Here is a 57,671-nt window from a genome sequence, read left to right as displayed (position 1 = left end):
GGCTTGTGGTGGCTTCTCTTACGGTGATGTTCTAGGTGCGGGTGAAGGTTGGGCGAAGTCTATCCTGTTCAACGACCAGGCGCGTGACCAGTTCCAGAGCTTCTTCCACCGCGAAGACACCTTCTCACTAGGTGTGTGTAACGGCTGTCAGATGCTATCGAACCTAAAAGAGCTGATCCCAGGTGCAGACCTATGGCCACGCTTTGTTCGTAACGAATCTGAGCGCTTTGAAGCTCGCTTTAGCCTAGTAGAAGTGCAGAAGTCTGACTCTATCTTCTTCGATGGCATGGAAGGTTCACGTATGCCAATTGCAGTTTCTCACGGTGAAGGTCGCGTAGAAGTGCGCGATACTGACCACCTAAATGCGATTGAAGCATCAGGTACGGTAGCGGTGCGTTATGTTGATAACAATGGCAACCCAACGCAGCAGTATCCAAATAACCCGAACGGTTCACCAAACGCAATCACAGGTCTAACGACTCGTGACGGTCGTGTGACTATCATGATGCCGCACCCAGAGCGTGTATTCCGTACGGTTGCTAACTCTTGGGCGCCTGAATCTTGGGGTGAAGACAGTGCTTGGATGCGTATGTTCCGCAACGCTCGCGTGAACGTAGGTAAGTAATCGAACCGAGGCAACTACCTCAAACGTTACAGCCAAATAGTTAATGAAGTCCTCAGTGGAAACACTGGGGACTTTTTCTTATAAAAACTCTGAGCGTCAGCGCTCGATTTGTGTTCTAATACCGCGCTGGCTTAGGGATGGCTAGCATTACATTGCTGGAATATCCCTTAACAAAGTCTTTAGGAACTACATAAATGTCTGAAAATAAAAAATTTACTATCCGTCTAACGGAAAAGCGTAACGGTTGGTCTGCAGAGATCATTCGTCAAGTAACGTCTCGTCGCACTGTTGTGTCTAAGCGTGAGATGGGTTTTGAGAGTCAAGAGTTGGCTCAAGCTTGGGCGGATAAAGAGCTAGCTGGTTTCATTGAAAACCAAGCAAAGCGCAATGAGCGCAAAGCGGAAGCACGCGCTGCTAAAGCTGCTGCGGCTGTTGTAAGCGAAGAATAAGAATTTATGTACCTAAGGTCGGTTTTAGGCCTTAGGTACCTTGTTACTTTATTGAGTGATTTTCGTATTCAGTTGCGCCACTAACCCCTCTTCTAAACCTAACTGGTTCGCCAGTTCTTTCAAATACGCTTTTTCCATAAAGTTTTGTTCATCCGCGACCAATAGGCTCGCCAAATAGATTTCAGTACCATGCTCGGGAGAGACGGCTAGCTTAGCAATTTCGCTTGGATCGAGAGGTTTTGCCATTTCAGTTTGAACAAGTCGATGTACTGATGGGTCTGCATCTAATCCTGTCAGAGCTTGTTCAATCTTCGCCATTTCTTGCTCATCAATATGACCATCTGCTTTAGCTGCGGCTATCATGGCTTTGAGTACTGACTCATCGTGCTGGTTAGTCTGAGTAAAATTGGCCGGTGTTGATGAATGTGTAACTGTAGTAGCATCGGAGTTTCCTCCGTTATTATTGCTGTAGTCGTTGTAAAGTTTATAGGCTAGAGCTCCAAGCGCTGCTGCACCGCCAACACCTAGGGCTTTCTTACCCATTTTCTTTGTTTTCTTAGAGCCCATCAGCATGCCAAGAATACCACCGCCCACGGCTCCAGCTCCTAACGCCCCCAGAGTTTTTTTGTCACCAAGTGCGTTACTTAAACTGGATGAAGATTGGCTTGCTTTTTGAGTGGCTTGTTTTGCTATATCTGAGCTGAGAGCTTGATTAAGAAGTGCTTTCAAGTCCATCTTGTTCTCCTGATACTTACCGATATAAGTCATAGTAAAAGAGGGAAGATGAACAGAATATGAAGGTAATAAAAAAGGCCGCGTAAGCGGCCTTAAAGATAAAATTTAGCTCGTCTGGCGTAGAGGGCCAGTCGCGATAACGCAGTATTACGCTAGCTGCGAAGTAACGTGCGCTACGATTTGTTCCATGGCAACTGGAGTCTTATCACCAGTGCGACGGTTCTTATATTCGAAGTTACCTTCATCCATGCTACGGTCGCCAATAACGATCGTATGAGGAATACCGATAAGTTCGATGTCGGAGAACATTACGCCTGGACGTTCTTTTCGGTCATCGAACAGAACTTCGATACCAGCAGCAGTTAGTTCAGCGTATAGCTTTTCAGCTGCTTCTTTAACGCGCTCAGATTTGTGCATGTTCATAGGAACTATAGCTACTTGGAATGGAGCAATCGCATCTGGCCAAATAATGCCGTATTTGTCGTTGTTTTGCTCAATTGCAGAAGCAACTACACGAGAAACACCGATACCGTAGCAACCCATCTCTAGAATAGTATTCTTACCATCTGGACCAAGTACACCACAGTTCATTTTCTCTGAGTAGTTTTTGCCAAGCTGGAAGATGTGGCCAACTTCGATACCACGCTTAAGCTGGATAGTACCTTGACCACATGGGCTAGGATCACCTTCAACAACATTACGTAGGTCTTCAACTTTACCTAACTCTACATCGCGGCCCCAGTTGATGCCAAAGTAGTGTTTGTCATCAATGTTTGCGCCCGCACCGAAGTCACTCATTACTGCAACCGAGCGGTCTACGATAAATGGCAGTTCAAGGCCAACTGGACCAAGAGAACCAGGACCAGCGCCGATAGCTGCGCGAATCTCTTCTTCAGTCGCCATTTCTAGCGGTGAAGCGATTTCAGCCAGTTTCTCTGCTTTGATCTCGTTAAGCTCGTGGTCGCCACGAATGATCAATCCAACAAGTGGAGCATCGATCTCTTCAGAGGCTTTTACAAACAGTGTTTTGACGGTCTTTTCGATTGGTAGATCGAACTGTTCTACAAGTTCAGCAATAGTTTTGGCATTTGGTGTATCAACCAATGTCATCTCTTGAGTCGGTGCTGCTAGATCCATTGCTGGCGCTACTGCTTCCGCTTTTTCGATGTTAGCTGCGTAGTCAGATTCAGAAGAGAAGGCGATGAGATCTTCACCGCTCTCTGCCAATACATGGAATTCATGTGAACCGTTACCACCGATAGCGCCAGTGTCTGCTAGTACTGGACGGTAATCTAGACCCATGCGATCGAAGGCTTTGCAGTACGCCTCGTGCATCGCTTGGTAAGATTTTTCTAGACCTTCTTTGTCGATATCGAAGCTGTATGCATCCATCATCGAGAATTCACGTGCACGCATAACACCGAAACGAGGGCGACGCTCATCACGGAACTTAGTTTGAATCTGATATAGGTTCAGCGGAAGTTGCTTATAAGAGCTTACTTCGTTGCGAACAAGGCTAGTGATAACTTCTTCAGCCGTTGGGCTAAGAACAAACGGACGCGTGTGGCGATCAGTGAAGCGAAGTAGTTCCGCACCCATCTTTTCAGATCGGCCTGTTTCTTCCCATAGTTCAAACGGCTGCACTACGGGCATCAAAGTCTCAACTGCACCTGCATTATCGATCTCTTGGCGAACGATGTTTTCGACTTTACGCAGAACACGTAGACCCGTAGGTAGCCAAGTGTATAAACCTGAAGCTAGTTTACGAATCATACCTGCACGCAGCATTAGCTGGTGACTTACAACTTCTGCGTCGTTTGGTGTCTCCTTCAGAGTAGAAAGAAGATAGTTACTGGTACGCATTTATGGGTATCCGTTCATTATGTTAATAGAGAATTTGGGCAGAAGACCCAAATCGAGTTAAGCCGCTTATGATATCAGCCAATTCGCTTTCTACAAAGAGTCAATGGAAGTTACCAAGGCTAGTTGCGCGATTATTTTGAATTTTACGTTCCAATCGAAGAGTCTGACTCCGTATTCCTTATCATCAACCTTACTTTTTTTGTAAGCAGGTCGGGGATCTTGAGCGAGTACCTCTCTGATGACTTGCGTTTTATAGGCAACCTCCTTGTCCTTAGCAAGTACCTCTAATGCGATGTCTGAAAACGCGACTTCAATCGATTCAGGTTCAGATTCCGCATAGCCACCGATGGCATCAGGGATTGAGTCTGAATAAGGGATATAAGGTTTGATATCGACGATTGGGGTGCCATCGACAAGATCAACACTGCCCACATCAATAAAGACTTGGGAACTTTGCTGACGAATACCTTTCAGTTCAACTGAAGACATTCCGATACCATTGGGACGAAATGTCGCGCGGCTGGCTAATACTCCGACTCGTTCATTGCCTCCTAATCGAGGTGGTCTCACTGTAGGTTTCCAGCCTGCGGCAAGGTTTTGGTCAAAGAGAAACAGCAACCAAAGGTGAGAAAATTGTTCAAGGCCGCGAACGGCTTCCAGACAATTGATGTCACCCTGTAATACAATTGTTGCGGTGGCGCTCGAGACTAACCGAGGTTGTCTCGGTACAGCAAACTTCTCTTTGTAAGGAGAATGAATGATGCCAATTGGCTCCAATGAGTAAGTCACGAATTGAGTCCTAGTTCACATAAATCACAATCCATCATTTCAGAAGCTGAGTGTGTTTTCAATGATGATTTAGTTGAGCTTTTTTTAGTCCTAATCGGTTGTCGATATTACAAAAAGGTAAATATGTCACGAGATTGTTATTTTTTGTTTTATATTTTTGTCATTATAAGTTGTTGTGTTTCTGCTAAATAACTGGATGTAAATTGCGCATTATTTACAATTAGCAACATTTTCGGCTTTTAATGTTGAGCTCCCTCACGTACCCTGCGGCTGCTTTTTTACAAAGTTGTCAGGAATCGACCATGGCTTTGTAAAGAATGCTAGGACAAATAAAAAAGGAGGGGACAGATGAGTTCATCTGCCACAATGAAACACAACAAGCCAAAAAAGCCTCTATTTACCCGTTTTCTTGACGCGGTAGAGTACTTGGGGAATCTATTACCCCACCCAATCACACTGTTTGCTATTTTCTGTGTTGCTATCTTAGTTATGTCAGGCATTGCCGGCTACTTTGACGTAGCGGTTGCCGATCCGCGCCCTGAAGGCGCTGCTGGTCGTGCAGCAGACGGTATGATTAAAGTAGTGAGCTTATTGAACGCAGAAGGCTTACAGCTAATCGTGACAAACTTAGTGAAAAACTTCACAGGTTTTGCGCCATTAGGAACCGTTCTTGTCGCTATGCTGGGTGTGGCAATTGCTGAACACTCTGGCATGCTATCTGCCGCAATGCGTGGTCTTGTTATGGGTGCGTCTCAGCGCATGGTAACAGTAACCGTTGTATTTGCAGGTATTATTTCTAACACTGCTTCAGAGCTTGGTTACGTCGTACTTATTCCATTGGCAGCGATGCTGTTCCACTCTCTAGGACGTCACCCTCTAGCAGGTCTTGCAGCAGCGTTTGCTGGTGTATCTGGTGGTTATTCAGCAAACCTATTAATTGGTACTGTGGATCCACTATTATCAGGTATTACTGAAACTGCCGCTCAAATGATCGATCCAAACTATACCGTTGGCCCTGAGGTTAACTGGTACTTTATGTTTGTGTCGACCTTCTTCATTGCGATTACAGGTGCCTTTGTTACCGAAAAAATCGTTGAGCCTAAACTGGGTAAATACAATGAAGAAGAAGCAGCAGAAGATCTTTCTAATGACAGCATGGGTTCACTGACTGCAGTAGAAAAGAAAGGCCTGAAAATGGCAGGTATTGCAGTACTGGTTGTAAGTGCAATCATTGCATCAACTGTTGTTCCTGAAAATGGCGTGCTTCGTACTGCTGATGGTCAGGTTGCAGGTTCTCCGTTCTTGAAGAGTATCGTAGCATTCATCTTTGTCTTCTTCGCGATTCCGGGCTTTGTCTACGGTAAAGTGACTGGCTCTATGAAGAATGACCGTGACGTGATCGATGCGATGTCGAAGTCTATGTCTTCGATGGGTATGTACATTGTATTGGTGTTCTTTGCTGCACAATTTGTAGCTTTCTTTAAGTGGACGAACTTTGGTCAGGTATTTGCTGTAGCGGGTGCTGACTTCCTACAGACTATCGGTCTAACAGGTCCTGCTCTGTTTTTTGCATTTATCCTAATGTGTGGCTTTATCAACCTAATGATTGGTTCAGCGTCTGCACAGTGGGCAGTAACAGCACCTATCTTTGTTCCAATGCTTATGTTGGTTGGTTATGCTCCTGAAACCATTCAGGCGGCATACCGTATTGGTGATTCAACCACCAACATCATCACACCTATGATGAGCTACTTTGGACTGATTCTGGCAGTGGCAACACGCTATATGAAGAATCTAGGTATTGGTACACTAATCGCAACTATGTTGCCGTACTCTATCTGTTTCTTGGTTGGTTGGAGTTTACTGTTCTATATCTGGGTATTCCTACTAGGTCTACCAGTAGGTCCAGGCGCAGCAACGTTCTATACACCTTAATAGATAAGCCTATAAAAAATGCTCCCAATGGGAGCATTTTTTTTAATTATTTTAACTTTTCTAAATCCGCTTCAATCTCGGCAATTTTGCTAGAAACGACTTTTTCTAAGTGGCGAAGATCGGTGAGGATTTTCTGCTTAACATCGACTTCGGCGACTTCTACAGGTTTGGTTAGTTTATTTAATTCGTCAATAACAAGCGTGAGATTGCGGTTAATTTCGGTGACTTCTTTGTAATTGCCACTGCTGCTATTAACACGAACATTCTTTACTTGTCTTGGATACTTAAACTTAACGCTTTTGGCGAAGAGCTCGCCCTTTTGCTTATGAAAGTATATCTTCAACACATCCTTGTGCGCTTCTTGTCGTAGTGAGTAACGCTCAATTTGTTTAGGATCGTGAATGCCTAAACCTGTGAGGTTTGGATACATAAGTTACCTCTTATTGCAGTGTGTTTTCTCTACAACTGTAGCAGGCAATTAATGTGGTAGATAGCTGATAATTAGACAAATAAGAGAGAAATGTGGACGAGATCGCTTAAATGATGCGCAATTTTAATTTAGGTGACTGGCCAAGACGGTGTGGCCAGTCATTATTACTGATAACTATTTATTAACTAGCAATTTGTTCTGAAATTGTGTCATGCAGTTTTTGTTTTAGCTGGCTCTGTTCCTCTTCAGACAGTCTGCCACCCGTTGCGCTTGTTAAGATAAATAAGTCTTCTGCACGTTCGCCAATTGTAGTGATTTTCGCCGCATGTAGATTAACGCCAAGCTGGGCAAACGTCGCTCCCACTTTTGCTAGTAAGCCTGGGGCATCTAAAGCGACCAGTTCCATCAGCGTGCGCTTTTTCCCCTTAGTGGGTAAAAAGTCGACCTGAGTTTTTACATTGAAATGCTTTAGGTTTCTTGGTGCGCGACGCGTTTTCACGCGGGTAGGGCGTCCATCCTCCAAGACATGAACCAAATGCTTGATCACTGCGGAGTGTCGCTCTACATCAATGGCATCACCATGTTGATCAAGCACCATAAAGGTATCAAGGACGAAACCGTCCTTACTGGTCATGATCTGCGCGTCATGCACGTTAAAATTACGGCGATCGAGTTCTGCAACCACTGTGGCAAACAATGCAGGCTGATCTTGGCAATATACAAAGACTTCAGTGCCGCCACGTGTCGCATTCTTACTCATCAGCACTAGTGGCTTAGTAGGATCATCGGCATTAAGGATGTGTTCACTGTGCCAGGCAATCTGCTTGTGAGTGTGTCTTAGGAAATAGTCAGCCTTGAATCGTTGCCAAAGTACTTCGATCTCTCGAGCGTTAAAGCCTTGCTTACGTAGAAGCGCTGAAGAGAGTTGTTGATTGTGTCGAATACGGTCACGAACATCGACGGGATTCTCTAGGCCTCTTCTGAGTGCTCGCTGTGTGGAGTAGAAGAGCTCAGCTAGCAAGGTTCGCTTCCAACTGTTCCATAGTTCTGGGTTCGTGGCACAGATATCGGCAACAGTGAGGCAGACTAGATACTCAAGGTATTCTTCATCGCGAACTTTTTTAGCAAATTCGATAATCACATCTGGGTCGTAAATATCACGACGTTGAGCGGTAACCGACATTAATAGGTGATTTTGAACTAACCAAGAGACCAGTTTGGCTTCCGGTTTAGACAAGCCGTGTTCCATACAAAAATCATACGCTTCGACAGCGCCGATCTCAGAGTGATCGCCCCCTCGACCTTTACCGATATCATGAAAAATGGCAGCGAGGATAAGCAGCTCTTTTTTCTGCATACGAGGATAGACCTCGCAGCAAATGGGGTGCTTGGAGTAGTTTTCCTCGATACTAAAGGTGTGAATATGATTCAGCAGGCGGACGCTGTGTTCGTCAACGGTGTAGACATGAAACAGGTCAAATTGCATTTGTCCAACGATCTGACTCCACTGAGGCAGGTAGGCCGATAAAACCCCTAGCTTGTGCATCAAGCGAAACGCTCGGTGCAGCGCGTTCGGGTGGCGAACCAGATCCATAAACTTCTCTCTTGCTGCCGGAATGGTGTGCAAAAACTTGTTTAATCGACGTCGAGCAGTACGTAATTGACGCAATGTTGCTGGGCTGACGCCTTCAATACTCGAGTCATTAGCGATATGAATAAACATATCTAAGATGGTTTCTGGCCTAGCTTGAAACAGCGCAGGCTTTCTTGCTTCTATGAGTTTGCCCCTGCGCTGGAAATCATCGTTAATGACGATAGCGTCTTGAATCTTACCTTTATTGACGATGGCTTGATCAAACAGTTTCAACAACATCTTATTCAGTTCAGCGACACGTCGTAGTGTTCGATAGAACTCTTTCATCATCATCTCGACCGCTACGTTGTCTTCACCAACAAAGCCTAAGTTCTCGGCCACTTGAGCTTGATGAGCGAAGGTTAGCCGATTGTCGTAGCGTCGTAGTTCGATGTGTAGTGCAAAGCGCACGCGCCAGAGAAAGTTCTGGCACTCGACGAGTTCTCGGTACTCTGCATCGGTGAGGAAACCAAATCGGCTCATCTCGTACAAGGAAGTAGCGCCAAAGTGGCTGCGCGCTACCCAACTTAGAGTATGGATATCACGCAATCCGCCCGGTGTTGATTTAATATCGGGTTCTAGATTGTAGGTGGTGTCGTGGTACTTGGCGTGACGAGTGCGTTGTTCTTCGATTTTTGCGTGATAAAAGGTTTCTGAGGGCCAAAATTCTTCGGAATCAATCTGGCTCTTAAGTAAGGAAAAGGTGTCTTCGCTGCCACATAGCAAGCGTGCCTCTTGAAGATTGGTGGCGACGGTTAAGTCCGACTGGCCGATTTCTAGGCATTCTTGAACGGTTCTTACTGCGTGGCCGACTTCTAATCTCAGATCCCAAAGTAGGGTAATGAATTCACTGATGGTGCTTTCAAGGTTCGCTGGAAGCTTTTTGCGCGAGACCACCAGAATATCGATATCCGATAGCGGGTGCAGTTCGCCGCGACCATATCCACCTACAGCTACTAGCGCTAGGTTGGTTTGGTTAGCGAGACCAGTGAACTGCCATAACCGGTTAAGTAACTGGTCAATGTAATCTGAGCGACCTAGGACCAAATCGGTAATAGGGTGGTGATTTAAGAACTCCTGTTTCTGATGTTCAGAAAAGGTTTCTAATTGTGACTTTAACTCGCTGATCGTGAGTTGTTCGTCGCTTAGTGTGGTTGGGCTCTGAAAAGTCATGAGTGCGATCCGTGCAAGCAAAAAAGATTCTAACTACGGTTATACCAAAATGATTCAGATAAAAAAATATCCCCAGTGTTTGGGGATATTTTTGAATCGAAGCGGAATGGCTAGATATTGTTCATGTGACGAGGAATAGATTCATCGCTACGTAAGGTCAGTACTTCGCAACCTGTTTTGGTTACCACAATCGTATGTTCCCATTGCGCGGAGTTTTTGCCGTCGCCAGTATAGACTGTCCAGTCGTCTTCTGCGTCAATGCTGCAGCCAAACTTACCAGCATTGATCATTGGCTCAATAGTGAACACCATACCTTCTTTTAGTACACGGCGGTCGTTGTTTTTGTAGTGAACCACTTGTGGCTCCTCATGGAACTCAGAACCGATACCGTGGCCACAAAAATCCTTCACGATAGAGAACTTATTACGTGGGTTGTTCTTGTTATTCGTTTTAATGAACTTTTCGATCTCAGTACCGATAGCACCAACTGTGGAACCAGGCTTGACGGTCTTCATACCTAGATATAATGCTTCTTGAGCAACCATGCATAGGCGCTTATCAGCAGGTGAAACATCACCGACTAAAAACATTTTTGATGTATCGCCGTGATAACCTTCTGGACGAGTGTCTAGTGAGGCATTTTCATCGTTAGGAATAATAACTGTCACGTCTACGTTGACGATATCGCCATTTTTTAGAACAGCCGGTTTTAGTTTACCTGTAGTACCCATTGCGTCTTGTTCTGCTGGGATACCGTGACAAACGATATGGTTGATAGATGTACAGATTGATTTTGGATAACCGTGGTAATCGAGTGGCGCTGAATACGCCCCTTTCTCACGAGTATATTCAGCACAAATTCTATCTAGCTCCTCAGTCGTGACCCCTTCCTTTACATGAGGCTCGATCATTTCTAAAAGCTCTGCTGCAAGCTTACCTGCGATACGCATTCTTTCGATTTCAGCTTCAGTTTTGATTTTGATAGACATCTGTGTTCTCTGCTTTCTAAATTGACGGGTTATTCTATCAGTGGCGAGATTAAGCGCAACAAGAATAAAACTCGTTTGTAGTTATGTACGTGATTCATTTTAGTTGGGTTTAGTTAAAAACTCACTGCAGTGATGATTGTACTTTGTACATTTATTGCGATTTTTGTAGAAATCAGTGGCCAAATTATGGTATAAAGCGCGCCGGAAACAGGACTTAGTTTCTTCGAATCGGCGAGCTCGGTTTTGTTCCCATTAACTTTAATTTAAATCACACACATTTCGTCACATGTTCCGGGGTGCTTGAGTAATCATTCATACCAAGTCGGATTCATGGGAAATGTGGAGGCCTAACCCCATAGAGGAATTTAAAATGGCAACTGTATCAATGCGCGATATGCTAAAAGCTGGTGTTCACTTCGGTCACCAGACTCGTTACTGGAACCCAAAAATGAAGCCATTCATCTTTGGTGCTCGTAACCGCGTACATATCATCAACCTAGAAAAAACTGTACCAATGTTCAACGATGCACTAGCTGAACTAGCTAAAATCGGTGAGAAGAAAGGTAAAGTTCTTTTCGTTGGTACTAAGCGCGCTGCATCTGAAGCTGTTAAAGAAGCTGCAATCAACGCTGACCAGTTCTACGTGAACAACCGTTGGTTGGGCGGTATGCTAACGAACTACAAAACTGTTCGTCAGTCTATCAAGCGTCTAAAAGATTTCGAAGCACAAGCTCAAGACGGTACTTTCGAGAAACTAACTAAGAAAGAAGCTCTAATGCGCACTCGCGAAATGGAGAAGCTAGAGAAGTCTCTTGGTGGTATCAAGAACATGGGCGGTCTACCAGACGCTCTATTCGTAATCGACGCTGATCACGAGCACATCGCTGTTAAAGAAGCAAACAACCTAGGTATCCCAGTATTTGCTGTTGTTGATACTAACTCTAACCCAGACGGCGTTGACTACGTTATCCCAGGTAACGACGACGCAATCCGTGCAGTACAGCTTTATCTAAACGCTGCTGCAGACGCGGTTAAAGAAGGTCGTAACAAAGACGTTGCAGCTGTAGCTGACAAAGACGGTTTCGTAGAAGAAGCTGAATAATAGCGGCTCGAAGTCACACTTAGTTTCGTAGACATCTAGTCTTCATATAAACTGAGTTATAGTTAGCATCAGGGGCCGAATGAGAGCCCCTGATTTTTACCCTAATCAGAATCAACTGAGGAATAGAGAATGGCTGTTACTGCTGCTCTAGTTAAAGAACTGCGCGACCGCACTGGCGCAGGCATGATGGAATGTAAGAAAGCGCTTGTTGAAACTAACGGCGACATCGAACTAGCAATTGAAAACATGCGTAAGTCTGGCGCTGCTAAAGCTGCTAAAAAAGCAGGTAACATCGCTGCTGAAGGCGCGATCATCATTAAAGAAGAGAACGGCGTTGCTGCTCTTCTTGAAGTTAACTGCCAAACTGACTTCGTTGCTAAAGATGCAAACTTCACAGCATTTGCTGAGAAAGTAGCTGACGAAGCTCTAGCAACTAAAGCAACTGCTGAAGAGCTAGTAGCTAAGTTCGAAGACGAGCGTGTTACTCTTGTTGCTAAGATCGGTGAAAACATCAACATCCGTCGCGTGCAGTACGTTGAAGGCGCTGCTATCGCTACTTACCGTCACGGTGAGAAGATCGGTGTTGTTGTTGCTGGTGAAGGCGACGCAGAAACTCTTAAGCACGTTGCTATGCACGTTGCTGCTTCTCGTCCAGAGTTCGTTAACCCAGAAGACGTACCTGCAGACGTAGTAGAAAAAGAGAAAGCTGTTCAAGTTGAAATCGCTATGAACGAAGGCAAGCCTGCTGAGATCGCTGAGAAGATGGTTGTTGGCCGCATGAAGAAATTCACTGGCGAAATCTCTCTAACTGGTCAAGCGTTCGTAATGGAGCCAAAGAAAACTGTTGGCGAAATCCTTAAAGAGCGTGGCGCATCAGTAGCTACTTTTGTACGTCTAGAAGTTGGTGAAGGCATCGACAAGGGCGAGCAAATGAGCTTCGCTGACGAAGTAGCAGCAGCTCAGAAAGGTTAATCCTTGATGATTTGTTGATGAAAAGACCGTGGCCTTGGCTACGGTCTTTTTACGACTAGGCTATCTGTCATTTTTTAGCCGTCATGAGTTGAGTCTATACTAGTCTCAAGCCATGACCGTTAATCGATAACTCTTTGGAAGGTATACTTCATGACAACGAACCCTAAACCAGCTTATCAACGTATTCTGTTAAAACTTAGTGGTGAAGCGCTACAAGGCGAGGAAGGCTTTGGTATCGATCCAAAAATCCTTGACCGTATGGCACAAGAGGTTAAAGAACTGGTTGAACTGGGTGTTCAAGTTGGTGTGGTCATTGGTGGTGGTAACTTGTTCCGTGGTGCAGGCCTTGCTGAAGCAGGCATGAACCGTGTAGTTGGTGATCACATGGGTATGTTAGCAACGGTTATGAATGGCCTAGCTATGCGTGATGCTCTTCACCGTGCGTATGTGAACGCTCGTGTTATGTCTGCTATCCCTCTTAAAGGTGTTTGTGACGATTACAACTGGGCTGATGCTATTCGCGAATTACGTCAAGGTCGCGTCGTAATTTTCTCTGCAGGTACTGGTAACCCATTCTTCACAACTGACTCTGCTGCGTGTCTTCGTGGTATCGAAATCGAAGCTGATGTTGTGCTTAAAGCAACAAAAGTAGATGGTGTTTTCACGGCTGATCCAGTGGCTAACCCTGATGCAGTTTTATGTGATAAGCTTTCTTACAGTGCAGTTCTAGAGAAAGAGCTGAAAGTAATGGACTTGGCGGCATTCACATTGGCTCGTGACCATAAGATGCCAATCCGCGTATTCAACATGAATAAGCCAGGTGCATTGCGTCGTGTTGTGATGGGCGAAGCAGAAGGCACACTTATCAGCGACGCAGAATAAGAGTACACTCTTAACCAGAATTATCGAAGGACATAGCCTGAAAGCAGACCGGCTTTCAGGTTACTATTATTTAAGGTGATATTGTGATTAACGAAATCCAACAAGACGCTCAAGAGCGCATGGCAAAAAGTGTTGAAGCACTTAAGAATAACCTAACTAAAATTCGCACAGGTCGTGCACACCCAAGCCTTCTTCAAGGTATCTCTGTTGAATATTACGGTGCGCCAACACCTCTAAACCAAGTAGCAAACGTTATTGCTGAAGACGCGCGTACACTTGCTATTACAGTATTCGATAAAGAGCTTGCGCCTAAAGTTGAAAAAGCGATTCTGACTTCTGACCTTGGTTTAAACCCAATGTCTGCGGGTACGGTTATCCGCGTACCACTTCCACCACTAACAGAAGAGCGTCGTAAAGACCTAGTGAAGATCGTTCGTGGTGAAGCTGAAGGCGGCCGTGTGGCAATCCGTAATATCCGTCGTGACGCTAACGGTGACCTGAAAGCGCTACTGAAAGATAAAGAAATCTCTGAAGATGAAGATCGTAAAGCACAAGATGAGATTCAAAAGCTTACCGATGCAGCAGTGAAAAATGTTGACGAACTGCTTGCTGCAAAAGAAAAAGAGTTGATGGAAGTCTAATATTTCACCACTCAGTTCTAGTTTGAACGCTGTGCTGACAGCACAGCGTTTTTTTATGCTACCCTGTCCGACCCGAATTATAACTATACTCTTTTATGCAAAACTCACACATCGTCAATGATTCCCTTCCAAAACATATCGCTATCATCATGGATGGTAATGGACGTTGGGCAAAATCTAAGGGAAAACCACGAGTTTTCGGGCATAAAAAAGGGGTTTCTGCTGTCCGTAAGACCATTTCTACCGCTGCAAAGCTGAATATTCAAGCCGTAACACTGTTTGCGTTTAGCAGTGAGAATTGGCGTAGGCCTGAAGATGAAGTTGGCTTGTTGATGGAACTCTTTATTAGCGTTCTGTCGAGTGAAATTAATAAACTTCATCAGAATAACTTAAGACTTTGTATCATTGGCGATAAATCTCGTTTTAACGACAGATTGCAAAGAAAAATCGCCGAAGCAGAGAAGTTGACAGAAAACAATACAGGTACTGTTATCAACATCGCTGCAAACTATGGTGGTAAATGGGATATTTTACAGGCAACTAAAACGCTGGCTGGTTTAGTGGAGCGAGGCGAGTTGTCAGCCGATGACATAACTGAAGATATGATCGGTCGTTATGTCACTATGTCTGATTTGCCAGATGTCGACTTACTGATCCGTACCAGCGGCGAATGTCGCATTAGTAACTTTATGCTTTGGCAAATGGCGTATGCCGAAATGTATTTCACGGATGAGTACTGGCCAGAATTTAACGAGGACAGCCTAATAAAGGCAATCACTTGGTTTGTGAATCGCGAACGACGCTTCGGTTGTACCGGAGAGCAAGTCAAAGCGTTAATGGAAGCCAATTAAGGACGATTTAATTTGAAACAACGAATTATTACCGCCCTAATACTAGCTCCGCTGGTGGTTTGGGGTATTTTTTCACTGCCATTAACTTGGTTCATAGGTTTTGTTGCCGCTGTTACGCTTATTGGAGCGTGGGAGTGGACTCAATTTACTCTTACTCGTTCTCGGCTGCTAGCCTTAATTCCTCCTGTCCTTACTGTTGGACTCTCTTTGTTCATTGTCCCTTCTGACATTGTCTCTTTGAATCAGGTCGATTCATTGCACCTTTTATTGCTGGGTATTGGCTTTAGCTGGTGGCTCATTGCGAGTAGTCTAGCGATGACGTACCCTAAGTCCGCGGGACTGTGGGAGCACTCTAATGTACTGCGACATCTATTCGGACTACTAACTTTGCTACCATTTCTATGGAGCATTGTTATCTTGAGAGGACAGCACTATTACTTAGACCCTTATTACGGCTCAAAACTGGTTCTGTTTGTTTGTTTGATCGTTTGGGCTGCAGATAGCGGTGCTTACTTTGCTGGAAAAAGTTTAGGTAAGCGTAAGATGGCGCCTCATGTAAGCCCTAACAAAACCATCGAGGGTTTGATTGGCGGCATTGCGGCTGCTTTGGTTGTCGCGTGGGGAAGTTCATCACTCTTTGATATTCAGTTTACGAGCTATGCCAGTATGACTATCATTACTCTTGCCACAGTGGTTATTTCAGTGCTGGGCGACTTAGTGGAAAGTATGTTCAAACGAGTATCGAAGATAAAAGACAGCAGTAATATTATCCCTGGTCATGGTGGTGTTCTCGATCGTGTGGATAGTCTAACCGCAGCATTTCCTGTATTTGCTCTCCTTTATCTCATTTTCTAATCTCCCCAACCAGAGAGTAAGCTCTTATTCTCTGGTTGACTTATAAGCGGTTGTAATAGCATGCAAAATTTAACCATTCTAGGCGCTACTGGTTCTATTGGAGCAAGCACTCTAAAGGTCGTTTCAGAAAATCCTTCATCTTTCGCTATCTATGCTCTTGTTGGTGGTAAAAACGTAGCCAAAATGGCTGAGCTTTGCTCCATTTGGAAACCCAAGTTTGCGGTTCTGAATGACGAAGCGGATGCGTCAGAGCTAAAGCGACTACTTCCTAGCAATATGAGAACCGAAGTACTGTTTGGTCAACAAGCCATGTGCATGGTATCGGAATCCAAAGATGTCGACGTTGTAATGGCTGCTATCGTCGGTGCTGCGGGTTTGTTACCTACGCTTGCTGCTGTGAAAGCAGGCAAACGTGTACTGTTAGCTAATAAAGAAGCGCTGGTCATGTCTGGTAAGCTATTTATGGACGCCGTGTACGAATCTGGTGCTCAGTTGCTACCCGTTGATAGTGAACATAACGCCATATTCCAATGTTTACCTGCGAATATTCAAACCAATCTTGGGAACTGCCAGTTATCTGAAGCGGGTATCAATCATATCCTTTTAACCGGTTCGGGTGGCCCTTTTCGATATACTGACGTTTCAACGCTTTCTTCAGTAACACCTGCACAGGCAATTGCTCATCCAAATTGGTCGATGGGGCCAAAAATTTCTGTTGATTCTGCAACAATGATGAACAAAGGTTTGGAGTTTATTGAGGCCCGCTGGCTATTCAATACCAATCGAGAGCAGCTAAAAGTGGTCATTCATCCTCAATCGGTTATTCACTCTATGGTGCAATACAATGATGGTTCGGTCTTAGCACAGATGGGACAGCCAGATATGGCAACGCCGATTGCTTATTCGATGTCTTATCCCGACCGAATCCCTTCTGGTGTAGCTCCTCTTGATTTTACGACAATCGGTGAATTGACTTTTATGGCTCCAGACTATGCTAAGTATCCTTGCTTAGCGTTAGCAATAGATGCCTGTTTTGAAGGGCAACATGCAACCACGGCTATCAATGCCGCAAATGAAATTGCGGTTGAAGCCTTCTTGTCGGAAAAAATCCGTTTTACTGATATTAGCGTGGTAAATGAGCGCGTTATGTCGAAAGTCTGTTCAGCAAATGAATTTATACAATTAGATAACTTGGAAACTATTCTTGAGCTAGATAGAATGGCTCGAAACTATGCACGAGAAATCGTGCGTTCGATTTAGTGAGAGAATTTTTGATATGACGGACATCCTTTGGAACTTCGCGTCCTTTATCGTTGCGCTAGGGATTCTAGTCGCGGTACATGAATACGGTCACTTTTGGGTAGCGCGAAAGTGTGGTGTGTATGTCGAAAAGTTCTCGATTGGTTTCGGTAAATCGATTTGGTCTAAAGTCGGTAAAGATGGGACTGAGTATAGTATCTCCGTTATTCCTTTAGGCGGCTATGTCAAGATGCTCGATAGTCGAGTTGATGAAGTCTCTGAAGCCGATCACAAGTATGCCTTTGATAAAAAGCCTCTCTGGAAAAGAACCGCTATTGTAGGTGCAGGACCAGCATTTAACTTCTTTTTTGCGGTCTTTGCTTACTGGCTGGTGTTTTTGATTGGTGTGCCTGCGGTCAAGCCTGTTATTGGCGAAGTTACCCCGCACTCGATTGCTGCACAAGCTGGGTTAACATCAGGAATGGAGTTTAAGTCCATTGATGGTACGCCAACCTTGGACTGGGAATCGGTTAATTTGGGGCTAGTGTCGCATATTGGCGATAATCAAATGACGGTCACAGTTTCATCAGATAGCCAAATAGGAACGGACAAAAAATTAACAATTGATTTGTCGGGCTGGAACTTTAATCCAGAAACAGAGTCTGCTATGGGGACGCTTGGTTTTAAACCGTATACCCCAGAGATTAAAACAACGCTGACAAATGTAAGTGAAGACGGAGCCGGTTCGGCTGCTGGCCTTCAGGTTGGTGATACTATTATCTCGGCTGGAGAGCAAGACATCTCTCAATGGCAACAAGTCGTAGATGTGATTCAAGCGAACCCAAATAGTCCAGTGACTATACAAGTGCTGAGAGACGGTGAGCGATTAACAACAACATTGACTCCAGGGTCACGTGAGCTAAGAGATGGCACGGTTATTGGCTTTGCGGGTATCGCTCCAGAGATTGGTGAGTGGCCTGCGAGTTATCGCTTTGACCTTCAATACGGGCCGGTTGAAGCGGTAGGTAAAGCTATCGCGAAAACGGGACAAATTATCGAGCTTACGATCTCTATGCTGAAAAAGCTGATCGTGGGTGATGTTGGCCTAAACAACCTAAGCGGACCTATTTCGATTGCGAAAGGGGCAGGTACAACCGCAGATTATGGACTGGTTTATTTCTTAGGCTTCTTGGCGCTGATTAGTGTCAACTTGGGTATTATCAACTTAGTACCATTGCCAATGCTTGATGGAGGACATTTACTGTTCTTTGCAATTGAAGCAGTAATTAGAAGACCAGTACCAGAAAAAGTACAAGAAATGGGGTATCGAGTGGGAGGGGCTATTATCTTCTCATTGATGCTGATAGCAATTTTTAATGATTTTACACGCCTTTGATATCAGAATTTAGGCAGCGGTATTAGCAAGGATTAATTAGAGCAGGTATGGCGATTAAGCATATTCTATTCGCATCTCTACTAGCGACCAGCGTGTCGGCGAATGGGGCTGAGGATTTTGTTGTACAGGACATTCGAATCGAAGGTTTGCAGAGGGTAGCACTAGGTGCTGCTCTTTTGAAAATGCCTGTACGTATTGGTGATTCGGTAGACAGTAAAGATATCTCAGAGATCATTAATGCCCTCTATCAATCGGGTAACTTTGAGGATATTAAGGTTCTTCGTGATAAAGATGCACTGGTAATACGTGTGAAAGAGCGCCCAACTATTGCGAGCATCTCTTTCTCAGGTAACAGCGCGATAAAGGAAGAGCAACTACAGCAAAACCTTGATGCGTCAGGTGTTATTGTCGGTGAAGCACTAGACCGCACAACGTTAAGTAATATCGAAAAAGGTCTAGAAGATTTCTATTACAGTGTCGGTAAATACAACGCGAAGGTTCAAGCGGTGGTTACACCGTTGCCACGTAATCGTGCCGACTTGAAGTTTGTATTCTCTGAAGGTGTTTCGGCAAAGATCAAACAGATCAACTTTATCGGTAATACTGTCTTTAGCGATCAGGAATTGTTATCACGTTTTAATCTGAATGTAGATGTTGCGTGGTGGAACTTCCTTGCAGATGATAAATACCAGAAGCAAGTTCTTGCAGGTGATATTGAAGCTCTCAAGTCGTTTTACCTCGATCGTGGCTATTTAAAGTTTAAAGTCGATACGACTCAAGTATCGATTTCTCCGGACAAGAAAGGCGTTTACATCACGCTAGGTATCGATGAGGGCGAACCTTATCAAGTGAAAGATGTGACGTTCCGTGGTCAGCTAATTGGCAAACAAGCCGAATTTGAAAGTATGATCCCATTTAAGGATGGCGATACTTATAACGGCTCTAGTGTTACCGCATTAGAGGAGAACATTAAGCGCGTATTAGGTGAAGCTGGCTATGCTTACCCTCAAGTACGCACCATTCCAGAGTTTGATGATGAGAATAACCAAGTTTCTTTGGTCATCAATGTTGAAGCTGGAAACCGTATTTATGTTCGCGATATTCGATTCACAGGTAACAACTCCACCAAAGATGAAGTGTTACGTCGTGAAATGCGTCAGATGGAATCGAGTTGGTTGAACTCAAAGTCTATTGAAACCGGTAAAAACCGTTTGAACCGATTAGGTTTCTTTGAAACGGTTGATGTTCAAACAGTTCGTGTGCCTGGTTCTGATGATCAAGTAGACTTGGTATATGATGTCAAAGAGGCAAACTCAGGAAGCATTAACTTTGGTGTCGGTTACGGTACCGAATCAGGTATTAGCTTCCAGGTTGGTCTCCAGCAAGATAACTTTGCAGGTTCTGGTGACCGAGTTGGTATCAGTGCGATGACCAACAAGTATCAGAAAAACATAACGTTGGATTATCGCGACCCATACTGGAACCTAGATGGTGTCAGTCTTGGTGGTCAGATTTTCTACAATGAGTTTGAAGCATCGAAAGCAGGTATCGTTGACTATACCGACCAAAGTTATGGTGGTACGTTGACTTGGGGTTTCCCGGTCGATGAACTTAACTACCTAGAGTTTGGTGGCGGCTATACACATAGCCGATTAGGTAACATCAAAGAGTACGTTCAAATTGAGAAGTTCCTGCAAGCTCAAGAGAAGAACCGTGATTCTGAAGGTAACTTGATTACGGATGATTTCCACTTAACGGCAGCTTGGACTCGAAATAATTTAAACCGTGGACGTTTCCCGACCGCAGGTAACCATCAAAAACTCTATGGTAAAGTGACGGTTCCTGGATCGGATGTTCAATACTTCAAGACTCAATATGACGTAAGACAGTATTTTCCTATTACCGATAGTCACAGTTTTACGTTATTGTTGAAAGGTCGCTTAGGTTACGGTAACGGTTATGGTCAAACCAATGGCAATGATAACTTGCTACCATTCTACGAAAACTTCTATGTGGGTGGTTTCTCAACACTGCGTGGTTTCCGTCAGAACTCGGTAGGCCCCAAAGCAGTCTATAACGATCCAAATGGTGGTGGTTGCGGTAATGTAGGTGGGAATAACCCGTGTTACTCCGCGACTGACCAGTCAGTGGGTGGTAACGCAGTAGCGCTTGCTAGTGTTGAGTTGATTGTCCCGACGCCATTTGCTTCGGATGAGTTCCGCAACCAAATTCGTACTAGCTTGTTTATGGATGCTGCGAGCCTTTGGGACACAGAGTTTACTTATGTTTCACCAGACCCTAACATGCCTGGAAGCCAGTATTATTACGATTACTCGGATCCGTCGAATTACCGAGCGTCGGTAGGTGTAGCAGTACAGTGGATGTCTCCAATGGGGCCTCTTGTATTCTCACTCGCAACACCAGTTAAGAAGTTTGAAGGCGATAAAACAGAAGCCTTTACCTTCACGATTGGTAATACTTTCTAACTATATATTTTGTAACGAAAATAGTTTCTATACGAACAGAGGAATCGACCTTGAAAAAATTAATGAAAGCGGCTGGACTTGGCCTAGTTATCCTTACGTCTTCACTGTTTGCAAACGCAGCAGAAGCGGCGCAGAAAATTGGCTATGTGAATACGCTTCAAGTTTTCCAAGCACTTCCACAGCGTGAAGCAACACTGCAAAAATTACAGAATGAGTTCAAAGACAAAGCTGCCGAGCTTCAAGCGATTCAAGCGGATGCAGCTAAGAAGATGGAAAAACTTCAACGTGATGGTGAGCTACTAGGTAAAGATGAAATCGAGAAACTACGTATCGAGATTGGTCAGCTAGATAGCAAATATAAGATCAAAGGCCAAGCTCTAGAAAAAGAGAGCCAGCGTCGTGAAGCGGAAGAAAAGCAGAAGCTGTTTAAGACCATCCAAGAAGCAGTTGAAAAAGTAGCAAAAAAAGAAGGCTACGACATGATCATCGATATTCAGGCGGTTGGTTATGCAAAAGAAGAGTTCAACATCTCGAAGAAAGTTATCGACTCACTTAAGTAACAGTATTGCAGTAGGTTAGACATGACAGCATTGACGTTAGCACAATTAGCGGAGATTACTGGTGGGGAAATCCATGGTAATGAGAGCACGCTAATTAGTGCGGTAGCGCCTATGAACAGCGCAGGTGAGGGACAAATTACTTTCCTCACTAATGTAAAATACGCAAAGCATCTTGGTGAATGCCAAGCATCGGCAATCATGGTGAAAGCCAGTGAGTTAGAGCATTGCAAAACCAATGCTCTAGTGGTTGCTGATCCTTATGTGGCCTATGCTAAAGTCGCCCAAGCGTTAGATACTACTCCAGCTCCTGCTGCATCTGGTATTGCGCCAAGTGCAGTGGTCTCTTCAGAGGCCTGCTTGGGTGAGAATGTATCCGTAGGCGCCAATGCTGTGATTGAAGCCGGAGCAGAACTTGGCGACAACGTAATTGTCGGCGCGGGTTGCTTTATCGGAAAGGGTGCTAAGCTAGGTCGCAATACTAAGCTTTGGGCTAATGTATCGATTTATCATGATGTAGTGCTTGGTGACGATTGTTTAGTGCAGTCAAGTACTGTCATTGGTTCTGATGGTTTTGGCTACGCTAATGAAAAAGGCGAGTGGGTCAAAATTCCTCAAGTCGGTACCGTGCGAATTGGAAACCGTGTAGAAATTGGTGCTTGTACCACTATCGACCGCGGTGCGCTGGACGACACCATCATCGAAGACAATGTAATCATTGATAACCAGATGCAAATTGCTCATAACGTGCACATCGGATATGGCACAGCAATGGCTGGTGGTACTATTGTTGCTGGTAGCACCAAAATCGGTAAATACTGCCAAATTGGTGGTGCGAGTGTTCTCAATGGACATATCGAAATTGCTGATGGTGTTATTGTCACAGGTATGGGAATGGTCATGCGTAGCTTGCCAGAAAAAGGCATCTACTCATCAGGTATTCCACTACAGACCAACAAAGAGTGGCGCAAAACGGCTACTCGAGTCCATCGTATTGATGAGATGAACAAGCGCCTCAAAGCAGTTGAAAAACTGCTAGAGCAAACAGAAGACTAACTTCTGTGGCTTAAAAATGAAGGCTCGCTTAGGCGAGTCTTTTTATGTGTGTCAGATAACGCTAGGTTGAGCAATGCTCCCCCCCGAACTGACACTAAGTGGCATTTGGGTATATAATGCCTCTAGTTAGAAAAAGAATTGATAATAGGATTTTTACTTTGAGCACTGATACAAAAACAATGACAATCACTGAGATCCAGGAACTGCTTCCTCATCGCTATCCGTTTCTGTTGATCGATCGCGTTACCGATTATCAAGAAGAAAAGTATCTAACCGCCATTAAAAATGTGTCTGTGAATGAACCACAATTTACAGGGCACTTTCCGCAATTACCTGTGTTTCCTGGTGTGTTGATTTTAGAAGCTATGGCTCAAGCGACGGGTCTATTGGCATTTAAATCGTTTGGTGCGCCAAAAGGCAATGAGCTGTACTACTTTGCGAGTGTCGATAAAGCGAAGTTCCGCAAGCCAGTTGTACCAGGTGATCAATTGATTATTGAAGTGGAATTTATCAAGGAGCGTCGCGGTATTGCTGCCTTCAACGGCGTAGCAAAGGTTGATGGTGAGGTTGTTTGTTCTGCTGAGCTAAAGTGTGCTCGTCGAGAGTTTTAATATGATTCATGAAACCGCTAAGATTCATCCTAGTGCCGTTATCGAAGGGAACGTCACTATTGGTGCAAATACCACAGTAGGTCCTTTTACCTATATCTCAGGTGATATCACAATTGGTGAGAACAATGAGATTATGTCGCATGTTGTTATTAAGGGTCATACTACAATAGGTAACGATAACCGAGTATTCCCTCAAGCGATCATTGGTGAAGAAAACCAAGATAAGAAATACGGTGGTGAAGATACGCGAGTTGTGGTTGGCGACCGGAATGTCATCCGCGAGAGCGTACAAATTCATCGTGGTACTGTTCAAGATAAGACCCAGACAGTGGTCGGTAATGACAACCTTCTTTGTGTAAATGCTCATATTGCGCATGATGTGATTGTGGGCAACCACACACACATTGGTAACAATGCTATTCTCGGTGGTCATGTAACGGTTGGTGATCATGCTGGAGTTATGGCATTGTCGGCGATCCACCCGTTCTGCACAGTTGGCGCTTACGCTTATGTTGGCGGCTGTTCGGCAGTAGTACAAGATGTACCACCATACGTTCTTGCGCAAGGCAACCATGCAACACCGTTTGGTCTCAACTTAGTGGGATTAAAGCGTAACGGTTTCGAGAAGCCAGAACTGCGTGCTTTGCAAAAAGCGTACAAAGAGATCTACCGTTCAGGCAAGACACTGGCAGAGGTAAAGCCTGTGCTTGAGGAAATGGCGCAAGAGTGGGCATCAGTTCAGCGTTTTGTGGATATTTTGGAAAGCTCTGAGCGTGGCATTATCCGCTAACGTTGGTCACGTAAGTATAAAAAGATCGCTAATCAGTTAGCGGTCTTTTTCTGTTTTATGGTATTCGAGAAATTTGGCGAAAATAAGGACTGGTAATGGAACGACCATTGCGAATTGGTATCGTAGCTGGCGAACTTTCCGGAGATACTCTGGGAGAGGGCTTCATTAAAGCAATAAAGCAACAATATCCAGATGCCGAGTTTGTTGGTATCGGTGGCCCTAAAATGATAGCTCAAGGTTGCGAGTCTCTTTTCGATATGGAAGAGCTTGCGGTCATGGGATTGGTAGAAGTTCTTGGGCGCTTGAAACGGTTGTTGCATGTTAAAGCAGGGTTGGTGAAATACTTTACTCAAAACCCGGTAGATGTGTTTGTCGGTATAGATGCCCCTGATTTCAACTTGCGTCTCGAATTGGACCTTAAACAAGCTGGAACAAAAACGGTACACTATGTCAGTCCTTCTGTTTGGGCGTGGAGACAAAAGCGTATTCATAAGATTGCTGAGGCGACTAACCTCGTACTTGCTTTCTTGCCATTTGAAAAAGCTTTCTATGACAAATTCCAAGTGCCTTGTGAGTTTGTCGGCCATACTTTGGCTGATGCCATCCCTCTAGAATCGGATGCACAACAAGCTCGCGAGCTTTTAGGATTAGCGCCTGATAAAAAGTGGCTAGCGGTCTTACCTGGTAGTCGTGGTAACGAGTTGAAGATGCTTTCACAACCGTTTATTGAAACCTGTGTGAAACTGCATCAAGACGACCCAAATCTTGGTTTTGTGGTGGCTGCTGTCAACGAAAAGCGTAAACAGCAGTTTATTGAAGCTTGGCAGAAAATTGCGCCTCAGCTTGAATTTCACATTGTTCAAGATACCGCACGTAACGTTATTACCGCTGCAGATGCAGTATTATTGGCGTCTGGCACCGTAGCTTTAGAGTGCATGCTACTTAAAAGACCAATGGTCGTTGGTTATAAAATGAATGCAATAACCGCATTTCTGGCCAAGCGTTTAGTGAAAACCAAATACGTTTCCTTACCAAATATTCTCGCCGATGATGAGATAGTAAAAGAGTTTCTGTTAGAAGCTTGTACGCCGGAAAACTTGTACAATGAGCTCACCAAGCTTCTTAATAGTGACAACAGTGCGGTGATTGCCAAATTCACGGAAATGCACCACTGGATTCGTAAAGATGCCGATAAACAAGCGGCAAATGCAGTGTTAAATCTAATTGGAAAGTTATGACAACGAAGAAAAAAAGTGCTGAGCTTCCCCCCTTTGATTATCCGCAAGGTTACTCACTAGTCGCGGGTGTGGATGAGGTAGGTCGAGGCCCTTTAGTGGGTGATGTCGTCACAGCCGCGGTTATCTTGGATCCCAACAATCCGATTGAAGGGTTGAACGACTCAAAGAAACTTTCCGAGAAGAAACGACTCGCCCTTTATCCTGAGATAAAAGAAAAAGCGCTGGCATGGGCAGTTGGGCGTTGTTCTCCAACAGAAATCGATGAGTTAAACATCCTACAAGCGACCATGGTAGCAATGCAGCGTGCGGTCGCTGGACTGCAAGTACAACCTGATATGGTGCTTATTGATGGCAACCGAACGCCAACGTTACCAATGGATGCTCAAGCGGTCGTTAAGGGAGACTTACGTGTCGCAGAAATCAGTGCAGCATCGATTATAGCTAAAGTCGTTCGCGACCAAGAGATGGAAGAGCTTGATCAGCAACATCCACAATTTGGTTTTGCTAAACATAAAGGCTATCCAACGAAAGCGCATTTTGAAGCCATTGAACAGCATGGCGTCATTGCAGAGCATCGCAAAAGTTTCAAACCAGTCAAACGCGCCTTAGGTATTAAAGACTAGCTCACGTTAGTCGTATTAAGGATCGTGATAGTACGATTCGTTAGAGTATGATTCGCCAAATAATCGTCATGGCAATTTAGGATTTATTATGTCAGACCCCAAGTTTATACACCTTCGAGTTCACAGTGACTTCTCCATGGTCGATGGCCTGTCGAAGGTGCCACCATTAGTAAAAAAAGTGGCAGAGATGGGTATGCCAGCAATGGCACTGACTGATTTTACTAACCTATGTGGGTTAGTGAAATTTTATGGTAATGCACACTCCTCTGGGGTTAAACCGCTGATTGGTGCTGACTTTGCTGTTCAGTCTGACGAATTTGGAGATGAGTTAACTCGTATAACAGTATTGGCAGCGGATAATACTGGTTACAACAATCTGACTTTGCTTATCTCAAAAGCATACCTTCGAGGCCATATCCAACATCAACCTGTGATTGATAAGGCGTGGTTAGTCGAGTTATCTGAAGGGCTTATCGTTCTTTCTGGAGCGAAAGAGGGTGATGTAGGTAAAGCGCTATTAAAAGGCAATACAACACTTGCTAAGCAGTGCGCTCAGTTTTATCAGACGCATTTTCCAGATCGCTACTATTTAGAACTGATTCGTACAGGACGACCTGACGAAGAAAGTTACCTGCATTTCGCCGTAGAGTTGGCCGAGGAGCTCGATCTTCCGGTTGTCGCGACCAATGAGGTCGTGTTTGTCGACAAAGAACTATTTGATGCTCATGAAATTCGTGTTGCGATCCATGATGGTTACACACTTGATGACCCTAAACGTCCCAAAAAGTACAGTGCTCAACAATATCTTCGTAGTGAGGAAGACATGTGTGAGCTGTTTGCGGACATCCCAGAAGCACTTCAGAACTCAGTAGAAATTGCTAAGCGCTGTAACGTGACCGTGCGCCTCGGTGAATACTTCTTACCTGCGTTCCCAACTGAAGGTATGAAAGAGACTGATTTCTTGGTGATGAAATCAAGAGAAGGTCTTGAGGAGCGTTTGGAGTTTTTGTTCCCAGATGAAGCGGTGCGAGCAGAGCGTCGTCCTGAGTATGATGACCGACTACAAATTGAGCTTGATGTTATCAACCAAATGGGATTCCCAGGTTACTTCTTGATCGTTATGGAGTTCATCCAGTGGTCAAAAGATAATGCGATTCCAGTAGGACCTGGACGTGGTTCAGGTGCTGGTTCATTGGTGGCCTATGCTCTTAAAATCACCGACCTTGATCCGCTTGAATACGATCTTCTTTTTGAGCGATTCTTGAACCCTGAACGTGTCTCCATGCCCGATTTCGATGTCGATTTCTGTATGGATAAACGTGACCAAGTAATTGATCACGTAGCCGAGATGTACGGTCGGGATGCGGTATCGCAGATCATTACCTTCGGTACTATGGCTGCGAAGGCGGTTATTCGTGATGTGGGGCGTGTATTGGGTCACCCGTTTGGCTTTGTTGACCGCATATCAAAACTGATTCCAGCTGACCCTGGCATGACGTTAGAAAAAGCCTTCAAGGCGGAGCCTGCATTGCCACAGCTTTATGATGGCGATGAAGAAGTTCGAGACCTCATCGATATGTGCCGCATATTGGAAGGGTGTACTCGGAATGCCGGTAAACACGCGGGTGGGGTAGTAATTTCACCGACTACGATTACTGATTTTGCACCGATTTATGCCGACTCTGAGGGACATTTCCCTGTTACTCAGTTTGATAAGAACGATGTTGAAACGGCAGGCTTGGTTAAATTCGACTTCTTGGGTCTGAGAACATTAACGATTATCGATTGGGCGCTTGGACTGATTAACCCTCGACTCGAAAGAGAGGGTAAACAACCAGTTCGAATTGAATCGATACCACTTGATGACTCGGCTTCATTCCAGCTGTTACAGAATTCTGAAACCACTGCGGTATTCCAGTTGGAATCGCGAGGTATGAAAGAGCTTATCAAGCGTCTACAGCCGGACTGTTTTGAAGATATCATTGCATTGGTGGCGCTATTCCGTCCAGGCCCATTGCAATCAGGCATGGTTGATAACTTCATCGACCGTAAGCACGGGCGAGAGGCGGTCTCCTACCCAGATGAAACGTGGCAACATGAATCTCTAAAAGAGACTCTGGAGCCTACGTACGGCATCATTCTTTATCAAGAACAGGTTATGCAAATTGCACAGATCCTAGCGGGCTATACGCTGGGTGGTGCGGATATGCTGCGTCGTGCAATGGGTAAGAAAAAGCCGGAAGAGATGGCTAAGCAGCGTGCCGTCTTTGAAGAAGGGGCGATAAACAACGGCGTTGATGGCGAACTCGCCATGAAGATCTTTGATCTGGTAGAAAAGTTCGCGGGTTATGGCTTTAACAAATCTCACTCAGCGGCATATGCACTGGTCTCCTATCAAACGCTCTGGCTGAAAACCCATTACCCTGCTGAGTTTATGGCGGCGGTTATGACCGCCGATATGGATAATACAGAGAAAGTTGTTGGTCTTGTAGATGAATGCTTCCGCATGAAGCTCAAAGTGCTACCACCTGATATTAATGCTGGTCTGTTCCGCTTCAATGTTAACGAAGAGGGCGCGATCGTTTATGGTATTGGCGCGATCAAAGGGGTTGGTGAAGGTCCTATTGATGTCATTATCGAGGCTCGTAATAAAGGTGGCCACTTCCGAGATTTATTCGATTTTTGTGCTCGTATTGACATCAAGAAAGTCAACAAGCGAGTAATTGAAAAGCTTATTATGTCGGGTGCGCTTGACCGACTAGGCCCGCATCGAGCGGCGATGATGGCATCACTGAACGATGCTGTTAAAGCGGCGAGTCAACACCATCAGGCTGAAGCCTTTGGTCAGGCTGACATGTTTGGTGTATTGACTGATGCGCCAGAAGATGTGGAGCATAAATATACTCAAGTTCCACCATGGCCAGAAAAGGTATGGTTAGAAGGTGAGAGAGAAACTTTGGGGCTTTATTTGACGGGGCACCCAATAAACGCCTATCTTAAGGAACTTACCAAATACACCAGTTGTCGATTAAAAGACGCAACACCAACAAGACGTGATCAATCGTTGACGGTCGCAGGCTTAGTGATTGCTGCTCGGGTAATGACAACCAAGCGTGGAACACGTATCGGACTGATGACTTTGGATGACCGGAGCGGTCGTATGGAAGTGATGTTGTTCTCAGATGCGCTAGATAAATATGCTGAATTGTTAGAAAAAGATAAAATAGTGGTCGTTTCTGGACAGGTCAGCTTTGATGACTTCAACGGTGGCCTTAAAATGTCTGGCCGCGAAGTTTTAGATTTAGGTAGCGCTCGTGAGAAATTTACACGAGGCGTATCCATTTCGTTGTTAGAGCAACAAATAGATGAGCGTTTTTACCAGCGCTTCACAGAAATATTAACCCCACACAAAGCTGGGACAGTACCTGTTAATATTTACTACCAGCGTGCCGATGCACGCGCAAAACTTACGCTAGGAACAGAATGGCGTGTAACGCCGAATGATGCGTTACTAGAAGAATTACAGCAGTTACTTGGTAAAGACCAGGTTGAACTCGAATTTAACTAATTGAGTCCCAGAGCAAAAATACTTGGGGCTGAATCGATAAGGATTCACAGATGAGCTTGAACTTTCTTGAATTTGAAAAGCCAATTGCCGAACTAGAAGCAAAAATCGAAGCATTGCGTGACGTTTCTCGTCATGGTGGTGATAGTGCAATTGACTTAGATAAAGAAATTGAACAACTAGAGAAAAAGAGCTTAGAGCTTAAGAAAAAAATCTTTAGTGATCTTGGGGCATGGCAAGTGGCACAGCTTGCGCGTCACCCACAGCGTCCGTACACGCTTGATTATGTAGAGCATGTATTTACTGAGTTTGATGAACTGGCTGGCGATCGCGCGTTTGCGGACGATAAAGCTATTGTTGGTGGTATGGCTCGCCTAGATGGTCGTCCGGTTATGATCATTGGCCACCAAAAAGGCCGCGAAACAAAAGAGAAAGTGAAGCGTAACTTTGGTATGCCAAAACCAGAAGGTTACCGTAAAGCACTTCGTTTGATGAGAATGGCAGAGCGTTTTAATATGCCAATCATCACTTTTATCGATACTGCGGGTGCTTACCCAGGGGTTGGCGCAGAAGAGCGTGGTCAATCAGAAGCGATTGCGATGAACCTTAAAGTCATGGCAGGTCTAAAAGTGCCAGTCATCTGTAACGTTGTCGGTGAAGGCGGTTCTGGTGGTGCTTTAGCGATCGGTGTAGGCGATTACGTGAACATGCTGCAATACTCAACGTACTCGGTAATTTCTCCTGAAGGCTGTGCGTCAATTTTATGGCGTGACTCTGATAAAGCGCCGCAAGCAGCGGAAGCAATGGGATTGGTTGCTCCTCGATTAAAAGAGCTTGAGCTTATTGATGAAATCATTGAAGAGCCACTAGGTGGCGCTCATCGTGATGCGGTGCAAATGGCTGCTAATATGAAAGCGACATTGCTACGCCAATTAGAAGAACTTGATCAGTTGGATGATGACAACTTACTTGAGCGTCGTTATCAACGTTTGATGAGTTATGGCTACTGCTAAGTAGAAACTGTTTATATAATAAGGCGAGCGAGATGCTCGCCTTTTTTATTTAACCTAGGAAGAAACCATGACTCTGTACCAGCAATTTTCTCAAGTGCTTGATGAACAGAAAGTGATGCATGGCAAGATCATTGTTGGATTTAGTGGCGGGGTGGATTCACGTGTACTGCTGCGATTAGCAGCAAGGTATAGCAAACAGCATTCAATAACCTGTTTAGCGGTACATGTGCATCATGGATTAAGCGATAACGCAAATGAATGGCAAGTTCAGTGTGAGCGTTGGGCTCAAGAGGAGGCCGTTGAGTTTACCTGCGAGCGCGTAACATTGTCGCAAGACTCGGGAGAAAGCCTTGAGCAGTTGGCGCGTCAAGCTCGGTATCAAGCACTGCGTCAACATATGCAGAGCGGCGATATTTTGCTTACGGGTCAGCATCTTGATGATCAAGCTGAGACCATGTTACTGGCCTTAAAACGTGGTAGCGGACCCAAAGGGCTCTCTTCGATGGCCTCTTCAATGAACTTTGGCTCGGGGAGGTTAGTTCGTCCACTCTTAAATATTGCACGACATGATATTGAGCGCTATGCGCAGCATGAGCAATTACAGTGGGTCGAGGATGAAAGTAATTCAGACACTCGATTCGACCGTAATTTTCTTCGTCAATCTGTCTTACCCGTATTGAATCAGCGCTGGCCTAGTTTTGCTAAAGCTGCAAGTCGCAGTGCGCGCTTATGTGCGAAACAAGAACGGTTAATTAAAGAGTTACTATTGCCTGAACTTGAAGTATGTATGAATGAGTTCCAAGGGCTGAGTATTTCCACGATGTCATCACACTCTATTTTAAAGAGAGAACAACTACTTAGACTGTGGTTAGAAGCCAATACTTCGTTGATGCCTACTGAGGTGCAGTTTCGCAAAATTTGGCAAGAAGTGGCACTAGCTAAGCAAGATGCTAACCCGGAAATGAATTTGGCTGGTGGAGCGATTAGACGTGCTCAGGGGCATCTATATTGGGTTGAAGCTTATAAAGATGTCAGCGATTGGCAACAATCATGGTTAGATAAAGACACGTTAGTGTTGCCAGATAACTTAGGCGTATTAAAGTTGGTTTCACCGAGCAAAGACGCAAAGATGACACTAGATCGCCAAACGTTGAATAGGTCGTTAAAAGTCATTTTCAACCCTGAAGGTTTGAGTGCTCACCCCCATGGACGAGCAGGATCTCGTAAGTTAAAAAAACTGTTCCAAGAGCTGAAAATACCTAGCTGGCAGCGACGTAGAATCCCAATTCTAATACAGGATGATAAGGTCGTTGCTGTTGGTAACTTATTTGTAGATAAAGCATTTTATGGTTCAGATTGTGAACTTGTATGGGACAAGTGACCACATTTCATGTCACAATCGTATACAATAATAAAGCGCCAGAAATGGCAAAGCGCAAACTAGAGTACACGCTGTTATCTGGCTTATATGGAAATACACAGAAGGTAAAGCAATGAAAAATATGGTAATTGGTGCAGTATTGGCTGCAGGCCTATTGAGTGGTACGGCGATGGCCGCTGACATTGAAGCTGGTAAGGCAAAAGCAGCGATTTGTGCCGCTTGTCATGGTGCTGATGGCATCGCAGTTATTCCAGGTTACCCAAACCTTAAGGGACAAAACGAGCAGTACTTAGCAACTTCTATCAAAGCGTACAAGAATAAAGAACGTACAGGCGGTTTGGCTGCTGTCATGCAAGCTCAAGCGTCAATGCTGAGCGACGAAGATATTGCCAACGTTGCTGCTTATTACGCTAGTCTGAAATAATCGCATTATCGATTTACTATTAAGAGACCCGAAGATTGCCTTCGGGTTTTTTGTTTTCGTTGATTGTTGGCGCAGCCTGCCAGATAATGGTGTCAATCAATGAGGTTTAAGGGAAGAACATGAAAAAGATTGAAGCGATTATCAAACCATTCAAACTTGATGACGTCCGTGAAGCATTGGCAGAAGTGGGCATTACAGGTATGACCGTATCGGAAGTAAAAGGTTTTGGTCGCCAGAAAGGTCACACAGAGCTTTACCGCGGTGCTGAATACATGGTCGACTTTTTGCCAAAAGTAAAATTGGAAATTGTCGTATCAAGTGACGTGGCTGATCAATGTGTGGAAACCATCATTGAGACCGCTCAAACGGGTAAGATTGGTGATGGTAAGATTTTCATCACTGATATCGAACGTGTAGTACGAATTCGTACTGGCGAAGAAGATGAAGACGCTATCTAAGTCGAATCTCAAAGAATCATAAAGGAGTAGGTAACTGCTCCTTTTTCGTTTTAGAGAAGAGGTATTATGAAGTTAAAGTGGGTACTGCTTACTGGTGTCGCTATTGTGGGAATGACAGTGGGTGGTTTTCAATCGGTATTTACCGTGCGAGAAACACCAGAAATTACCAGTATTAAGGATAGCCAAGTTCAAACGGAGCTAAAGTGTTACCGCAATGACCATCCAGTTGCGTTGGACGAGTCCGGACACTTGAATGTTTTGGTTTGGAATATTTACAAACAAAATCGCGAAAACTTATTGCCCGAACTTACTCGTCTGTCCGAAGACCGACAATTGGTCCTACTTCAAGAAGCCAGCCTCGATGATACATTTTTAGATTGGCTACAGCGCTCGGACTGGGGGAGTAATCAAGTTAGTGCATTCAAAGCATTTGATGTCTCTTCTGGCGTACTTAATTTAAGCCGTACCATGCCTTCAATCGCTTGCGCGAATCTGCAAACCGAACCTTGGCTAAGATTACCTAAATCAGGCTTGTATGCGGAATACGCACTGACGAATGGACAAACTTTAATCAGTGTGAATCTGCACTCTGTAAATTTTACGATAGGAACAGAAGAGTATAAGCAACAACTCGAGTCCTTCAAGCAAGTACTCGAGAAGCATCAAGGACCACTGCTAATAGCAGGGGACTTCAATAGTTGGAGTGAATCACGACTCTCCGCGTTAAAACAAGCCCTACATAAATACCATATTAAAGAGGTCGAATTTCAACGTGATAACCGTAAGCGATTTATCACTGGTTTACCTTTGGATCACATATTTTATCGTGGAATGGAACTGGCAGGACAGCGCGTTCCTGAATCTGATGCCTCTGATCATAATCCTCTACTTGCTGAGTTTAGGATTGTCTCTAAGTAATTGAACCAATGAGGCGGTCAGACATAGAAAAAGCGGCGTAAACGCCGCTTTTTTAATGAGAACTAAGCACTAGTTTTGGTGACATCAACGTAGAGTTTCAGTTTTTGGCCCGGCTTAAGATATTTCTGTTTCTGAAGGTCGTTCCATTTAACAACATCGTTGGTACGTACTTTGAATTTCTGTGCAATACCGCTGATGGTATCCCCACTTCTTACAGAGTAGAAAACGGTGCGGATAATCGCGCCATCACTCGCATTTTTCCAGATTACGAGTTCCTGCCCAACTCTTAGTGTGTCACGAGGCCCCATACCGTTCCATTTTGCCAACGATTGGTGAGAAACTTTATTTGCTCTGGCAATCGACCACAAACTGTCACCACTGGCAACTTTGTGGGTCACTTTATAGTTACCACGAGATGTTGATTGTGTTTTTGCCAAGCGATTTGCTGCGCTTAATGAATAGGTTGATTCATCTTTGGTTGATGTCGGAACGAGAAGATACTGGCCCGCGCGAATATTGTTGCCTTTTAACCCATTGGCACTGCGAATTACTTGCGTCGTTGTCTGGTGGTCTCGCGCAATCACACTCAATGAATCACCTGACTTTACTTTATAACGCACAAGACGCATCCCTTTACCACGATTCTGTTCCAGTTCGAAGCGGAACTTATCTAAAGTCTCGATGGGTAGCAGTAATGTCTGAGGGCCATCTGGTGCAGTTGCCCATTGGTTGTATGCAGGGTTATAACTTTGCAGTTCCTTAATCGAAATGCCGGCATATTTGGCTGCAATTGCAAGATCGAGCTGTTCATTAGGGTCGACCAATTCCAACACAGGCTTGTTTGCGATTGGTGGAATGTCGACACCATACTTTTCTTTGTTAGCCAGAACATCAGCTAGAGCCAGCAACTTAGGGACATAGCTGCTGGTTTCTTTCGGTAAATCGAGAGAGAAAAAGTCCGTAGGCTTACCTAAGTTACGATTTTTTCGAATCGCACTGTTTACTCGACCGCCGCCACTGTTATAGGCCGCGATCGCGTGATTCCAGTTGCCGTCAAAACGTTTGTTCAACTGAGTCAGATAATCTAAAGCGGCTTGAGTCGATGCGGTAACGTCACGACGACCGTCATACCAGTAGGTTTGGTCTAGGCCGAACGCTTTTCCTGTTGCTGGGACAAACTGCCATAATCCTGCGGCGCTGCCATGAGAATAAGCGAAGGCATCAAAGGAGCTTTCGACAATAGGCAGTAAAGCAAGCTCTAATGGTAGGTTACGTGCTTCTATTTCTTCAGTAATCAAATATAGGAAAGGCTGAGCGCGCTGTGAGACTGTTCTCAAGTGGCTAGGGTGTTTAATGTACCATTCGCGGTAATAGTCCACTTTAGCGTTGTCTGGAATCTCCATTTTTAGCTGCATAGCGATGCGCTGCCATACATCTTCTTGCTCTTGTGGCGTTAGTGCTTTTGCTGGAGTTGGAGTATCAACGGAAACGGGCTTTGTTGTATTAGTGGTTGCTGTTTCTGCAGGAGAGTTGGTGGGCTCTGTTGTGGTGTTGCTTGAATCTGGCTGTGTCATCTGACAACCGGCCAGCAACAGGGCTAAGGCCCAACTGTATTTCTTATGCATTTTGTTTGCTACAACCTCTAATTTGAACGGTTGTGCATAATACTAATACGGATTGGGCCAAACAAGCAGCAAAACGTTAAAATTCGTTTTTCCACTCACGTAATGCTGTAAAAGTTGATAGGGGATCATTATTGACAGTTCGGTTTGCTACCGAGCTCACAACTTCTGCTTGAGTAGTTCGTAAAAATGGATTGATGCGCTTCTCTATGGAAATCGTGGTTGGCAAGGTTGGGAAACCTTTAGCGCGTTTCTGATTGGCACCATCTCTGTACTCATGAAGGAACTCATTATGGGGCTCTACGGCCATAGCAAAGGCGAGGTTACTAAGTGTGTATTCGTGAGTGCAGTACACTTCCGTCTCTTCAGGCAGTAGAGTGAGTTTTTGCAACGAATTGTACATTTGCTCCGGAGTACCTTCAAAAATGCGCCCACAGCCCGCGGAGAACAGGACATCGCCACAAAATAGCTTACCGTCGCCTACATAGCCAATATGATCGAGCGTGTGGCCCGGTAAATTGAGCACCAAAAACTCTTCATTGAACAAATTGATACGATGTCCTTCACTGACATGGTGAGTAAGCTGTCCTATATTGGAATTCTCAGGGCCAAGAACGGTGATCGTCGGGTATTTTTCTACCAGTTTCTCTATGCCACCAGTATGGTCCCAGTGGTGATGGGTAATCAATATCGTGACTAACTCAAGTTGATTGGCTTCTAAATATTCGATCACCGGTTCAGCATCTCCTGGATCGACAACGGCGCACAAGTTCTGGTTATTTTGAATCAGCCAGATGTAATTATCGTTAAATGCAGGTATGCTTTTGATATGTAACATTGTTGTTTCTCCAGTTCAGTATGGGAGAGAGCGCGTAAATGAAGCCAGCACGCAGCAAGAAAAAAGTTGATCATCCCCATTCTTGGGAAGAGCTTGCCAACGGTCAATGGGTCTCTGAATCTATTCAAACGAGGCTTGATGAGTGGTGCCCCAAGTTCTTTGGCTATCATATGCTAAAACTTGGAGGACTGAGTTGTGAACTCACAAGCTGCAATTGCAACATTCAGCATCAAGTGAACCTTGATTCTAAGAACCCTCTGCACAATGTTATCGCTGACCGCTACGAATTACCATTCTTAGAGAAGAGTTTTGATGCTGTTGTAATGTCGCATCAACTTGAGTATGCCGAAGACCCCCATCGCCTACTGCGTGAAGTGGATCGAGTGATGATCGATGACGGTTACCTTATCATTACGGGCTTCAACCCTATGAGCTTCACCGGTCTTGCTAGCTTGATGCCTTGGAGAAAGAACAATTTCCCTTGGAGTGGCCGCATGTTTACGCCAAATCGGATAAAAGACTGGTTAGGGGTACTCAATTATCAGGTCGTCTATGCGGATACTTATGCGCTGTTTCCTATGAAACGATATCGGACGATGTGGACGTGGTTAGAAAGCAGTATTGGTGACTGGGCGTCGCCCATGGGAAGCTTGTATTTTATCGTAGCGAGAAAGCGAACCTACCCGCTTAAACCGATAAAGCCGCATTGGCGTCTAAAGAAAAAGCTAACACCGGCTAGTGTTAGCTATCGTACTGCAGATAAAAAGCAAAGCTCGTAAGCAAGGGAAAGCTATAAGCGGGAGAAACCTTAGCTTGGTTGATAGCCAGTGTCTTCTTCTGTTGGGTTTTCTGCAGCAGCTCTTGCTAGTTCATCACACATTTCATTTTCTCTATGACCTGCATGACCTTTCACCCAGCGCCAGTCAATATCGTGCCGTGCAGTCTCTGAGTCGAGTGCTTTCCATAGGTCCGCATTCTTAACTGGCTTCTTATCTGCGGTTTTCCAACCACGTTTTTTCCAGTTGTGTATCCACTGGGTAATCCCTTGTCGAACATACTGACTATCTGTGGTTAAGATAACGTTGCAAGGCTCTTTAAGTGTCTGAAGTGCAACAATGGTTGCCATCATTTCCATGCGATTGTTTGTTGTCAACGTATAGCCTTTGGCTAACGTCTTTTCGTTCTGTTTGTACCTTAGGACGATTCCATAGCCGCCGGGACCAGGATTACCCAAACAAGAACCATCTGTGAAAATTTCAACCTGCTTCGTCATGATTTGATACTATATAGCTCAGTAAGTTTATCTACATAGTCTGACATACAAAACATCATGAATACCAGTCTCAATTCAGAACAACGCAGAATCGTGGTACTCGATACCGAAACAACAGGTATGAACCGCGAAGGTGGTCCTCACTACATGGGGCATCGAATCATTGAAATCGGCGCGGTGGAAATCATCAACCGTAAACTGACTGGTCGCCATTTTCACGTCTATTTAAAGCCTGATCGTGAAATTCAACCTGACGCTATCGACGTTCACGGTATCACTGATGAGTTTCTATTAGATAAACCGCTCTATCATCAAGTTCACGAAGAGTTCTTAGACTTTATTAAAGGCGCAGAACTTGTTGCCCACAACGCGCCCTTCGATGTGGGCTTTATGGACTACGAGTTTGAGAAGTTAGGCGCTTCGATTGGTAAAACGGAACAGTACTGTAAGGTTACCGATACGCTTGCGATGGCAAAACGCATGGCGAACATGCCGGCAAGAAAGAACCTCGACTCGTTAGCAAAACACTACACGATAGATACGTCTGCTCGTGTTCTCCACGGCGCTTTGCTCGATGCGGAGATCTTGGCGGATGTATATTTGGCAATGACGGGCGGCCAAACTTCGATGCAATTTAATGCGGGGCAGTCCGATGGGGACGAAAGTGGTGGTGAAACCATTAAGAGGCTCACAACGGGAAGAAAATCGCTAAAGATCTTGCATGCTTCTGCCGATGAAATAGAAGCGCACAATTCGCGTTTAGATATTGTTGAAAAAGGTGGCAGTTGTCTCTGGCGCCTGTAGGAGAGAAACATGCAGAGGATTATTTTTGCGATGGCGTTATGGTTATCGCTGACAGTTGGTGCCTTCGCGACTGAGTCCTCAATGTCATTTCTTGATAACCGTTTTCGAGTTGACCAAACGGTGGAACGAATCACTTTTTTGGTTTATCGACAGGATAACTCTAAGCCGGTTACGCTAGTTCGCCCTGACGGTAAAAAATACTACGCTTGGCGTCATCCTGAAAATGTTCACTGGATTGAAGAGCCTAGTGTCGATGTCATTTCAATCGAAAAGCCAATGCCAGGCCCTTGGCAAGCCATTGGCAAAGTCACGCCCAAAAATAACATTCAAATCATTTCTCAGCTGTCTTTAAAAGCTGACACCTTGCCACAGCGTATTTATCAAGGTGAGAAGTTAAAGTTTACTGCCCGACTCATGACCGATGGCAAGCCGTTAATTGTTGAGAACATCCTCGACCGTGTGAACCTTAAAGTGGTGATGACGCGCTATTTAGAATCTCAAGAACAAACGGATAACAAGGTGCGCCCGATACCTATTGTCATTGGTGAGTTTTATGATAACGGTGAAGGGTTGGATGAGCGCGCTGGAGATGGTGTGTTCACCGTTGAGCTACCTATTGAACTTGAGCCCGGGAAATACAATGTTCGAATTACTACAGGCAATGGGGTGTTTTTACGCGCTCTAGAGCAAGAAGTGCTGATTTACCCGACGCCATTTTCTAGCAAATTTATCCAAGGCGATGATAAGAAACCACATCAAATTGTAGTTCGCGGTGAAGTCGCGACGATTGAAGCTGGTAGTTTGGCCACCTCAATTGAACTGCAGTCCCCTGATGAGTCAGAGCAGGTCGTGCAACACCAAGCGGACGCAGGTAAAAACGATGTCACCTCGTATTTTAACGACTTACATCAAATGGGGACTTATCATTGGACTGGCCATGTGTATGCCAATGAGGCTTCCACGGGGCGTTCGTTAGTGTTTGATCTTCCAATGCGTACCTTCAGTGTTGTCGGGGCTTTGGATTTAGAAAAAGCCGAGGAAATGCAAGCGGCGGCACGAGAAGCGAAGAAAAAAGCGGAACAAGAAGCGCAAATCCTTGCACACAGAGAACAAGTGAGAACTCGAGCAATACTGGCCATCGTGATCGGCAATCTAGTGCTTATCGTGGTGGGTGGAGTCATCTGGTGGTTGGTTCGACGTAAGCGAGCCATTAAGGCTTTACTACCAGAAATGCAGTTAAATATGCCGCGTTAGTCTAGTAACGGTAATGACATAAAAAAGGGTCAGCAATTGCTGACCCTTTTAGCTATTTGGAATGATCAATTACCTAGAGTGATCAATTACGCGACTTCTTCCATTGTCGGGTAGACAGGTTTTGCTGCTAGCTCCTCTGGAGCAAAGTCATCAACGTTTATAGTGTACAGGCGATGTGCTTCTGCAGTAATAAGCAGTGTCGCCTCATCCTGAGTGATTAGGCCTTTCTCTAAACCTAGTGCTGCGACTTTATCAAGCTGCGTAAATGGACGACGCTGCTGAAGCGCTTTACACACTTTAGTAAACACAGGCTCAGCACGTAGAATGATATCAAGCGCTTGCTCAATACGACCTGCCGCATTGAACTCTGTTGGTTCTAGGTATTGACCACGACCCAAACGGCTTCGAGCTCCACAAGGGGTTTGTAAGATACGAGCCACTTGGCTATCAAGCTTATCTGAAGGCGCTTTGCGAACTGTGCCCAGTGGCAAGACGATAAAGCGCATCAAACGACCAATCGCTTTATTGGGGAAATTAGCCAAGAAATCGTCCAACGCTTTTTCAGTTTGCATTAGGCTATCTTGTAGACCCCAATGAAGAAGCGGTAAATCTTCGCTGTTACGGCCTTCCACGTCATAACGTTTCAATGCTGCACTGCTGAGATACAACTGACTCAAAATATCACCAAGGCGCGCCGATAAGCGTTCTTTACGTTTTAGTGAGCCACCAAGGACTGCCATAGACACATCTGACAGCAATGCTAGGTTGGCACTGTAACGGTTCAACTGTTGGTAATAACGTTTGGTTGCGTCTTTCTGCGGCGTTGATGAACCACGACCATCAGTAAGACCTAGCCAGAAACTACGTACTAAGTTACTGATTGTAAATGAAACATGGCCAGCAAGGGCTTTGTCGAATTTATCAACAGCATCATTGGCGGTAGAGTGTGCGGCATCCATTTCCGTTAAAACATATGGATGGCAACGAATCGCGCCTTGACCAAAGATGATCATTGAACGAGTAAGAATATTGGCACCTTCTACCGTTACTGCAATAGGTGAACCCTGATAACCGCGTGCTAAGAAGTTCGATGGACCAAGGCAAATGCCTTTACCGCCAACAATATCCATAGCATCGATAATGCTTTGTTGACCACGGTGAGTACAATGATATTTAACGATGGCAGAGATTACTGATGGCTTCTCGCCCAAGTCGATCCCTGTAACCGTAAGATGACTGGCTGCATCCATTACGTAAGCATTACCGCCAATACGCGCTAATGGTTCTTCAATACCTTCCATATGGCCGATTGGTTGTTTGAACTGACGACGGATACGAGCGTAAGCACCTGTTGCCAAAGCTGCTGTTTTGATACCGCCTGTTGAATTTGATGGTAACGTGATGCCACGTCCAACTGAGAGGCACTCAACTAACATACGCCAGCCTTGGCCAGCCATTTTTTGACCGCCGATAATGAAATCTAGTGGCACGAACAATTCGTTCGCTGTTGTAGGACCGTTTTGAAACGGAACGTTCAGTGGGAAATGACGGTTACCAATCTCTACACCTTTAAGGTGTGTTGGAATAAGCGCACAAGTAATGCCCAAGTCTTCTTTGTCACCTAGCAGGCCATCTGGATCTCGAAGTTTGAAAGCGAGACCAAGTACGGTAGCGACTGGAGCAAGCGTAATGTAACGTTTGTTCCATGTGAGCTTCATGCCCAAGACTTCTTTGCCTTCCCACTTGCCTTTACAAACCACACCAAAATCAGGAATCGAGCCTGCATCAGAACCTGCTTCTGGGCTAGTTAGAGCAAAACACGGAATCTCTTTACCGATGGCTAGACGAGGTAAGTAGTAGTCTTTTTGATCTTCTGTACCGTAGTGCTGAAGGAGTTCACCTGGGCCCAAGGAGTTAGGAACACCAACGGTAGATGAAAGGACACCCGACACGCCAGTTAGTTTTTGTAAAACGAGAGACTGTGCATACGCAGAAAATTCAAGGCCACCGTATTTTTTCTTAATGATCATGGCGAAGAATTTGTGGTCTTTTAGGTATTGCCAGACTTCTGGTGGAAGGTCAGCCAGCTCGTGAGTGACTTGATAATCGCTCACCATCGCACAGACTTCGTTAACAGGACCGTCTAAGAAGGCTTGCTCTTCTGCGCTAAGTTTTGGCTGACTAATATTCTGTAGCTTTTGCCAGTTTGGCTTGCCTTTGAAAAGCTCTGCTTCCCACCAAACCGTACCCGCATCCAATGCTTCTTTTTCTGTCTGAGACATGGCAGGAAGCACTTTCCTAAATAGTTTAAGCGCTTTAGCAGAAATCAGTGATTGTCGGATAGAAGGAACACACAATACCGCTACCGTAGCAACGTACAACGCCCATATGATGGCGCCAAATACACCGAGTAGTGAACCTAAGACCATAGCAGCGGTCACGAGTAATAAAGATTTTGCCAGCGATGCTCGTTGGTAGAAACTGAATCCAACTGCGCCGAGCAAGGCGACGAGAGAGAGCAAGATGTCCATGATTGTTCCTTTATCTGGGTACTTATCGTTGTTGTAGTGGTTGACCGTTTTAGTAATACGCAAGGTAAGAGGTCGTACCAGTGATAATTGTAACTCAATTATTGCACAAATGTAAATTTTCAAAAGTAATTACTCTAATTCGATTCAAAAATGAGAGCTTTGTATAATTTCCCACCAGTTTCGAATGCGAAGCTATGAAAAACGAATCAGGGAGGGAGTTAGATGAGCCTATGCCTATCGACAGAATTGGGGGTTTATAGTTAAACTCAGGTAATCGCAACGACGCGTTGATGTCGGAAAATAAAGAGAATAAACCTATGTACCAAGATCTAATTAGAAACGAGCTTACTGAAGCGGCAGACGTACTAAACAAATTCCTGAGCGACGATCACAACATTGCGCAGATCGAAGCTGCAGCGAAAATGATTGCGGATTCATTCAAGCAAGACGGCAAGGTACTGTCTTGTGGTAACGGCGGTTCGCATTGTGACGCGATGCACTTTGCTGAAGAGCTAACAGGTCGCTATCGTGAGAACCGCCCAGGTTACGCTGGTATCGCTATTTCTGATCCAAGCCACCTTTCATGCGTTAGCAATGATTTTGGTTACGATTACGTATTTTCACGTTATGTGGAAGCAGTAGGTCGTTCTGGTGATGTTTTGTTTGGTCTTTCTACATCGGGTAACTCTGGCAACATTTTGAAAGCTATTGAAGTTGCCAAGGCAAAAGGCATGAAGACAATTGCCCTTACCGGTAAAGATGGTGGTCAAATGGCAGGTGTTGCTGATATTGAGATTCGCGTACCGCATTTTGGTTATGCGGATCGAATTCAAGAAGTACACATCAAGATCATTCATATTGTGATTCAATTGATTGAAAAAGAGATGGAATAATCTCAGTTTACTAGTGACATTATTGTGGAAGAAAAAGAGTAGGGAACTCAATGTGTGAATTGCTTGGCATGAGTGCAAATGTGCCAACAGATATCTGTTTCAGCTTTACCGGTTTGATTCAACGGGGTGGCAACACCGGTCCTCACAAAGATGGCTGGGGTATAACTTTTTATGAAGGGAAAGGTTTTAGAACCTTTAAAGATCCGCAACCGAGTTGTGATTCTAAAATAGCGGAGTTGGTTCAAAACTATCCGATAAAGAGTCGTGCAGTTGTTAGTCATATACGACAAGCGAACCGTGGTCAGGTTAATCTAGAAAATACGCACCCATTCACGCGTGAACTATGGGGGCGCTATTGGACATTCGCACACAATGGTCAGCTCAGTGACTATCAAGGGCTGGAAACTGGTCATTTTCGTCCAGTTGGCGAAACTGACAGTGAATTGTCATTTTGCTGGCTGCTGCGAAAATTGGATGAGCGCTTTCCTGAACCACCGCAAGACATGATGGCGATGTTCGCATACATTTCCGAATGTTGTGATGAGTTGCGAGAATACGGTGTCTACAACATGCTGTTGAGTGATGGTGAGTTTGTGATGACCTATTGCACTAACCATTTGTACTGGATCACGCGTAAAGCCCCATTTGGTAAAGCGACTTTACTTGATGAAGATGTGACGATTAACTTCCACGAAGAGACAACACCTAACGATGTGGTGACGGTTGTTGCGACTCAACCGCTGACTAGTAATGAGAGTTGGCATCGAATGAAGCCGGGTGAGTTTAACCTGTTTCATTTTGGGGAGTTAGTCGCCAGCAATGTTGATGAGTTAAAAGACGTGGAGTTTGCGGAGGCAAAGCCTGCAAGCCAAGCGCCTACTGAGCCGTTATAAGTCCACATCAAACTGGAACATAAGAAAAAAGCGAGTGATGGAATCACTCGCTTTTTTGATATTGACTCGTTGTGAGTTAGAGGGTTATTTGTCTGCGTAGCCTTGAGGGCCAAGTTCTAAACCATCCAACATCGCTTTGCTGCCATCCATAGATAAGCGGCCTTCGACGAACCATTTTACAACCAGCGGGTAGATCTTATGTTCCTGACTTTGAACACGCTGTTCTAGTGTTTCAATTGTATCATCATCGAATACCGGAACTTTAGCTTGCAAGATAATTGGACCACCATCTAGCTTCTCAGTAACAAAATGGATACTGGTGCCATGGTGTTCATCACAGTTATCAATTGCACGTTGATGTGTGTGCAAACCTGGATATTTTGGTAACAGTGAAGGGTGAATGTTGATCATTCGTCCCATGTAGTGGCGTACAAACTCGCCACTTAAGATACGCATGTAGCCTGCTAAGACCAATAAATCAGGTTTGTGCACGTCAATACGACGCATCAATTCAGCATCAAACGCTTCACGTGTTTCACTTAATTTTGGATCAAGGAACTCAGCCTCCGCTCCTGCTTTACGTGCACGTTCTAAGGCGAAAGCGGACTCTTTGTTTGAGAATACCGCTCGAACCTTGGCGTTTTCGATGGTGGACTCACAAGCGTCAATAATCGCCTGCAAGTTGGTACCATTTCCTGAAACTAAAACAACAATATTCTTCATGAAACTAATTGATCTCTACTTGCTCTTCACCAGCTTGTGCAGTCGCGATCTCACCAATTACCCATGCATTTTCGCCTTCAGCTTTTAATAGTTCAACTGCTGCCTCTGCCTGATCTTTTGGCAGAGCAACAATTAGACCTACACCACAGTTGAAGGTACGGTACATCTCAAATGTATCAACATTACCTTTCTGTTGTAGCCAGTTGAAGATTGCTGGCCATTCCCAGCTCTTGCCATCAATCACAGCTTTTGTTCCTTCAGGAAGTACGCGTGGGATATTTTCCCAGAAGCCACCACCTGTGATGTGTGAGATTGCATGGATATCGTGTTCAGCGATCATTTTCAGAGCTGATTTGATATAAATTTTCGTCGGTTCTAGTAAGTGTTCACCAATTGTGCGTTCACCTAGCATCTCGTTTTTATCTGCGCCAGATACTTCTAAGATCTTGCGTACAAGAGAGTAGCCATTTGAATGTGGACCACTTGAACCAACCGCGATAAGTGCGTCACCGGCAGCGACTTTTGTACCGTCGATAACTTCTGATTTTTCAACGACGCCGACACAGAAACCAGCAACGTCGTAGTCTTCACCTTCATACATACCAGGCATTTCAGCCGTTTCGCCACCAATCAGCGAACAACCAGCTTGGATACAACCTTCAGCGATACCAGATACAACATCAGCTGCAGTGTCTACGTCCAGTTTGCCTGTTGCGTAATAGTCGAGGAAGAACAATGGCTCTGCACCTTGAACAATCAAGTCATTCACACACATCGCAACCAAATCGATACCGATAGTGTCGTGTTTGTTCATATCTAGAGCTAGGCGCAGTTTGGTACCGACACCGTCTGTTCCAGATACGAGTACAGGCTCTTTGTATTTAGTTGGCAGCTCACATAAAGCACCAAATCCACCGATGCCTCCCATAACTTCAGGGCGACGAGTGCGCTTAACCGCGCCTTTAATACGGTCAACTAATGCGTTACCAGCATCAATATCTACACCAGCGTCTTTATAGCTTAGGGAAGTGTTGTTTCCGCTCACGGGACAGTCCTCGATAAATAAATGGATGTGAAAAGCGGCGCTATTCTAACAGGGGTTTAAACAAAAAGGAAAACGTTTGCGTAAGAAATTACAAACTATTTTTGAGTGAGGGTAATCTGTTGATATAGGCAGGTTTAAGCGAGTAAATATGCGGAAAAAACACCATTAACCTATAATCTTGACTGAAATAGCAAAAGAAACCATGTATAATTTGCAGGTTTTGTTAAAAATTGCCGGAGTAGGACATGAAAGTTGTTGAAGTTAAACACCCTCTTGTGAAGCACAAACTGGGTTTGATGCGTGAAGGGGACATCAGCACAAAGCGTTTCCGTGAACTTGCTACAGAAGTAGGTAGCCTGTTGACGTATGAAGCGACCGCAGACTTTGAAACTGAGAAAGTAACTATTGAAGGTTGGAATGGTCCTGTTGAAGTAGACCAAATCAAAGGTAAGAAAGTGACCGTAGTGCCAATTCTTCGTGCTGGTCTAGGTATGATGGATGGCGTGCTTGAGCACATGCCAAGTGCACGTATCAGTGTTGTTGGTATCTACCGTGATGAAGAAACGCTGGAGCCGGTACCTTACTTCAACAAGCTAGCGTCAAACATCGACGAGCGTATTGCGCTAGTTGTTGATCCAATGCTAGCAACGGGTGGTTCTATGATTGCAACCATCGACCTGTTGAAAGAAAAAGGCTGTAAAGCAATTAAAGTCTTGGTTCTTGTTGCTGCTCCAGAAGGCATCGAAGCACTAGAAAAAGCCCACCCAGATGTTGAGCTATATACTGCTGCTATCGATGAGTGTCTGAATGACAAAGGCTACATCGTTCCAGGTCTAGGTGATGCTGGCGATAAGATTTTCGGTACTCAATAATTAAGAGTCTGATGATTTAAGAAGAAAAAGGCTGACAAGTGTCAGCCTTTTTTGCGTTCAGAGCAATTAATCTTCCATTTGAGCGTTATCAACCATTTTATTCTCACCTAGGTCATGAGGAAGAATCTGGTTAAGAACAATCGCCACAATACCGCACAAACTCACACCTTGAAGGCTGAAGTCGCCAATACCAAATGCCATGCCGCCAATACCGAATACTAATGTGATAGCGACAATCACTAAGTTGCGGGATTTATGCAAATCAACATTGTTCTTAATCAGTGTATTCAGACCTACGGTAGCGATAGATCCAAACAGCAAGATCATGATGCCGCCCATCACAGGAACAGGGATGGTTTGTAAAATAGCACCAAGTTTACCTACCAATGCTAAGACGATCGCAGTCACTGCCGCCCAGGTCATGATAACTGGGTTGAACGCTTTGGTTAGCATCACAGCGCCGGTAACTTCGCTGTACGTCGTGTTTGGCGGAGCACCTACCATAGAGGCTGCGATTGTTGCTACGCCGTCACCTGTGATGGTGCGATGAAGCCCTGGCTTTTTCAAATAATCTTTACCAGTAACGTTCGAGATGGCTAGCATATCACCAACGTGTTCAACCGCTGGTGCAATCGCAACAGGTAACATGAACAGAATTGCATTGATGTTAAATTCGGGAGTAGTGAAGTTTGGCATCGACAGCCAAGACGCTTGAACAACAGGAGTAAAGTCAACGACACCAAATGCTAAACTAGTGATATATCCCGCCACGATTCCGCTGAAAATAGGCAGAAGCTTAAGGAAACCTTTTGCAAAGACACTGACAGCAATAGTCACTAATAGCGAAATTGACGAAATCCATAGTGCGGCATTACCGTTGACGAGTTCAATGGCGCCATCGCCAGTTTTACCCAATGCCATGTTTACAGCAACTGGCGCTAGGCCAAGACCAATCACCATAATAACCGGGCCTACTACAACAGGCGGTAATAGCTTGTGAATGATCTCCACGCCTTTTGCTTTGATAACGGCACCCATTATGACGTAAACAACACCTGCGGCCATCAAGCCACCCATAGTGGCACCGACGCCCCAAGTTTGAACACCGAACATGATCGGAGCGATGAAAGCAAAAGAAGACGCTAGAAAAATAGGAACGCTACGACGGGTGATTAATTGGAACAACAGTGTGCCCACACCAGCTCCAAACAGAGCAACGTTAGGATCTAACCCAGTAAGCAGCGGTACTAGGACTAAGGAACCAAACGCGACGAATAGCATTTGCGAACCTTGTAAGATAGTTTTCATAGTTTGATATCCAAGCAAATAGAAGTTTTCACCCAAGGGCTTTGGGCAAATTGGCGCGATAATATCACTTTGCAATCGATTACTTAATGATCTTGGTAAAAAATCTGGATTATTTGTTAGTAAAACTTCTATACAAGGCCAGATATCGTGCTTTGGATCTTGATGGATAGGGGCTGTGGCAAAAAATATTAACCAAACCTTGAAGCACTTGGCTTGCTCCTGAACTCATACTTGCTTATCATTTCGACTTATATCTTTGTAATTTAGGATGCTTATGCGTTATTTAGCTTGGTTGTTGGCAACAGTCTTTGTACTGCCAGCTTATGCACTGACCAAGGTTGATATTTACTCGACCGAAGTGGTGGTGAATTCTGAAGAACCGAACGCTGATGAAGTGGCTCGCCAGCAAGGCATGCTGGAAGTACTCATTAAAGCCAGTGGTGATTCGAAAGCTGCGGCTAATCCCGTGGTAAAGAAAGCACTAGGCAAGAGCTCTCAGTTCATTACACAGTTGGGTTACACGCGGCTAAATGGTGAGCAAGCATTAAGAATGACATTCAATAGTGAGCAAATTAACACCCTATTGAAGCAAGCTGATTTGTCGTCTTGGCCAATTGATCGCGCCAATGTCATGGTGTGGTTGGTTGAAGATGACGGTCGGGATCGCGCTATCACTTGGGAGCATACCAATTCTGAAGCGGCGAATCAGTTAAGAAAAGAAGCGAAACGACGTGGGCTTCCAGTAACGTTCCCTGTTGGCGACTTTGATGACATGACGGGAATTCAACCAACAGATTTGTGGGGAGGCTTTGTTGGCCCAATATCACAAGCAACTCAGCGTTATCCTGTAGATGCGGTGATGGTTGTAAGAGCTGAAGGTAGTAGTTTACGCTGGACACTATACGACCAAGCACCAGAAACCTTAGGTCGAAACCAGTTAGAGCCTATCACTGGTTCAGCGTCAGGTGGCGTTGCAATGGCTAACCTTATCGATCAAGTCAGTGACTATTACGCCTCTAAAAATGCAACAGTGATTAGCGGCGAAAGTGCAGGCACCGTTACTGTGTCTTTTACCGGTATGAAGAGTGCAGATGCGTTCTTTACTCTGGAACGTGCATTAGGGCGCTTAGCTTCGACGGCGAAAGTGGAAGTGGCTGAAGTTAAAGGTGATGAAGTCATTATCAGAGCTTACTTACTTGGTTCGATTGAGTCATTTGAACAAGAAGTACTTAAGCTTGGCTTAGTAAAGCTGGTTGAAGTTCTGCCGGAAGAAACTGTGGCTGAGCCTGCTCCTACAGCTGTACCTGCGACTTTACCTGAAGTCGATAGCTCAACGGCAAATCCTGAGGCGAATACTCCAGCTCAGCCCGATACCGCTGAACCAGCAACGGTGTCGTCGGTTGATGAGGTTAATGTGGCTACGGACTCATCAGAGTCTACAGCGTCTACATCTGGCCTAATCGCTAAGCCACAACTGACTTTTGAATGGCTATAATTAGCTGAGATGTAAATTTACAGATTAAAAAGGAGGCAATGCCTCCTTTTTTCTTGGTCTTGAAACAAGAACCTATCCTTCTTCTTCAAAGCCTACTCTTCGAAGCGTTGCTTTTCCTTTTTCTCTACCGAAGACAGTCTTGGCAGCTTAAGTCCAAGCTCCTTTCCTTTTAATCTGGCGTAGAGGATGTTTCCTGCGAAGGCCGAACAGGTGAGTAGAAGTTCTACTAATGCTAGCCAACGTTCTCCTTCATCGGCATAAAGCAGTGTTAGTGCATGCAGAAAATACAACATCAACACAAAGTTCGCCCAAGCGTGGGTATAAGGCTTTCCCGCGATAATACCCGGTAACGGTAATAGCAGCGGAATTATCCAAGCGATTGTAATCGCAGTGGGGCTAATGTGAGGGTGTGGAGACAAATAGCCGTGCCAAACAGTGACCCAAGTTAGCAATGCTAAGTTGGCTGCCAGTGCAAAGATGCGCATGGTTTTGGTTTTAAAAGGGATTGCTATCATGATTCCATTACTTCAATTTTCTGGCGGTTTGTGCCAAGCGTTTTCCTAACGCAAAAGCTAGCTCTGACTCTTCAATACTAAGTTGTGTGCTTGAATCTGCTACGTGTGATGCTCCGTAAGGCGTTCCACCGGTTGTCGTGGTATGTAACTGTGGCTCACTATAGGGAATACCTAAAATCATCATTCCGTGGTGTAACAGAGGAAGTAGCATACTCATGGCGGTGCTTTCTTGGCCGCCGTGCAATGAAGATGATGAGGTAAACACACAAGCGGGTTTATCGATTAGGTCTCCAGCGATCCATAAGCTGGTGGTTTGATCCCAAAAATGCTTCAAAGGAGCAGCCATGTTGCCAAACCAAACTGGACTCCCCATAGCTAAACCGTCGCATTGCTTTAGCTCCTTGATGGAGACAACCGGATCGCCACTGTTTGAGTCTGACTCTTTCGTCAACTCTTCCACTGTACGCAGAATGGCTTGGCATTGCTCGACTGATTCAACTCCTCGCGCTATTGCGCGAGCGAGTTGCTTGGTGCTTCCATGTCGACTGTAGTAAAGCACCAGAATTTGGCATGGCATTATAGAATGTCTAGCACTTGCTCAGGTGGGCGGCCGTGCTTTGCTTTACCGTTGCTGACCACTATAGGACGCTCGATTAGCTTTGGATTATCGAACATAGCCTGAAACAGTTGATCATCGGTCAGTGCTGGATCTGCTAGATTAAGTTCCTTGTAAATATCTTCTTTAGTACGCATCATCGCACGAACGCTTTCTAATTCCAGCTGACCAAAAATCTCTTTGAGCTTTTCTACTGTTGGTGGAGTATCTAGGTATTTAACTACTTCTGGTTGAATGCCTTTTTCTTCAAGAAGAGCAAGAGTTTGGCGGCTTTTAGAGCAACGTGGATTATGAAAAATGGTGACTGACATAGATGGCTATTCCTTTTTGGTTTTATTGTAATGCCATGAAACGGTCACGTTGTACCAGTAATTGGTCAATACGTGCGTCATAGCGAGCCTGTTTTAGGCTTCCTAACTCGGCCAGTTGACTAGCCTGAGAGTAAAGCTGAATAGATTTATCCCACTGAGCATTCAATGCCAAGATTTCAGCGCGTGCGGCGAGATCTTCGGCACTGTTGCCTAGTTTAATGTTAGCTTCCGATAACAAGTGCCAGCCATTAGTATCATTAGGGTGCTCGTGAGTGTATCGCTGGAGAACTTGAATTGAGTCTTTGTATTTTTCGCCCTTGAGTAGCGCGTTGGCGTAATTGATAGTGATGACTGGGTTATTAGGCTTAACAGTTAAGACTTCTTTCATCAGCTCGGCTGCCTTTTCAGGCCTCTTTTGAGCAATGTAAAGATCGGATGCTGCATCAAGATAGAAATTATTGTTTGGATCTTTCTTTAAAAGCTTGTCGAGTATCGCTTCAGCTTCATCGAGTTTATTTGTGTCTAGATACACTAGGGCTTTGCCGTATTCGAAAGAGTCCTGAATTTTCGGCCCGGCTTTACGAGCAGTTCGCTCGAACCAATCCATTGCCGAAGCGGACTTAATTCCAGCATAGCGGGCCACAATTCTAGCCCGAGCCAAGTGATAATTGATCGAAGGCTGTACTCGTAGTGGCGGATAGCTCTGAGCTCGCTCACGAGTGTCGGTAATACGATCTTCTGGAAGTGGGTGAGTCAGTAACATTGGTGGCGGCTTGCTTGCATAACGATATTCATCCGCAAGACGACCGAAGAAACGTGGCATATCGTTGACATCAAACTTTGCGCGAGCAAGAGTGGCAATGCCAAATCGGTCGGCCTCTTTTTCGTTACTGCGTGTATAGTTGATAGAAGCTTGCATCGAACCAGCGGTGGTCGCTGTGAGCGCTGCCATACCCGCTTGAGGGGAAGCAATCGCCAATAAGAGTGAACCAACAAGTGCTGCAACGGTAGCGGGTGAACGGCGAGCTTCGTCTTCCATTCTACGCGCTAAGTGGCGCTGAGTGACGTGGGCGATTTCGTGCGCCATAACGGAGGCCAGTTCGCTTTCAGTATGGGCGTGAAGGAACAGCCCCGTATGCAAAGCGACATAACCACCAAAGAATGCGAAAGCATTTATGTTACGGTCGCGTATCATAAAAAAGGTGAAAGGGGTCTTTACATCATTAGCACTGGAAACCAATCGATGGCCAATAGAGTCAACGTACTCGTTGAGCACTGGGTCATTAACAATTGGAGAGCTAGCGCGAATCATCCGCATATACGCATCACCATAAATAAGTTCTTGATCTATGGTCAACGTTGCCCCTGCTGCAGTTCCGATATCAGGAAGATCGAGTTCGGCATAGGCAACTTGAGGGACGCTTAATGCGGTAGCAACGCATAGGCAAATCAATGAACGGGCGCGTTTCAACATACGACTGAGGTGACTCCTTAAAATGTGGTAGTTTTGACCATGAAATCCTAACTTGGTTTCCTACCTTATCCTCTTGCCACTCATTTTTGCATACGGAACTGGGATAGGAAAGGTTTTCTCATTCTCGGGCTTAGCTGTATTTTGTTATCTCTGGTTTGTGTGAATATCCATTATTCATAGTTTCTGTAACACTTACTGGTTGGGTATGCTATCAAAAGTCTTTACAATGGATGACTTTGAGAGATTCGTAGCGTATATGTTTAGTTTCAACGCTGTTCAAATGGAAAGTGTATGACCGATATACATCTAGACTTAGTGGAAGAACGATGCCCGATGTCATTACTCTTGGTCAAGCGCGCTTTTAAACAGATTGAAATAGGGCAACTATTGTCGGTGAGATTAATCGACAAACACTCAGTCTCAGACGTCCTTCAATACTTATCTATCCAGAATGCGGCAATACATCATAGGATTGAAGGTGAAGTGAGCGTTATCAATATTCGTAAACAGGATGATTAATTGATGCTAGATATGGTCCGTCGTTGGTATAAGCGACGTTTTTCAGACCCAGATGCAGTGAGCTTGGTAGTAATTCTGTTATTTGGATTTATTACCATCTACTTCTTCGGTAATTTGATTGCTCCGCTATTGGTGGCGATTGTTTTGGCGTACTTATTAGAGTGGCCGGTTAGCAAACTATGCGCACTTGGTGTACCGAGAACCCTATCAGTAGTAGCGGTCATCCTCCTCTTCATCAGTTTAATGCTGTTAGCAATTTTTGGTTTAGTACCAACAATTTGGAATCAGGTTGGAAACTTGCTGAATGATATTCCAAATATGTATAACGGCATGCAGCAGTTTGTTGCAACGATACCTGAACGATATCCTGATCTCGCTGAGATTCATTTAGTCGAAACCATTATGGGTAACGTGAAAGATAAAGTTCTCGTTTTAGGTGAAAATGTAGTGAAAGGCTCTCTGGCATCGCTCGTTAGTTTAGCGGCGCTAGCGGTATATTTGATTTTAGTACCGTTACTGGTTTTCTTCTTATTAAAAGATAAAGAAGAGATGGTCAGCATGGCGAGCGGCGTTTTACCTCGTAACCGTCGTCTAGCGAATAAAGTTTGGATCGAGATGAACCAGCAAATTTCTAACTACATTCGTGGTAAGGTATTGGAGATCTTGATTGTTGGTACAGTAAGTTATGTCACTTTTGCTATTCTAGATCTTCGTTATTCGGTCTTGTTGGCCGTGTTGGTTGGTTTCTCAGTACTTATCCCTTATATCGGTGCAGCAGCCGTTACGGTTCCCGTTGCTATGGTGGGTCTGTTCCAATGGGGCTTAGCACCACAATTTTACTGGTTACTTGTAGCATACGGTATTATCCAAGCGTTGGATGGTAATGTTCTTGTACCAGTACTCTTCTCTGAAGCGGTGAATTTACACCCGGTAGCAATTATCGTTGCGGTCTTGGTATTTGGTGGATTATGGGGCTTCTGGGGAGTGTTCTTTGCCATACCATTGGCAACGCTAGTTAAAGCGGTTTGGAATGCACTACCAAGTCATGATGATGGCACTCAGCACGCCACTTAGCTATCTGAAAAGAGTAAAAAAGCCTCGCTAAACAAGCGAGGCTTTTTTGAATTGAATGTCCCGAACTACAAGGTGTATTAAGATGCTTTGTCGTTCAAGTAATCAAGCACTACTTCGTGGTGAGTTTTAGTCTTGAACTTATTAAATACATGCTCAATCACACCTTCTTCATTGATTAAGAAGCTGATACGGTGCAAGCCATCATAGACTTTGCCCATAAATTCACACCCTTGGAAATTTAATGAGACAGAAGTTTCGACGGCTGTTGACAAATTCTATCTTTAACAGTGAGTTAGGCTAATGATTTATCTTTTTGGACTTCAATTATAGCAGTTGTCATATTTTTTTGTAAATTGGGCTGATTTTGACGCTTTTTCAAGCGAAAACTTGTCATAAAAACTGAGACGTTGCTATCTGGTGAAGATGATAGTCATTGCGATGGGATCGCTTGTTGATAACAAAATTCGAAGTGGTCACACGTAACAGGCTTCTGGACAGAAGCTTGTTAAAGCACCAACTCAAAATGGATATTTTCAAAATATCTAAAGTAAGGAAAATTGCGAAATAGGGTGCAGAAAGGCAACTCGAAATCATTTCTCCATTTAGTCATACGTAACAATGGCTCTTCTTTCTCATACCGCTACCTGTTCTTGTCGATACCAACGGTTAAATTGCTCTATCTTCATTGGCCGCGCTATCGCATAACCTTGGGCAATTTCACATCCTACTTCCAATAACAACTCCTTTGCGTCCCAATCTTCTAAACCTTCTGCCACAACCGTTTTGTCGAAGGTTGAGGCCAAACTCATCACCGCCTTCAAAAGCCCCCAGTTCTTACTATCTTTTTGCAAACCAATAATAAAGCTCTTATCGACTTTCAACACATCAGCGGGAAGATCTCTTAAATAAGAGAGGGTTGAATAGCCAGTTCCGAAATCATCAATTGCCACACTCACCCCAAACGACTGACAACGCTCAATCACCGCCTGAGCTCTTTCTACCAGTTCTAGAGCACTCGATTCAAGAATTTCTATCTGCACATAGCTTGGAGGAACCTTATATTGAGACAATAGCGCTCTTAGGCGACTGGTAAAATTGATATCATCCAATTGATAGCTGGATACGTTAATAGACAATTGTATATCCATGCCACATTTCATCCACTCGGACACTTGATGAACGGCTTGAGTCATTACCCAGTCACCAATCTCACATTGCAGCGAGGGAGTCTCTATATCAAACAAAAATTGCTCGGGGGTTAACACTCCTTTGTCGGGGTGATTCCAACGAAGAAGGGCTTCTGCTCCTACCACCTCATTGCTTCTCAGGTTCATTTTTGGCTGAAAGTATAGTTCCAGCTCATTTTCAGAAACGGCTTGTTCCAACTGTCGCTTTTTAGCATGTTGTTTTCGCTTACTTCTATCATGCTCAGGGTTAAAGAATGCCATACTATTCCCCCCCTGCAGTTTCGATTCATACATAGCTAGGTCAGCTTGTCGAATAAGGTGCTCTATATCTGTGACACTATCCGCCTCCGTCATAGTTACACCAATACTCGCAGAGAAGGACTGTGGGTGAATCAGATCTGTTTTAAATCTCATTGTAGAAATTATATTGAGTAGCTTTGAAGCGTACGATTTTACTTTAGTTTCATTCCGAACATTATTAAGGATAATAATAAATTCATCTCCCCCCCACCTTACTAGAATATCGTTTGAAGGAATGTTTTTACTCAAGGTAGAAGCGAGTAATTTTAGCGCCTCATCGCCAACTTCATGTCCAAAAGAATCGTTAATCTTTTTAAAGTCATCGAGGTCAATAAAAAGAACTGCCATATATCGACCGAATTCATTGAATTTTAGTAACTCACTGACTTTGGTCACCAATAGGTTACGATTAGGCAGTTTCGTGAGGGGGTCATAGAGTGCAAGTAACTCTAGTTGCTTCTCTTGCTCTTTAAGGCGTGATATATCGGTAAACAGAGCAACAACATTAGATAGCCTATTTTGAGAGTCCCTAACAGCCGTTATGCTGACAAGTTCAGGATAAGCTTGACCATCTTTTCTTACGAGCCATAATTCACCACGCCAAAACCCATTACTTAACACTTTTTGTTTCAGTTCGGCATAGCGAACCTGAGATTCACTTTCATCTATCATTGACTCTAAAGAGTGACCCAATAGTTCTTCTCTACTGTAGTCATTAGCTGAAATAAACGCTTCATTAACTCTTCGAACTAACCCCAAATTATCAAGAATTAAAATACCTTCTCTCGTGTTGTCAAAAACACTCGCTGACATTCTCAATTCTTCTTCTGCATGGCTCTTTTCCGTTACGTCAAGATGTGTCCCAAACATCTCTATCGGTTCACCAGTCTTGTCCCATTTCACCACCTGTCCTCGAGCGAGTATCCAAAGCCATTGTCCAGATTTATGTTGAACACGACATTGACATTCATAAACTTCAAGAAAACCTTCAAAGTGGCGCTTTAATTGTTCTTCTGATTGAACAAAATCTTCTGGATGACAGAGCTTTTCCCAAGTCTTGAAAGTGAGTGGTTCAAGCTCTGCTAAGCGATAGCCGAGCATCTCTGCCCATCTTTCATTAAATTTAACTTCACCCGACTTTATATTCCAGTACCAAGTGCCAATTTTGGTTGCTGCAATAACACTATTCAAATCTCTCTGTTCTTCCAGCAGCTTCATTCGCGTTGCTTTGATTGTTGAAAACATCTGGTTGACAACCCGAATAAAACCATCAATTTCATTATACCCACTGAGCTTCAACTCCCGATTGGGAATTGCATTGACTTCATCAACTTCTAACTGAAGCTTTAAACTCGCTAAGGGTTTCGATACAAACCGTTGTAAAAGAAAATATAATATCGATAAGATAACAGCGTTAAGTATTAGACCTGAGAGTAGGGCATGAAAAAGCGACTCATACATCTTATCCTTAATAATGCTATCAGAAACACTGATCTTTACTTTGCCAATCTCCTCACCGTTTGGTGATTCAATAGGCATGCTTGTTATGACAAACTCATCACCAAACAAATAGCCCTTTTCCTCGTCACACTCTGAAATTTCACCATTGACTTTTGTTACACCCGAAACATAGTTATCTCGATTAAGAATTTTGGCGAACTGATTGTCATAAACCACAATAGCTTGGTAATTTCTTTCTCTTGCTTCATTTAAGATGATTTTTTTATATTCATTAATAGCATACGCTTGCATCAAAGGAGCAATATTATTACTCAGTGTAATTAAGCTCATTTCAACTTGTTTATTGATGTGCTTTGAGAGTGCTTGTTTTTCAATTGAAAGAGTAATCGTTGTATAGATAGCTATCACGAGACTGATGCTGAGCATGATAACTAGCATGGTCACTCTTATGAGAGCGACGGACTTGGAAGAAGCGTTCATTTTCCCCATCAGGTCCCTTTCTAATCCAAACCGAGGACATTTCTTTTAATTTCTTCTTCTTGGCTATCAAGGGTATTTTTGTCCACAGCAAGCACCTTAAGCTCTTGTGTGGATTCAATCTTTGCGCCCTGCCAAAACTCATAAACAGTCTCGACTGAACGCTCTCCTATTTTAAAAGGTTGTTGCATCGCAGCTCCAACAATAACATCCGTTCTGAGCAGCTCCAGAAACTCTGGCTCTGCATCAAAACAAATCAACAAAACCTCCCTCTCTTTACCCATTTTCGCTATACCATCAAGAGCAGCTTGATACCTGTTCGAACCTTGTAGCCAAATAGCACGCGTTCTAGGATTTTTTGTTAAGATTTCGATTGTATAATCAAATGTTTCCTGATAGCTAAAATCCACTTGCTGATAAAGGCCATTAACGTCTATACCACTTTCATCAAGAGCAGCAATGAAACCTTGTGTTCTCTGTTGACCATTCACTCTCATCTGGGGAATT

Annotated in this window: 52 protein-coding genes and 1 pseudogene (2 of these 53 cut by a window edge); 33 read left to right on the top strand and 20 right to left on the bottom strand. The window is 44.5% G+C overall.

Features of this window, described 5'->3' with window-relative positions; translation table 11 throughout:
- Both purL and L2W36_RS19515 read left to right on the top strand, forming a co-directional pair.
- Positions 1-625: the end of a phosphoribosylformylglycinamidine synthase gene (gene purL / locus L2W36_RS19520; RefSeq protein WP_236111227.1), read on the top strand. Its footprint begins 3,290 nt before the window's first position; only the last 625 of its 3,915 coding nucleotides appear in the window; the start codon falls outside the window, past its left edge; it ends in the stop codon at positions 623-625.
- Positions 626-819: 194 nt separating this feature from the next.
- Entirely contained in the window at positions 820-1,074 is a 255-nt protein-coding gene (locus L2W36_RS19515) for a DUF3622 domain-containing protein (protein ID WP_038227917.1), read from the top strand.
- 48 nt (positions 1,075-1,122) lie between these two features.
- Here the strand turns inward: L2W36_RS19515 and L2W36_RS19510 are convergent, their stop codons facing one another.
- From L2W36_RS19510 to tsaA, 3 genes are all read right to left on the bottom strand, one after another.
- Complete coding sequence (locus tag L2W36_RS19510; protein ID WP_236111225.1) at positions 1,123-1,809, bottom strand: tellurite resistance TerB family protein; 687 nt, start codon at positions 1,807-1,809, stop codon at positions 1,123-1,125.
- A gap of 147 nt (positions 1,810-1,956) precedes the next feature.
- Positions 1,957-3,672 carry a proline--tRNA ligase gene (locus L2W36_RS19505; protein ID WP_006072485.1) on the bottom strand — a complete coding sequence of 572 codons (1,716 nt, stop codon included), beginning with the start codon at positions 3,670-3,672 and terminating at the stop codon, positions 1,957-1,959.
- 90 nt (positions 3,673-3,762) lie between these two features.
- The gene (tsaA, locus tag L2W36_RS19500; RefSeq protein WP_236111224.1) at positions 3,763-4,461 is read right to left on the bottom strand and encodes a tRNA (N6-threonylcarbamoyladenosine(37)-N6)-methyltransferase TrmO; all 699 of its coding nucleotides are present in this window, start codon (positions 4,459-4,461) and stop codon (positions 3,763-3,765) included.
- A gap of 348 nt (positions 4,462-4,809) precedes the next feature.
- On the opposite strand from tsaA, the gene L2W36_RS19495 reads away from it, so the two are divergent.
- Positions 4,810-6,396, top strand: a complete 1,587-nt coding sequence (locus L2W36_RS19495) for an AbgT family transporter (protein ID WP_006072482.1) — start codon at positions 4,810-4,812, stop codon at positions 6,394-6,396.
- 46 nt (positions 6,397-6,442) lie between these two features.
- On the opposite strand, the gene L2W36_RS19490 is transcribed toward L2W36_RS19495, so the two are convergent.
- The 3 genes from L2W36_RS19490 to map form a co-directional block, all read right to left on the bottom strand.
- Positions 6,443-6,826, bottom strand: coding sequence for a DUF3461 family protein (locus tag L2W36_RS19490; RefSeq protein WP_006072480.1), 384 nt, complete (start codon positions 6,824-6,826; stop codon positions 6,443-6,445).
- A 181-nt stretch (positions 6,827-7,007) separates the two neighbouring features.
- On the bottom strand, positions 7,008-9,632 hold the full coding sequence (gene glnD / locus L2W36_RS19485) for a bifunctional uridylyltransferase/uridylyl-removing protein GlnD (protein WP_236111223.1): 2,625 nt from the start codon (positions 9,630-9,632) through the stop codon (positions 7,008-7,010).
- Between the two features lie 110 nt (positions 9,633-9,742).
- A complete protein-coding gene (gene map / locus L2W36_RS19480; RefSeq protein ID WP_236111220.1) occupies positions 9,743-10,621 on the bottom strand; it encodes a type I methionyl aminopeptidase in 879 nt (292 codons plus the stop codon).
- Between the two features lie 370 nt (positions 10,622-10,991).
- Here map and rpsB point away from each other — a divergent pair, with 370 nt between their 5' ends.
- From rpsB to L2W36_RS19375, 21 genes are all read left to right on the top strand, one after another.
- Positions 10,992-11,723 (top strand): 30S ribosomal protein S2, encoded by a 732-nt coding sequence (gene rpsB / locus L2W36_RS19475; RefSeq protein ID WP_006072474.1) that lies wholly within the window; start codon positions 10,992-10,994, stop codon positions 11,721-11,723.
- 129 nt (positions 11,724-11,852) lie between these two features.
- Entirely contained in the window at positions 11,853-12,695 is an 843-nt protein-coding gene (gene tsf / locus L2W36_RS19470) for a translation elongation factor Ts (protein WP_038227908.1), read from the top strand.
- A 150-nt stretch (positions 12,696-12,845) separates the two neighbouring features.
- Positions 12,846-13,577: a UMP kinase gene (pyrH, locus tag L2W36_RS19465; protein ID WP_038227906.1), complete on the top strand. Its 732-nt coding sequence runs from the start codon at positions 12,846-12,848 to the stop codon at positions 13,575-13,577.
- Between the two features lie 83 nt (positions 13,578-13,660).
- The gene (frr, locus tag L2W36_RS19460) at positions 13,661-14,218 is read left to right on the top strand and encodes a ribosome recycling factor (protein ID WP_031494736.1); all 558 of its coding nucleotides are present in this window, start codon (positions 13,661-13,663) and stop codon (positions 14,216-14,218) included.
- A gap of 95 nt (positions 14,219-14,313) precedes the next feature.
- The gene (locus tag L2W36_RS19455) at positions 14,314-15,069 is read left to right on the top strand and encodes an isoprenyl transferase (RefSeq protein WP_124940179.1); all 756 of its coding nucleotides are present in this window, start codon (positions 14,314-14,316) and stop codon (positions 15,067-15,069) included.
- Positions 15,070-15,081: 12 nt separating this feature from the next.
- Positions 15,082-15,924 (top strand): phosphatidate cytidylyltransferase, encoded by an 843-nt coding sequence (locus tag L2W36_RS19450; protein ID WP_006075682.1) that lies wholly within the window; start codon positions 15,082-15,084, stop codon positions 15,922-15,924.
- A 60-nt stretch (positions 15,925-15,984) separates the two neighbouring features.
- Positions 15,985-17,184, top strand: a complete 1,200-nt coding sequence (gene ispC / locus L2W36_RS19445; RefSeq protein ID WP_236111219.1) for a 1-deoxy-D-xylulose-5-phosphate reductoisomerase — start codon at positions 15,985-15,987, stop codon at positions 17,182-17,184.
- A gap of 16 nt (positions 17,185-17,200) precedes the next feature.
- Complete coding sequence (rseP, locus tag L2W36_RS19440) at positions 17,201-18,559, top strand: sigma E protease regulator RseP (protein ID WP_236111218.1); 1,359 nt, start codon at positions 17,201-17,203, stop codon at positions 18,557-18,559.
- 47 nt (positions 18,560-18,606) lie between these two features.
- The gene (bamA, locus tag L2W36_RS19435; RefSeq protein WP_006075360.1) at positions 18,607-21,045 is read left to right on the top strand and encodes an outer membrane protein assembly factor BamA; all 2,439 of its coding nucleotides are present in this window, start codon (positions 18,607-18,609) and stop codon (positions 21,043-21,045) included.
- A 50-nt stretch (positions 21,046-21,095) separates the two neighbouring features.
- Positions 21,096-21,605 (top strand): OmpH family outer membrane protein, encoded by a 510-nt coding sequence (locus L2W36_RS19430; protein ID WP_038223300.1) that lies wholly within the window; start codon positions 21,096-21,098, stop codon positions 21,603-21,605.
- Between the two features lie 21 nt (positions 21,606-21,626).
- The gene (lpxD, locus tag L2W36_RS19425) at positions 21,627-22,658 is read left to right on the top strand and encodes a UDP-3-O-(3-hydroxymyristoyl)glucosamine N-acyltransferase (RefSeq protein WP_006075358.1); all 1,032 of its coding nucleotides are present in this window, start codon (positions 21,627-21,629) and stop codon (positions 22,656-22,658) included.
- 116 nt (positions 22,659-22,774) lie between these two features.
- The gene (gene fabZ / locus L2W36_RS19420) at positions 22,775-23,269 is read left to right on the top strand and encodes a 3-hydroxyacyl-ACP dehydratase FabZ (RefSeq protein WP_370736793.1); all 495 of its coding nucleotides are present in this window, start codon (positions 22,775-22,777) and stop codon (positions 23,267-23,269) included.
- Between the two features lies 1 nt (position 23,270).
- Positions 23,271-24,059 carry an acyl-ACP--UDP-N-acetylglucosamine O-acyltransferase gene (lpxA, locus tag L2W36_RS19415; RefSeq protein WP_124940175.1) on the top strand — a complete coding sequence of 263 codons (789 nt, stop codon included), beginning with the start codon at positions 23,271-23,273 and terminating at the stop codon, positions 24,057-24,059.
- Between the two features lie 95 nt (positions 24,060-24,154).
- Complete coding sequence (lpxB, locus tag L2W36_RS19410; RefSeq protein WP_236111216.1) at positions 24,155-25,297, top strand: lipid-A-disaccharide synthase; 1,143 nt, start codon at positions 24,155-24,157, stop codon at positions 25,295-25,297.
- Positions 25,294-25,920, top strand: coding sequence for a ribonuclease HII (rnhB, locus tag L2W36_RS19405; RefSeq protein ID WP_031496237.1), 627 nt, complete (start codon positions 25,294-25,296; stop codon positions 25,918-25,920). Before lpxB ends, rnhB begins: the two co-directional genes overlap by 4 nt.
- Before the next feature lie 88 nt (positions 25,921-26,008).
- Positions 26,009-29,488, top strand: coding sequence for a DNA polymerase III subunit alpha (gene dnaE / locus L2W36_RS19400; RefSeq protein ID WP_171390420.1), 3,480 nt, complete (start codon positions 26,009-26,011; stop codon positions 29,486-29,488).
- A gap of 50 nt (positions 29,489-29,538) precedes the next feature.
- Entirely contained in the window at positions 29,539-30,498 is a 960-nt protein-coding gene (gene accA, locus L2W36_RS19395; RefSeq protein WP_006075352.1) for an acetyl-CoA carboxylase carboxyl transferase subunit alpha, read from the top strand.
- 67 nt (positions 30,499-30,565) lie between these two features.
- Positions 30,566-31,879, top strand: a complete 1,314-nt coding sequence (gene tilS / locus L2W36_RS19390) for a tRNA lysidine(34) synthetase TilS (RefSeq protein WP_124940173.1) — start codon at positions 30,566-30,568, stop codon at positions 31,877-31,879.
- A 112-nt stretch (positions 31,880-31,991) separates the two neighbouring features.
- Positions 31,992-32,303, top strand: coding sequence for a c-type cytochrome (locus L2W36_RS19385; RefSeq protein ID WP_031495636.1), 312 nt, complete (start codon positions 31,992-31,994; stop codon positions 32,301-32,303).
- A 119-nt stretch (positions 32,304-32,422) separates the two neighbouring features.
- Positions 32,423-32,761, top strand: a complete 339-nt coding sequence (gene glnB, locus L2W36_RS19380; RefSeq protein ID WP_031495634.1) for a nitrogen regulatory protein P-II — start codon at positions 32,423-32,425, stop codon at positions 32,759-32,761.
- Between the two features lie 66 nt (positions 32,762-32,827).
- Positions 32,828-33,679 (top strand): endonuclease/exonuclease/phosphatase family protein, encoded by an 852-nt coding sequence (locus L2W36_RS19375; protein ID WP_236111215.1) that lies wholly within the window; start codon positions 32,828-32,830, stop codon positions 33,677-33,679.
- A gap of 62 nt (positions 33,680-33,741) precedes the next feature.
- Here the strand turns inward: L2W36_RS19375 and L2W36_RS19370 are convergent, their stop codons facing one another.
- On the bottom strand, positions 33,742-35,304 hold the full coding sequence (locus L2W36_RS19370; protein ID WP_031493868.1) for a LysM peptidoglycan-binding domain-containing protein: 1,563 nt from the start codon (positions 35,302-35,304) through the stop codon (positions 33,742-33,744).
- A gap of 76 nt (positions 35,305-35,380) precedes the next feature.
- Positions 35,381-36,139 (bottom strand): hydroxyacylglutathione hydrolase, encoded by a 759-nt coding sequence (gene gloB / locus L2W36_RS19365; RefSeq protein ID WP_198558190.1) that lies wholly within the window; start codon positions 36,137-36,139, stop codon positions 35,381-35,383.
- A 38-nt stretch (positions 36,140-36,177) separates the two neighbouring features.
- Between gloB and L2W36_RS19360 the strand changes: the two genes are divergently transcribed.
- Positions 36,178-36,918, top strand: a complete 741-nt coding sequence (locus tag L2W36_RS19360) for a class I SAM-dependent methyltransferase (RefSeq protein ID WP_038227875.1) — start codon at positions 36,178-36,180, stop codon at positions 36,916-36,918.
- Between the two features lie 29 nt (positions 36,919-36,947).
- Here L2W36_RS19360 and rnhA read toward each other — a convergent pair whose 3' ends face one another.
- Positions 36,948-37,412 (bottom strand): ribonuclease HI, encoded by a 465-nt coding sequence (rnhA, locus tag L2W36_RS19355; protein ID WP_038227874.1) that lies wholly within the window; start codon positions 37,410-37,412, stop codon positions 36,948-36,950.
- Between the two features lie 57 nt (positions 37,413-37,469).
- Between rnhA and dnaQ the strand changes: the two genes are divergently transcribed.
- Both dnaQ and L2W36_RS19345 read left to right on the top strand, forming a co-directional pair.
- Positions 37,470-38,216: a DNA polymerase III subunit epsilon gene (gene dnaQ / locus L2W36_RS19350; protein ID WP_124940171.1), complete on the top strand. Its 747-nt coding sequence runs from the start codon at positions 37,470-37,472 to the stop codon at positions 38,214-38,216.
- Between the two features lie 9 nt (positions 38,217-38,225).
- Positions 38,226-39,470 (top strand): TIGR03503 family protein, encoded by a 1,245-nt coding sequence (locus tag L2W36_RS19345; protein WP_236111213.1) that lies wholly within the window; start codon positions 38,226-38,228, stop codon positions 39,468-39,470.
- An 86-nt stretch (positions 39,471-39,556) separates the two neighbouring features.
- On the opposite strand, the gene fadE is transcribed toward L2W36_RS19345, so the two are convergent.
- The gene (fadE, locus tag L2W36_RS19340; RefSeq protein ID WP_236111211.1) at positions 39,557-42,001 is read right to left on the bottom strand and encodes an acyl-CoA dehydrogenase FadE; all 2,445 of its coding nucleotides are present in this window, start codon (positions 41,999-42,001) and stop codon (positions 39,557-39,559) included.
- 317 nt (positions 42,002-42,318) lie between these two features.
- On the opposite strand from fadE, the gene lpcA reads away from it, so the two are divergent.
- Positions 42,319-42,894 carry a D-sedoheptulose 7-phosphate isomerase gene (lpcA, locus tag L2W36_RS19335; protein ID WP_236111244.1) on the top strand — a complete coding sequence of 192 codons (576 nt, stop codon included), beginning with the start codon at positions 42,319-42,321 and terminating at the stop codon, positions 42,892-42,894.
- A 50-nt stretch (positions 42,895-42,944) separates the two neighbouring features.
- A complete protein-coding gene (locus L2W36_RS19330; RefSeq protein ID WP_006072837.1) occupies positions 42,945-43,787 on the top strand; it encodes a class II glutamine amidotransferase in 843 nt (280 codons plus the stop codon).
- An 84-nt stretch (positions 43,788-43,871) separates the two neighbouring features.
- Here the strand turns inward: L2W36_RS19330 and purN are convergent, their stop codons facing one another.
- Together purN and purM are read right to left on the bottom strand one after the other, a co-directional pair.
- Positions 43,872-44,510, bottom strand: coding sequence for a phosphoribosylglycinamide formyltransferase (purN, locus tag L2W36_RS19325; RefSeq protein ID WP_006072838.1), 639 nt, complete (start codon positions 44,508-44,510; stop codon positions 43,872-43,874).
- Between the two features lie 4 nt (positions 44,511-44,514).
- Positions 44,515-45,555, bottom strand: coding sequence for a phosphoribosylformylglycinamidine cyclo-ligase (purM, locus tag L2W36_RS19320; protein ID WP_031495244.1), 1,041 nt, complete (start codon positions 45,553-45,555; stop codon positions 44,515-44,517).
- Between the two features lie 245 nt (positions 45,556-45,800).
- On the opposite strand from purM, the gene upp reads away from it, so the two are divergent.
- Complete coding sequence (gene upp / locus L2W36_RS19315) at positions 45,801-46,427, top strand: uracil phosphoribosyltransferase (RefSeq protein WP_006072840.1); 627 nt, start codon at positions 45,801-45,803, stop codon at positions 46,425-46,427.
- Positions 46,428-46,493: 66 nt separating this feature from the next.
- Here upp and L2W36_RS19310 read toward each other — a convergent pair whose 3' ends face one another.
- Entirely contained in the window at positions 46,494-47,735 is a 1,242-nt protein-coding gene (locus tag L2W36_RS19310) for a uracil-xanthine permease family protein (protein WP_006072841.1), read from the bottom strand.
- Between the two features lie 274 nt (positions 47,736-48,009).
- Between L2W36_RS19310 and L2W36_RS19305 the strand changes: the two genes are divergently transcribed.
- The gene (locus L2W36_RS19305; RefSeq protein WP_164491427.1) at positions 48,010-49,230 is read left to right on the top strand and encodes a DUF2066 domain-containing protein; all 1,221 of its coding nucleotides are present in this window, start codon (positions 48,010-48,012) and stop codon (positions 49,228-49,230) included.
- A 92-nt stretch (positions 49,231-49,322) separates the two neighbouring features.
- Here the strand turns inward: L2W36_RS19305 and L2W36_RS19300 are convergent, their stop codons facing one another.
- The 4 genes from L2W36_RS19300 to L2W36_RS19285 are packed head-to-tail and all read right to left on the bottom strand — an operon-like array spanning position 49,323 to position 52,146.
- On the bottom strand, positions 49,323-49,745 hold the full coding sequence (locus tag L2W36_RS19300) for a DUF2069 domain-containing protein (protein ID WP_006072843.1): 423 nt from the start codon (positions 49,743-49,745) through the stop codon (positions 49,323-49,325).
- Between the two features lie 7 nt (positions 49,746-49,752).
- Complete coding sequence (gene wrbA / locus L2W36_RS19295) at positions 49,753-50,322, bottom strand: NAD(P)H:quinone oxidoreductase (protein ID WP_006072844.1); 570 nt, start codon at positions 50,320-50,322, stop codon at positions 49,753-49,755.
- Positions 50,322-50,672, bottom strand: coding sequence for an arsenate reductase (glutaredoxin) (gene arsC / locus L2W36_RS19290; protein ID WP_006072845.1), 351 nt, complete (start codon positions 50,670-50,672; stop codon positions 50,322-50,324). The genes wrbA and arsC overlap by 1 nt, the downstream gene beginning before the upstream one ends.
- Positions 50,673-50,694: 22 nt before the next feature.
- Positions 50,695-52,146 (bottom strand): beta-barrel assembly-enhancing protease, encoded by a 1,452-nt coding sequence (locus L2W36_RS19285; RefSeq protein WP_006072846.1) that lies wholly within the window; start codon positions 52,144-52,146, stop codon positions 50,695-50,697.
- Positions 52,147-52,437: 291 nt separating this feature from the next.
- Between L2W36_RS19285 and L2W36_RS19280 the strand changes: the two genes are divergently transcribed.
- Together L2W36_RS19280 and L2W36_RS19275 are read left to right on the top strand one after the other, a co-directional pair.
- Positions 52,438-52,665 (top strand): sulfurtransferase TusA family protein, encoded by a 228-nt coding sequence (locus L2W36_RS19280; protein ID WP_006072847.1) that lies wholly within the window; start codon positions 52,438-52,440, stop codon positions 52,663-52,665.
- Between the two features lie 3 nt (positions 52,666-52,668).
- Positions 52,669-53,739 carry an AI-2E family transporter gene (locus tag L2W36_RS19275; protein ID WP_124940166.1) on the top strand — a complete coding sequence of 357 codons (1,071 nt, stop codon included), beginning with the start codon at positions 52,669-52,671 and terminating at the stop codon, positions 53,737-53,739.
- Between the two features lie 77 nt (positions 53,740-53,816).
- Here L2W36_RS19275 and L2W36_RS19270 read toward each other — a convergent pair.
- From L2W36_RS19270 to L2W36_RS19260, 3 genes and pseudogenes are all read right to left on the bottom strand, one after another.
- Positions 53,817-53,963: pseudogene (locus tag L2W36_RS19270) on the bottom strand (thioredoxin-dependent thiol peroxidase); the annotation flags it as partial.
- Positions 53,964-54,371: 408 nt separating this feature from the next.
- A complete protein-coding gene (locus L2W36_RS19265; RefSeq protein WP_236111206.1) occupies positions 54,372-57,125 on the bottom strand; it encodes a bifunctional diguanylate cyclase/phosphodiesterase in 2,754 nt (917 codons plus the stop codon).
- Between the two features lie 62 nt (positions 57,126-57,187).
- Positions 57,188-57,671, bottom strand: partial view of a substrate-binding domain-containing protein gene (locus L2W36_RS19260; RefSeq protein ID WP_062463939.1) — the 3' portion only. Its footprint extends 458 nt past the window's final position; the window shows 484 of its 942 coding nt (coding positions 459-942); its start codon lies beyond the right edge, outside the window; its stop codon occupies positions 57,188-57,190.

Source organism: Vibrio sp. McD22-P3 (assembly GCF_021568915.1).
Lineage (GTDB): Bacteria > Pseudomonadota > Gammaproteobacteria > Enterobacterales > Vibrionaceae > Vibrio > Vibrio mediterranei.
The sequence above is the reverse complement of the archived record's forward strand: the minus strand, read 5'-3'. Positions and strand labels throughout refer to the sequence as shown.

Bases quoted from the DNA above. Each gene is read 5' to 3' on its own strand.
- L2W36_RS19515 (WP_038227917.1), top strand. From the start codon at position 820: ATGTCTGAAAATAAAAAATTTACTATCCGTCTAACGGAAAAGCGTAAC.
- L2W36_RS19510 (WP_236111225.1), bottom strand. From the start codon at position 1,809: ATGGACTTGAAAGCACTTCTTAATCAAGCTCTCAGCTCAGATATAGCA.
- L2W36_RS19505 (WP_006072485.1), bottom strand. From the start codon at position 3,672: ATGCGTACCAGTAACTATCTTCTTTCTACTCTGAAGGAGACACCAAAC.
- L2W36_RS19495 (WP_006072482.1), top strand. From the start codon at position 4,810: ATGAGTTCATCTGCCACAATGAAACACAACAAGCCAAAAAAGCCTCTA.
- L2W36_RS19490 (WP_006072480.1), bottom strand. From the start codon at position 6,826: ATGTATCCAAACCTCACAGGTTTAGGCATTCACGATCCTAAACAAATT.
- glnD (WP_236111223.1), bottom strand. From the start codon at position 9,632: ATGACTTTTCAGAGCCCAACCACACTAAGCGACGAACAACTCACGATC.
- map (WP_236111220.1), bottom strand. From the start codon at position 10,621: ATGTCTATCAAAATCAAAACTGAAGCTGAAATCGAAAGAATGCGTATC.
- rpsB (WP_006072474.1), top strand. From the start codon at position 10,992: ATGGCAACTGTATCAATGCGCGATATGCTAAAAGCTGGTGTTCACTTC.
- tsf (WP_038227908.1), top strand. From the start codon at position 11,853: ATGGCTGTTACTGCTGCTCTAGTTAAAGAACTGCGCGACCGCACTGGC.
- pyrH (WP_038227906.1), top strand. From the start codon at position 12,846: ATGACAACGAACCCTAAACCAGCTTATCAACGTATTCTGTTAAAACTT.
- L2W36_RS19455 (WP_124940179.1), top strand. From the start codon at position 14,314: ATGCAAAACTCACACATCGTCAATGATTCCCTTCCAAAACATATCGCT.
- ispC (WP_236111219.1), top strand. From the start codon at position 15,985: ATGCAAAATTTAACCATTCTAGGCGCTACTGGTTCTATTGGAGCAAGC.
- rseP (WP_236111218.1), top strand. From the start codon at position 17,201: ATGACGGACATCCTTTGGAACTTCGCGTCCTTTATCGTTGCGCTAGGG.
- bamA (WP_006075360.1), top strand. From the start codon at position 18,607: ATGGCGATTAAGCATATTCTATTCGCATCTCTACTAGCGACCAGCGTG.
- lpxD (WP_006075358.1), top strand. From the start codon at position 21,627: ATGACAGCATTGACGTTAGCACAATTAGCGGAGATTACTGGTGGGGAA.
- fabZ (WP_370736793.1), top strand. From the start codon at position 22,775: ATGCCTCTAGTTAGAAAAAGAATTGATAATAGGATTTTTACTTTGAGC.
- lpxA (WP_124940175.1), top strand. From the start codon at position 23,271: ATGATTCATGAAACCGCTAAGATTCATCCTAGTGCCGTTATCGAAGGG.
- lpxB (WP_236111216.1), top strand. From the start codon at position 24,155: ATGGAACGACCATTGCGAATTGGTATCGTAGCTGGCGAACTTTCCGGA.
- rnhB (WP_031496237.1), top strand. From the start codon at position 25,294: ATGACAACGAAGAAAAAAAGTGCTGAGCTTCCCCCCTTTGATTATCCG.
- dnaE (WP_171390420.1), top strand. From the start codon at position 26,009: ATGTCAGACCCCAAGTTTATACACCTTCGAGTTCACAGTGACTTCTCC.
- accA (WP_006075352.1), top strand. From the start codon at position 29,539: ATGAGCTTGAACTTTCTTGAATTTGAAAAGCCAATTGCCGAACTAGAA.
- tilS (WP_124940173.1), top strand. From the start codon at position 30,566: ATGACTCTGTACCAGCAATTTTCTCAAGTGCTTGATGAACAGAAAGTG.
- L2W36_RS19385 (WP_031495636.1), top strand. From the start codon at position 31,992: ATGAAAAATATGGTAATTGGTGCAGTATTGGCTGCAGGCCTATTGAGT.
- glnB (WP_031495634.1), top strand. From the start codon at position 32,423: ATGAAAAAGATTGAAGCGATTATCAAACCATTCAAACTTGATGACGTC.
- L2W36_RS19375 (WP_236111215.1), top strand. From the start codon at position 32,828: ATGAAGTTAAAGTGGGTACTGCTTACTGGTGTCGCTATTGTGGGAATG.
- L2W36_RS19370 (WP_031493868.1), bottom strand. From the start codon at position 35,304: ATGCATAAGAAATACAGTTGGGCCTTAGCCCTGTTGCTGGCCGGTTGT.
- gloB (WP_198558190.1), bottom strand. From the start codon at position 36,139: ATGTTACATATCAAAAGCATACCTGCATTTAACGATAATTACATCTGG.
- L2W36_RS19360 (WP_038227875.1), top strand. From the start codon at position 36,178: ATGAAGCCAGCACGCAGCAAGAAAAAAGTTGATCATCCCCATTCTTGG.
- rnhA (WP_038227874.1), bottom strand. From the start codon at position 37,412: ATGACGAAGCAGGTTGAAATTTTCACAGATGGTTCTTGTTTGGGTAAT.
- dnaQ (WP_124940171.1), top strand. From the start codon at position 37,470: ATGAATACCAGTCTCAATTCAGAACAACGCAGAATCGTGGTACTCGAT.
- L2W36_RS19345 (WP_236111213.1), top strand. From the start codon at position 38,226: ATGCAGAGGATTATTTTTGCGATGGCGTTATGGTTATCGCTGACAGTT.
- fadE (WP_236111211.1), bottom strand. From the start codon at position 42,001: ATGGACATCTTGCTCTCTCTCGTCGCCTTGCTCGGCGCAGTTGGATTC.
- lpcA (WP_236111244.1), top strand. From the start codon at position 42,319: ATGTACCAAGATCTAATTAGAAACGAGCTTACTGAAGCGGCAGACGTA.
- L2W36_RS19330 (WP_006072837.1), top strand. From the start codon at position 42,945: ATGTGTGAATTGCTTGGCATGAGTGCAAATGTGCCAACAGATATCTGT.
- purN (WP_006072838.1), bottom strand. From the start codon at position 44,510: ATGAAGAATATTGTTGTTTTAGTTTCAGGAAATGGTACCAACTTGCAG.
- upp (WP_006072840.1), top strand. From the start codon at position 45,801: ATGAAAGTTGTTGAAGTTAAACACCCTCTTGTGAAGCACAAACTGGGT.
- L2W36_RS19310 (WP_006072841.1), bottom strand. From the start codon at position 47,735: ATGAAAACTATCTTACAAGGTTCGCAAATGCTATTCGTCGCGTTTGGT.
- L2W36_RS19305 (WP_164491427.1), top strand. From the start codon at position 48,010: ATGCGTTATTTAGCTTGGTTGTTGGCAACAGTCTTTGTACTGCCAGCT.
- L2W36_RS19300 (WP_006072843.1), bottom strand. From the start codon at position 49,745: ATGATAGCAATCCCTTTTAAAACCAAAACCATGCGCATCTTTGCACTG.
- wrbA (WP_006072844.1), bottom strand. From the start codon at position 50,322: ATGCCATGCCAAATTCTGGTGCTTTACTACAGTCGACATGGAAGCACC.
- arsC (WP_006072845.1), bottom strand. From the start codon at position 50,672: ATGTCAGTCACCATTTTTCATAATCCACGTTGCTCTAAAAGCCGCCAA.
- L2W36_RS19285 (WP_006072846.1), bottom strand. From the start codon at position 52,146: ATGTTGAAACGCGCCCGTTCATTGATTTGCCTATGCGTTGCTACCGCA.
- L2W36_RS19280 (WP_006072847.1), top strand. From the start codon at position 52,438: ATGACCGATATACATCTAGACTTAGTGGAAGAACGATGCCCGATGTCA.
- L2W36_RS19275 (WP_124940166.1), top strand. From the start codon at position 52,669: ATGCTAGATATGGTCCGTCGTTGGTATAAGCGACGTTTTTCAGACCCA.
- L2W36_RS19265 (WP_236111206.1), bottom strand. From the start codon at position 57,125: ATGCTAGTTATCATGCTCAGCATCAGTCTCGTGATAGCTATCTATACA.